Source organism: Corticimicrobacter populi, assembly GCF_003123725.1.
In the GTDB taxonomy this organism is placed as follows: domain Bacteria; phylum Pseudomonadota; class Gammaproteobacteria; order Burkholderiales; family Burkholderiaceae_B; genus Corticimicrobacter; species Corticimicrobacter populi.
Genome location: NZ_QETA01000001.1, coordinates 969,412 through 1,026,726, shown reverse-complemented (window position 1 = coordinate 1,026,726; position 57,315 = coordinate 969,412). Strand labels below are relative to the sequence as shown.

Below are 57,315 nucleotides of genomic sequence, written 5' to 3'. Positions count from 1 at the left end.
CAGTGCCGGTCAGCCGGCCGTGGTGCATTGGCTGGCCGGCATGCCGGGTGGTGCCGTGGCCTGGCATGCGCATGAGTTGTTGTATGGCTATGGCTTGGCTGCCGTGGCCGGGTTCCTGATGGCGGCCGCGCCCGAATTTACCCAGACTGCCGCGCCGTCGCGCGCACATATTGCTGCAACCTGCCTGTGCTGGCTGGCGGCGCGACTGGCCTGGCTGCTGGCACCCGCGCTGCCGCAAGGACTGGCCATTGCGCTGGCCGTACTCGGCAATGGTGCCGTCACGGTATTGCTGCTGTACCTGGTGGCACCGCGTGTCTGGGTCGCGACAGGACGGCCACACTTGGCTTTTCTGTATGCGTTGCTGGTGCTGGGCGTGCTGCAGGCTGGTTTTTTTGCAGCGCTGCTGCAGCAGGCCGACCCTTTGCGCTGGCTGTATGCGGCGGTGGGAGGACTGATGGTGCTGGTGATCGTGGCAGCCAGCCGGATATCCATGCGGATCGTCAACAGTCGGATCGTGGCGGGTGTGATGCATGATCCTCTGCCCGATACACCGGTCTATCTGGCGCGGCCGCCACGCCGCAATTTCGCCATTTTTGCCATTGTGCTGTGCAGTGTGCTGGAGTTTTCAGGCGCGCCCGCCGGCGTGATCGGCTGGAGCGCCCTGGCGGCCTGCGCCGCCGTGTTCGGCCTGCTCAATGACTGGCACATCGGCCGGCCACTTTTCAACCGCTGGGCCTTGATGCTGTATGCCTGTTACTGGATGCTGGCGCTGGGCTATGGCCTGATGGGCCTGTCCTGGCTGCAGGCTCCCTGGACGTTGTCGCCGGGGCGGCATCTGTTGATGATCGGTGCGATGGGGTTGTCGATCTTTGCCGTCATGTGCATTGCCGGTCGCCAGCACTGCGGTCACTGGCTGGATGTGCGTGCCTGGGTGCCGTTGTCGGCGCAGGCGCTTGGTGTGGCAGCCTGCCTGAGGGCGTTGGCCGGCCTGCCCCTGGGTGCTGCCTGGTATCCCTGGTTGCTGGCGCTGGCTGGCGTGCTGTGGATGTTGGCGTTTGGGGCGTATTTTGCAAGGATGTGGCCGATATTGGCACGGCCTCGCACGGATGGGCAGACGGGATGTGCCGAGCCTGTCGATGCGCATACGCACGGGCATGGTGGTGGTTGCGGTTGAAAACAAATATATGACAATGATTCTCGTTAGTGAGAGAATCGGGAGATGATGGTCCGGATGTCCGGGCCGGGGATGCCGCCGTTTCGGTCCGGCGGGAGCGCGTATTGACTGACTCACCATGCAAAATGATCTGATTGCGGCCCTGTCTTCGAGCCGCCTGTTCCGGGAGATGGCCCCCGAGATGCTGCGTACCCTGGCGTGCGGCGCGGTCACCGTGAGTGCGCAGGCGGGCGAGCATATTTTTCATACCGATGAGCCTGCCACGGCCTTCTACCTGGTCAAGGAAGGGCAGGTGCGTCTGTACCGCCCCAATCATGAAGGCAATGAAAAGGTGTTCCAGGTTGTGTCGCCGGGCGATCTGATTGCCGAAACGGCCATGTTTGCCGAGCCGTGCCGCTATCCGCTGTCGGCACAGGCCGAGACGGCGGTATGCCTGTACCGTGTGACGCGCACTACGCTGCTGGACTTGACGCGGCAGTCCGCTGATTTTGCCATGCAGTTACTGGCAACCATGTCGGCGCGGATTTATCAGGCAGTCAACCGTATCGATCATCTGACCATCGGCAATGCCAGTCAGCGCCTGGTTCTGCATCTGATCGATCTGAGTCGCGAGCAACGCAGCAGGCGTATTCACTTCCCGGTATCGGGCGGCGCGCTGGCACGACAGCTCAACATCGCGCCCGAAACCCTTTCGCGGCAGCTCAATCATTTCAAGCGCACGGGCCTGCTCGATGGTCGCAATCGGGATTGGGTCCTGCTGGATGTCGATGGCTTGCATCGCAGTGTCGGGTTGCCGCCGCCTTCGCGCAAGGCAAGTGAAGCCTGGCATGATACTGATCTGGGCAGCGACCTGTTTGGTTGTTGCAATTTTCGTTGAAGGTAGAACATGAAACTCTATTATTCGCCCGGTACCTGTGCGCTGGTGCCCCATATTGTCGCCAACGAGGCCGGCATTACGCTGGATTTGGTCAAGGTCAAGCTGGCCAGCAAGAAAACCGAAGACGGTACCAATTATCTGGAAATCAATCCCAATGGCTATGTGCCGGCCCTGGTGCTGGATGATGGCAGGACACTGACCGAGGCGTCCGTGCTGGGCCAATATCTGGCGGATCTCAAGCCTGACAGCGGTCTCATGCCGCAGGCCGGTGCATTCGAGCGCTACAAGGTCCAGCAATGGCTGTCGTTCATTTCGACCGAATTGCACAAGAATTACAGCCCGTTGTTTCGCCCCGGCATCCCCGAAGAGACGCGTGCCGCCAGTCGCGTTCTGCTGACGCAGCGGTTCGGCTATGTCGAAACAGAATTGGCTGACGGACCTTTCCTGACAGGGGCGACGTTTACCGTGGCCGATGCCTATCTATGGACCGTGCTGGGTTGGGCTCGGCTGGTTGAATTCGATATTTCCGGCTTTGCCCGATTGCAGCACTTCATGGCTGAAGTTGCTGCACGTCCGGCTGTACAGCGTAGCCTGCAGGAGCAGGGGCTGGTTTGACGATAGATGCCGGAAAGCTGGCGGTACTTTCAATCCGATAATGTGGAAGCCGGTGTGGTGTGGCTGAGGCGCAGCACGGTCTCCATCAGCAAACAATCCAGCATCGAATGATCCAGATCTCGCGACAGCGGCGGCAAGACCGATTCGAGCCGGCACAGTTCGTGATCGATGAATGCATTCAGGGCCGGCAGTGGCTGACCGTACTCTGATTCCATGGCAGCACGCTTGATCACCAGAAGCTGGTCAATGGCCTTGCGTACATCCGGTGCCGTCACCATGTCCTCGACCAACGCCTGGAAGCGCATCGGCGGTATCCCCCGCTGTTGTTCTATCCAGAGCGTTGCCAGGAGCGGACGCAGTACGTAGAGGTATTTTTTCAGGCGGACACGATCGCCTTGAAAATACTCTCGATAGTTCTTGCGCGCCATATGCACGTAGTGATGAAATGAGCGTTCGGCGTTGTGAACCTGCTGAATGGCTGTGCGCATATCGTGCAAAAACACCGGATCCGCCCGATAGACGACCGGTGAGTCCAGCCACTCGACCAGCGTGGCATTGCCTTTTTTGAGAAGCCCCAGCGTTTTGCGCAGTTCCCAGCCGTTGATGTCCAGCAGATCGGAAATCGGCAGTTCGATGACGTCGCGTTGCGGGCTGACCTGCAGATACCAGGGCAGGGACGGAGCGTAGATGAAACGGACATCGTAATCGCTGTCAGGCGAGGCGAAGCCCCAGCCGCGGCTACCGGATTCACAGGCGTAGAGCACACGGACATTGTGCTCGGTTTCGATGGCTGACAGTCTGGCCTGTATGTTCTCGCGAACGTCGGGATCGATGGGGTGGTCGCTATTCATGGGTGCCACAAATTTTGCTCATGATCCCTCTATGTTAGTGGGAGTCCCGTTTTCAACGGTAGGAAATTGATTGATGACATGCCCTATCGGGTCAGCAGATTGATGTAAGCCTGATAGCTGTAACTGCGGTTTTTTTTCTGTCCGGTCATTTCGGTCACAATGCCCAGGTTTTCCAGTACTTTGACAGCTGCTGTTGCGGTGGGGAAGCTGGTATCGAGTTGCTGACGCACACGTTCAATAGTGAAGCGCGGCATCATTGGCAGCATTTCGAACAGCCGGTAGCTGGCGGGGCCCGCTTTAGCAGATTGCAACAGGTGTTTGCGGTCTGCGGCGACCAGACTGGCCACCTCAATGATGTTTTTTTCCGCATCGCCAGCGGCGGTGATGATGCCTTCCAGAAAAAATCTCATCCAGGACTCCCAATCTCCTTCCGTGCGGATGGCCGACAGGCGACGGTAATACTCAGACTGATGTTGCTTGAGGTAGCCGCTGAGGTACATCAAGGGCTCAGACAGCAGTCCCCAATGCTCGAACAGGGCCGCGATCAGCAGGCGACCGATGCGCCCATTGCCATCGAGGAAAGGGTGGATGGTTTCAAACTGCGCGTGAATGAGCGCCACCTTGACCAGGGGTGGTAAATCTGTCGCCGTGTCGTGAATGAACCGCTCCATATCCGCCAGCAGCGTGGCAACGCGCTCCGGCGGTGGCGGTACGAAAACGGCATTGCCGGGCCGCGTGCCACCGATCCAGTTTTGTGACCGACGCAATTCGCCCGGCTGCTTGCCTGCGCCGCGCGCCCCGTCCAGCAGACGTCGGTGTGCCTCGCACAATAGCCGTACACTGATGGGCAGCCCTTTGGGATCGCGCAATTGCTCTTGAGTCCAGCGGAAGGCGTGCAAGTAGTTGGTCACTTCCTCCACATCATCGGTGTTGCTGACCTTGAAGCCTGCTTCCTCGTCGAAGAGGTCGGTGAGTGTGGCCTGCGTACCCTCGATTTGCGACGTGAGCAAGGCTTCCTTGCGGATGGCGCTGTACAACAGCCAGTCCACCGACGGCACCAGGCCGGATACGCCCGACAGACGTGCAAGCGACAGCTCGGCCTGCCGGTTGAGGTCAGTGAACACCTCGGGGGATAGGCCAGGATTGGATGGCGGCAAAGGATGTGGCACGAATGCACGCACCGACTCGCCCAAAGTCGTGGAAATCGAGAAGATCCCGGTTGTACGTGTCATTGAAAGCTGCCTTGAATAGCCTGCTGAGCAATTAAAGCATTCTTTAATTTGACTGGCAACAATTAAAGATGGCTTTCATTGGTTTGTGACGTATCACTTGAACCGATGCAGGCGCTTGACTACTGTGGTGGTCAGCGGCTTGATCTTGCCTTCCAAAACAAAACGCCTGACAGTTCACTGTCAGGCGTCAATTTTGGTGGACCGAAGGAGGATCGAACTCCCGACCTCCGCATTGCGAACGCGGCGCTCTCCCAGCTGAGCTATCGGCCCGGTAATCGGGTCGGCATTTTGCCGAAGGCATTATTCTAATCCTATTTTTCGGACTTTGTCCGAGGTGTGGCAAGGCTGCACCAAAACAGCGTAATATGAACCGTTTCCGTTGACTCACCGACCTTGATTAGGATCACGATATGACGACAGATGTACTGGATACGCTGGCAAGCCGCCGCTCGTTCAAACTGGTCACTGGGCCCGGGCCCAGCCAGGATGAGCTTGACCGTATCCTGCAGACGGCGATGTCGGCACCGGATCATGGCGCGCTGCGTCCTTGGCGTTTTCGCCTGATCCGTGGCGGGGCCATTGCACGCCTGGCAGACATGGCGATCCAGGCCATGAAAGACAGTGTCCAATACCAGGTTTCTTCCGAAAAGGAGGCTGCCATCCGGCAGTGGCTGGGAGACGTACCGGTCGTTCTGGCCGTGGCCTGCCATCTGGATCATCGCAATGATCGCATCCCGCAGTGGGAGCGCGAGGTGGCGACCGGGGCAGCGGTGACGAATATTCTCAATGCAGCCCATGCCCTGGGTTACGGCGCGTTCTGGAGCACCGGCCTGGGGGCCGGACTTGATACGGTGCAGGAAGCGCTGGGCTTTGATCCGCTGGATCATCGCTTCATGGGATATGTCGTGATCGGTACGCCGGCTGTCCAGCCGTCGCTACAGCCACGAGAGTCGATCGCCGGTCATGTCCGGGAATGGCATGCGCCTGAAACCGTATGAGCCGGGAGCAGGAAAGGGCGGCTGAGGCATCTGCTGTCCTGCCATCCCTGGCCGAACGGGCCGGGCGGCTGGCACTGGGTTTCACGATTGCGCTGGCGGGGGCCTTGCTGGCCGTCTGGATAGGCATCCCCTTGCCCTGGCTGCTCGGAGCGCTGCTGCTGACCGGTCTGACCCGCATGGCGGGTGTCGGTAGCCGGTGTGCGAAGCCGGTCCGCAATGCCGGCCAGTGGGTGATTGGTACCTCGCTGGGACTGTATTTCACGCCGCTGGTGGCGCACCACATCATCGACCATACGCCGCTGATTCTGTTCGGGATGGTCTATGCGCTGATCCTGGGGCTGATCGGTACCTGGGTGCTGCAGCGATTTGCCGGACTGGATTTCCGTACCGCCTGGTTTTCGGCGGCGATTGGCGGTGCCAGCGAAATGGTAAATCTGGCTGAGCATCATGGTGCCCGTGCCGACCGGGTTGTCTCGGTCCACAGCATGCGCGTGCTGATCGTGGTGGTTTTGGTGCCCTTCATTTTCCAGTGGTGGGGTGTAGCGGGACTCGATCCGGACATCCCGGGACCGCGCGCGGTGGATGTGTCGGGACTGGCGGCGCTGTTTGCGGGTACCTGCGCCACGGCATTGCTGTTCCGACGCCTGCGCCTGCCCAATGCCTGGGTTCTTGGACCGATGCTGTTCGCACTGCTGCTGACTGTTAACGAGATCGAGTGGTCGGCCTTGCCGCAGTGGGTGTCATGGGCAGGGCAACTCATGATCGGCTGGTCGCTGGGGGATCGCTACCGCCCTGATTTTTTCCGGGCTGCGCCGCGTCTGCTGTCGATCGTGGCGGTCCTGACCTGTCTGATGATCACCGGCTCGTTTGCGCTGGGCAGCCTGCTGGCCCCCTGGGTCGGACTGCCCGCACCCACGCTGATTCTCGGGCTGTCGCCGGGCGGCATTGCCGAGATGACGATCACGGCCAAGGTGCTGCAGCTTGGCGTGCCGCTGGTGACGGCCTTGCAGGTGACCCGCATGGTATTCGTGGTGTTGACGGTAGGCCCTCTGTATCGCTGGCAGGCTCGACGGCGCAGCCAGCGTGGTCTGTCCTCCTGACGTTCGTGGTATCTGTGCCAGGACGGCAGGTACAGGGCATCCGTCATCAGGGCAAGATGGGCTTGTCCTGATGGCATGAGGTCAGCGACAGCAGTGCGATGCCTGCATCTCGCTGCCCGACAGCGATTCGATGATCGGGCAGTCGGGGCGGCCATCGCCGTGGCAATGCTCGACCAGGTGCTTCAGCGTATCGGCCATCTGTTGTAGCGCTTGCGCCTTGCGTTCCAGTTCATCGATATGCATCTGCGCCAGTTTCTTGACATCGGCGCTGGCGCGCTGGCGATCATCCCACAGGGCCAGCAGCGCCTTGATCTGCTCGACCGGAAAACCCAGGTCACGGGCACGACGGATGAAATGCAGCCGGTGCAGGTCTGCCTGTCCGTAATGACGATAGCCCGCATCGCTGCGCGCCGGCTCGGGCAGCAGGCCGACGCTTTCGTAGTAGCGGATCATTTTGGCCGATATGCCGCTGGCCTGGGCGGCTGCGCCGATGTTCATGGGCGATATCCTTTCAGGCGCAAGGCGTTGCTCACCACGAAAACACTGGACAGCGCCATGGCGCCCGCTGCGAACACCGGCGACAGCAGGATGCCCCAGGCTGGATACAGCGCGCCGGCGGCGACCGGTATCAACGCCGTGTTGTAGGCAAAGGCCCAGAACAGGTTCTGGTGGATGTTGCGCAACGTGGCCCGGCTCAGAGCAATCGCATCGGGTACCCCGTGCAGGTCATCGGACATCAATACGACGGCGGCCGACTCTATGGCCACGTCCGTGCCGGTGCCGATGGCAATACCGATATCGGCTGTGGCCAGTGCCGGCGCATCGTTGATGCCGTCTCCCACGAATGCCGTTTTCAGTCCACGTTCATGCAGGGCCTGCAGCACGGCGACCTTGCCATCGGGCAAGGTTTCAGGGTGGACATCATCGATGCCGAGCTGGCGTGCCACGGCCTGGGCCGTATGGCGATTGTCGCCGGTGATCATGACGCTGCGCACACCCTGGCGATGCAGGGCCTCGATAGCACGGGCCGCACTTTCCTTGATCGGGTCGGCCACGGCAATCGCGGCCACGGCAGTCTGGTCCAGTGCCATGAACACGGGAGTCCTGCCGGTCTGGCCCCAGTCCTGCAGGCGTGCCAGCATGGTAGGCGGCAAGGCAATGCCGTGCTGTTCCATGAAAGCGGCGCTGCCGATGCGCAGGCATTGTCCCTGGGTCTGCGCCTGTACCCCCGCACCTGTCACCGCCTCGAAGCCGGAGACCTCGGGCAGGCTTAGTCCGTCTTGCTGTGCTGCTGCCACGATGGCCTGGGCAATCGGATGCTCGGAATGCTGCTGGACGGCAGCAGCCAGCGCCAGCACCTGTTCACGGCTGTAGCCTGCGGCCGGCTCAAGATCCGTCAGGACTGGCTTGCCCAGCGTCAGCGTGCCGGTTTTGTCAAAGGCCACCACATCGACCCTGCTCAGTCCCTGCAAGGCATCTCCTTGCCGGAACAGGATGCCCATGTCGGCGGCCCGCCCGGTGCCGACCATGATGGAGGTGGGGGTGGCCAGCCCCATAGCGCAGGGGCAGGCAATGATGAGAACCGCTACGGCATTGACCAGTGCCAGTGTCAGAGCGGGTTCGGGCCCCAGCCACCACCAGAGCGCGAAGGTGAGCAGCGCCAGGCCAATGACGACGGGTACGAACCAGCCGGTGACGGTATCGACCAGTGCCTGGATAGGCAGGCGTGCGCCCTGGGCGGTCTCCACCATGCCGATGATGCGCGCCAGCACTGTGTCGCGACCGGTATGCGTGACCGACAGGGTAAAGCTGCCGGTGGTGTTGAGCGTGCCCCCCACGACCGGCTGACCGACGGTACGCTGTACAGGCACGGGTTCGCCCGTGATCATGGACTCATCGACATAGGATCCGCCTTCCGTGATGGTGCCGTCGGTCGGTACCTTTTCACCAGGGCGTACCCGGACCAGGTCACCCGGGAGTACCAGGGCGATGTCGATGTCCTGTTCCTGGCCATCACGCAGGACACGCGCGGTACGCGGCTGCAGGCCGATCAGTCGCTTGATGGCGGCACCCGTGCGACCCTTGGCGCGTGCCTCAAGCAGGCGTCCCAGCAGGATCAGCGTGACGATCACTGCCGCCGCCTCGAAATACACATGGCGGGCGCTGTCGGGCAGCCAGTCAGGCATGAAAGTGGCGACGACCGAGTACAGCCAGGCACTAGCCGAGCCCAGTGCCACCAGGGAATTCATGTCAGGCGATCCGCGCAACAGGGCAGGAAAGCCCAGTCGATAGAAGTCCCGGCCCGGCCAGACCATGACGAGCGTGGTCAGGACAAACTGCAGCAGCCAGTTGCGTGTCTGCCCCAGCGTGTCTTCGATCCAGTGATGCCAGCCGGGGATGAGGTGCGCACCCATTTCGAGAATGAATACCGGCAGGGTCAGCAGCAGGGCGATCAGGAAGGTATGTTGCAGGCGCAGGAAGGCTTCCCGTTTGTGCTGCGCCTGACGTTGCGCCTGCTCACGCGCATCGACAACCGGCTCGGCGGGATAACCGATACCGGTGACCAGTTCGGCCAGGGCCTGGGGTGAGGTCTGGCCGGGATCGAACGCGATCCAGGCGCGCTCGGTCGCCAGGTTGACGTTGGCCTGCTGGACACCGGGCGCGGCGCGGATGGCTTTCTGGACACGATTGACGCAGGCCGCGCAACTCATGTCGCTGACGGCCAGTTCCAGCGTCTGAGGTGCGCCGGCAGCGCTGTCTTCGGGAGAGGATGTCATGGCAAACCAACCTGGGTGAAAAGGGGAATCGGTCATATCGTGCATCCAGTATTGACCTTCCCATTATGGTAAGGTCAATACTTGGACTTGCATATTGCTCCGGGTAAAAAAACCGTGGCAACATGTCTTCCAATCCATTCTTTTTCACGAGGTATCCATCATGTCTCTCAAACTCAGCGTGCCCGATATGAGCTGCGGCCACTGTGTGGCTTCGATCACCCGTGCCGTGCAGGCGCTGGATGCCGATGCACGGATAGAAGCCGATCTGCCGGTGCGCCAGGTCACCATCGATACGGCGGCCGCACCCGATGCCGTCGCTGCGGCGCTGCGCGAAGCCGGTTACGAGAATACCCCTGCCTGATATCAAGGAGACACCATGATTACACGCCAGACAGACGTTGCGGTCATCGGCACCGGTACGGCCGGCCTGTCGGCCTATCGTGCTGCCCGGCAGGCCGGCAAGCAGGCCTTGCTGATCGAGGACGGGCCTTATGGCACGACCTGCGCACGGGTCGGCTGCATGCCGTCCAAGCTGTTGATCGCTGCGGCAGAGGCAGCCCATGCCGCACAGCATGGAGCCCCGTTTGGCGTGCATGTCGATGGTACGGTGCGCATCAATGGGCGTGAAGTCATGGCGCGGGTACGCAGTGAGCGCGATCGCTTCGTCGGCTTCGTGCTGGAATCGGTCGAAGGCATCCCTGCCGCAGACAAGCTGCGCGGTCGTGCCCGCTTCCTGAGCGATACGGTGCTGGATGTTGATGGACATACGCGTGTCGAGGCCCGCTCGGTGGTGATTGCGACGGGTTCCCGGCCGGTCGTGCCCGAGGCATATGCAGGCCTGGGCGAGCGGCTGCTGGTCAATGATGACGTGTTCGAGTGGCAGGATCTGCCGCGCAGCGTGGCGGTATATGGGCCGGGGGTGATCGGCCTTGAACTGGGCCAGGCGCTGGCAAGACTGGGGGTAACCGTGCGTCTGTTCGGCCGCAGCGGCAGTCTGGGCGGCATCACCGATCCCGAGGTGGCAGCCAGTGCGCTGGCTGCGTTCCAGCAAGAGTTCTACCTGGATGCCAAGGCTACGGTGCACAGCGTGGTGCGGCAGGGCGATCAAGTCGAAATCCGTTATGTGGCGCTCGATGGCAGTGAGTGCACGGAACGTTTCGATTATGTCCTGATGGCGACTGGGCGCAGGCCCAACGTGGATGATATCGGTCTTGAACACACGTCTGCGGTGCTCGATGAGCATGGTGTGCCGTTGCATGACAAGGAAACGCTGCAGGTGCAGTCGACGGCAACCGATGGGACTCAGGGCCTGCCGATATTCATTGCCGGCGATGCCACTGCGGAATTGTCTTTGCTGCACGAGGCGGCCGATGAAGGCCGGATCGCGGGGCGCAATGCCGCCAACTGGCCGAATGTCGAGGCTGGCCAGCGTCGTGCCGGGCTGAGCATCGTGTTCAGCGAACCGCAGATTGCCAAGGTCGGTCCAGGTTACAGGGCACTGTCGAAGCAGCAGGACATCGTGACCGGTGAAGTGGATTTTTCCAACCAGGGCCGCTCGCGGGTCATGTTGCGCAACAAGGGCAAGCTGCGGGTCTATGCAGCGCCGGACAGTGGCCGCTTCCTGGGGGCTGAAATGGCGGGGCCATCAGCCGAGCATATTGGCCACTTGCTGGCTTGGGCGTTGCAACAGCAGATGACGATACCGCAGATGCTGGAGATGCCGTTCTACCACCCCGTGGTGGAAGAGGGGTTGCGTACGGCACTGCGGGATGTGGCGGGTAAGTTGAAGATGGCGTAGGTGGCAGGGCAACCAAGGACTGATACGGCATCAGACTTTGGTTGCCCTGCTGTTCACCAACTGAACCAGCCAGCTTTCAAAATCCAGGAGTTCACTTTCCTCGATCCAGAGTTCAGGCGGGATATCCGGATAGAACAGGCTGTAGTTCTGTTCCGTGCTGTCCATCAGGAAACCGCCGAAGTAACCGAACTTGGGCAACGAGACTGCCAGCAACACCTGCGGAAACAGATCCTCTCCATAGTTGCTGAACACGGAGGCTGAAAAATCGGCGATGTCTGCAGGCGGCAGGATGTCTATGCCTGCAGTTTTTTCACCGGAAAAAATTTCCACGGCACCGACGTCGATCAAAAACCGTCGATAGGATTTTGGCAGGGCGAGCTTGTGGGTCTGTTCGAACGCATAGAGTTCAGTTTCGTGAACAGGTCTTGTCCTGCGAAAGGCCTGTCGTTCTGTGTGGCCTGTATCGATCAGCGCTCCCTGGCTGAGCGCGATCCACGCACTCAGCCGAAGGCAGGCTTCTTCAAAGGTCAGGCAGCGACTCAATCTGCCTGCATGCCCTGGTGGCGCAGCAAGGCCTGGATTTCCGGATCGCGTCCCCGGAATGCCCGGAACGATTCCGCTGCCGGGCGCGCCCCGCCTACAGCAAGGATTTCACGCCGGAAACGCAGCCCGACCTCGGCAGCTTCCAGCGTGCTGCTCGCCTGGCCTGCCTGCACAGCCTCTTCGAAGGCCGCATAGGCATCTGCCGACAGCACTTCGGCCCACTTGTAGCTGTAATAGCCCGCGCCATAGCCGCCGGCGAACAGGTGAGAGAAGGTGTGCGGCTGGCGATGCCACTCGGGCGGGAAAAGCACGGCGACTTCCTGGCGTACTTCCTGCAACAGGTCCAGCACAGCGGCAATATCGGTCTGTCTCGTGCGCTGGTGCAGCAGCATGTCAAATAGCGAGAACTCGATCTGACGCACCATTTGCAGCCCGCTCTGGTAGTTGCGCGCCGCCAGCATGCGTTCATAGAGTGCATGCGGCAGCGGTTCACCGCTGGCATGGTGGCCCGAGAGTCGTTCCAGTACCGGCCATTCCCAGCAGAAGTTTTCCATGAATTGCGAGGGCAGCTCGATGGCGTCCCACTCGACGGCGGCGAATGCCGAGGCTCCCGGCTCGTCGATTTCACCCAGCAATGCGTGCAGGGCGTGGCCGCTTTCATGGAACAGCGTGATCACGTCGTCGTGCGTCAGCAAGGCCGGCTGCCCGACTCCGGGGGCCGAGAAGTTGCAGCACAGGTAGGCAATCGGTGTCTGCAGTGTACCGTCGGCATGACGGCGGCGGTTGCGTTCGCTATCGACCCAGGCACCGCTCTGCTTGCCGGTACGGGCATAGAGGTCGATGTAGAGATGACCGAGCAGGGTGCCGGATTCGTCTTCAACCTGGACGCAACGCACATCGGGATGCCAGGCCGATGCCTCGATCTCGCGCAGGCGGATACGGAACAATTGTGCAGCGATGTCAAACAATCCTTGCAGCACGCGTGGCGCGCTGAAATACTGCTTCACTTCGTCTTCGGAATAGGCATAGCGGGCTTCGCGCAGGCGCTCGGATACAAAGGCGGTGTCCCAGGGCTGCAGAGTATCCAGCCCCAGTTCATCACGTGCGAAGGTGCGCAGTGTGGCCAGATCCTGTTCGGCGTGGGGTCGGGCACGTCGTGCCAGGTCGCGCAGGAAGTCGGTGACCTGGGTGGCGTTGTCGGCCATGCGGGTCAGTAGCCGCAATTCGGCAAAATGGCTGTAGCCCAGCAAGCCGGCTTCGCGGCTGCGCAGTTCGAGCAGTTCCTCGATCAGTGCGGAGTTGTCGAAACGCGCATCGCCCTGGTCGGAAGCTGCCGTGCCATAAGCGCGATAGAGCGTGGCGCGCAAGTCCCGGTCAGTTGCGTATTGCATGACAGGGAGGTAGCAGGGCATCTTGAGCGTCAGCTTCCAGCCTGACTGCCCATCCTGTTCAGCGGCGGCGCGGGCGGCCTCGAGCACATCTTCGGGGATACCTTTCAGGCGTGCCGTGTCCGTGATGTACAGCGACCAGGCATCGATCGCGTCGAGGACATTTTCGGAAAATTTCTGTGTGACCTGGGCTTCGCGTTCGGAAATCGTGGCAAAGTCTTCACGGTCCTGACCTTGCAACTCGACACCGCTCAGGCGGAAATCACGCAGGCCGAGTTCGATGATGCGCTGGCGCAGTGGCGACAGCGTGGCAAAGGCAGGGGCTGCAGCCAGTGCCTTGTACTGGCGGTACAGGCCCGTATGCAGACCGACCCAGGTCGAGAATTCCGTGACCAGCGGCAAGGCCTCGTTGTAGGCCTCGCGCAGGGCCGGGGTATTGACGACGGCATTGAGGTGACCCGCCACCGACCAGGCGCGCCAGAGTGGTTCCGTGGCATTGTCGAGCGGTGCGACGATGCTGTCCCAGTCTGGCGTCAGGACCGGATCGGCGGCCTGCTCGACAGCCGCGCGGGCCTGTTCCAGCAACTGGCTGATGGCGGGGACGATATGTTCGGGGCGGATGTCGCCATAGGCAACTGGCTGGTCGGGTGCGACCAGCAGCGGATTGTGCGTCATGGCAGGGCCTCAGTCAGAATGCTGCGCCAGGCAGCGCTCGGCAGCTTCGATGGTGTTGACCAGCAGCATGGCGATGGTCATGGGGCCGACGCCACCCGGTACGGGGGTGATGGCACCGGCGACTTCGCGTGCGGAGTCGAAATCGACATCGCCGCACAGCTTGCCATCGTCGAGGCGGTTGATGCCGACATCGATTACGATGGCGCTCGGCTTGATCTGTGCGCCGGTGATCATGCGCGGTCGGCCTGTGGCGACTACCAGGATGTCGGCACGGCGGGTGTGCGTGGCCAGGTCACGGGTCTTGCTGTTGCAGATGGTGACGGTGGCACCTGCTGCTTGTAGCAGCAGCGCCATGGGTTTGCCCACGATATTGCTGGCACCCACCACCACCGCTTCGGCACCGCGCAGTTCGGCACCTTCGTGTTCCAGCATCTTCATCACGCCATAGGGCGTGCAGGGGCGGAACAGCGGCTGGCCGGTCATCAGCAGGCCGGCATTGCTGATATGGAAACCGTCCACATCCTTGGCAGCGGCAATGGCTTCGATCACGCGATGCGGATCGATGTGGGCCGGCAAAGGCAACTGTACCAGGATGCCGTGGATGTCAGGATCATGGTTGAGCGCATCGATACGCGCCAGCAGTTCGGCTTCGCTCATCCCGGCCTCGTATTTTTCGAGTACCGAGTGCATGCCGGCCTGTTCGCAGGCATTGACCTTGTTGCGCACATAAACCTGGGAGGCCGGGCTGTCGCCGACCAGTATCACGGCCAGGCCGGGCTTGACGCCCTGAGCCGTCAGCGCCTCGGCGCGACGGGCAACGTCGGTACGAATGGTGCGGGCCAGGGCGGCGCCGTCGATGATGCGAGCTGTCATGCTGGATATGTTCCTCATTCCTTGATGTGTATGGTCCCGGTTCAGGACTCCTGGTGCAGGGCGACCTTCATGAGATCGGCAACCGTGGTGACCTGCAGCTTTTCCATGATGTTGGCCCGATGGGCCTCGACCGTTTTGATGCTGATGTTGAGATCATCGGCGATCTGCTTGTTGAGGCGACCGGCTACGATGCGCTCCAGCACCTGCTGTTCGCGGGTGGTGAGGCGGGCCAGCATGGCTTCGTGGTTGCGCTTGGACTGGGCCTGGTTGAGCCGCTGGGCCGCTTCTTCGAGCATGCGGCCGACGATTTCACGCAGGTCGGCTTCGTTGAAGGGTTTTTCGAGAAAGTCCACAGCCCCTTTCTTCATGGTCGATACCGCCATCGGCACGTCGCCGTGACCGGTGATGAAGACGATGGGCAGCGGCGAGTTGCGTGCCAGCAGTTGCTCCTGCAGTTCCAGGCCGCTCATGCCGGGCATGCGGACATCGGCAATCAGTACGCCAGCCTGGTTTTCGTCGTATTCCCGCAGGAACTGTTCGGCGTCGCCATAGGCGCGTACCCGATAGCCATTGGCCTCGAGCAGCCAGCGCAACGAGTCGCGGACGGCTTCGTCGTCATCGACAATGAAAACGGTACTACTGCTGGGAGGGATGGAACTCATGCATGCAACTCCTTGGACTTGTCGATGGGTGCAGTCGATTGTGGCGCCGCACAGGGCAGGGTAAAGCGGAAGATCGTGCCTCCCGCCGGGTTGGCCTGTGCCCAGAGCCGCCCATGATGCAATTCGATGATGGTGCGGCAGATATTCAGCCCCATGCCCAGCCCTTCGGACTTGGTGCTGAAAAACGGTTCGAACAGCCGCTCGGGCTCCGCCAGGCCGTGGCCGCGGTCAATGACCGCCACTTCGACCTGCTGTGCACCGGGCGTGATGTCCACATACAGTGTATCGCTCTCGCTGTTTTCCATGGCTTCCAGGCCATTTTTGACGATGTTGAGCAGAACCTGTTCAATCAGGATCGGATCGGCCATGACTTCGGGCAGTACCTCGGGCTCGCGGCGTATGATCTGGATGCGGCGGCGGCGGGCGTCGATCTCGGCAAAGCCGATGGCGTTATCCACGATGGTGCCCAGCGCAGTGCGCTGGCGGCGCGGCTCGCTGCGTTTCACGAATTCGCGGATGCGACTGATGATCTTGCCGGCCCGCTCGGCCTGGCTGGCGGCCTTCTCGAGTGCCGGCAACAGCATCTCGGGATCGGTGCGGCCTGCCCGCACCATGGCGACGGCCCCCATGCTGTAGTTGGCGATGGCGGTCAGCGGCTGGTTGAGTTCATGGGCCAGCGACGAGGCCATTTCGCCCATGGTGGTCAGTCGGCTGGTGAGCTGGACCTTGGCCTGTTGCTGGCGCGAGGCTTCTTCGTGGCGGCGGCGTTCGGTGATGTCGCGCGCTACCTGCAGGCGCACGCGTCGGCCATCGGTCCAGGCCAGCATGCGGTGGTGCACCTCGAACCAGCGCTGGGCCGATTGCGAAAAGACCTCGATGGCCTCTTCGGTAAAGCGGCCGCGCCGGCCTGCCAGCAGTTCATCATGGCCGCTGGTCTGCGCGCCGAATACACGGCGGTAGGTGCGGTTGGCGAACAGCAGCTCGAGACCTTCGGCGCTGTCGGCCGTGACCGAAATGGCATCGTCCAGCCCTTCGAGCACGGTCATGAAGCGCTCGTGGGCAGCGGTCAGTGCCTCGCGGATGCGCTTGGGCTCGGTGATGTCGGTCATGGAGGTCATCCAGCCGATCTGGTCGCCGGCCGGATCCAGCAGCGGTGAGACATACATGCGCGCCGTGAAGCGTGAACCGTCGCGGCGCTGCGCCTCGACCTCGAGTCCGGTGCCGGGAGCCTTGCCCGAGAGCAGGATGTCGATGATATGGCGGTGTTCCTCGTGCTTGCCCGGTACCCAATAGGGAAAGGGGGGGCTGCGACCGATCAGATCGGCTTCGTTCCAGCCGATCATGCGACAGAAGGCCGGATTGACGTAGGCGATGCGACCTTCCATGTCGAGCACCCGCATGCCGGTGGACATGGAGTTTTCCATGGCGCGGCGAAAGCCTGTTTCGGCAATCAGCGCTGCCTCGGCGCGTGAGCGAAAGCGCGTGTAGCGCCACAGAGCCAGCAGGCTGATGACGATTAGGCAAGAGAGGGCGATGACCAGCCAGAGCAGGCGCTGCTGGCGCAATTCCTGGTCGATGCTGACGAACATGATGCTGTCGTCGCGCAGCCTCTGCAGCCAGAAGAAAGCAGCCATGACACAGAGGTAGAGCACCAGCACCAGCGCGGGCGTCAGCCAGTAGAACCCGCGCCGCCGGGCGTACGCGTGGTCGTGGAAAGGGGTCGGGACAAACGATTTGGTCTGGCGTGCCATGATGTCATGCGAGCGGGTAGCACGCTATTTTAGACTGTTGTCGCCGGCACGGTGCCGGACTGCTGTCTGGAATATAGTGGAAAATCCAGATTCCGTTATGTTGCAGTGCAAAAAAATCGGATATAAATTAAAGGTTTAGCTATCAAATTTCTCATTATGAAATGCTATCCCGCAAAGTGAAATTTTGCTTGCCCTGTCCGGGTGTCTTTCCTAGAATGCGTTGACTCCACGGGAGCAGTAAGCCATGCTTGATCCGATCCGATAGCCGAAACAGGGCGTCGCTGCGACAAGACTGGGCATCCCCTGGATCGGATAGGACCCCCTTACAGGAGACAATAGATGTCCGCTCTGAATCATGCCGGTCTGCACGACCCCGCCAACGACGCCGACGCGCTCGAAACACAAGAATGGCTCGATGCCCTTACTTCGGTGCTGGAGCAGGAGGGCCCGGAGCGGGCACACTACCTGTTGGAACGACTGATCGACAAGGCGCGCCGCTCGGGTGCCCATATTCCGTTTTCGCCGAACACGGCCTACCTGAATACCATTCCCGCCGCGCTTGAGCCCAAGCACCCTGGCAATCTTGAACTGGAAGCCCGCATTCGCCACTTCGTGCGCTGGAATGCCATGGCCATGGTCGTCAAGGCCAACCGCAAGTCGCCGCCCGATGGTGGTGATCTGGGCGGTCATATTGCTTCGTTCGCCTCGCTGGCGACGATGATCGGCTGCGGCCAGAACCATTTCTGGCATGCTGAAAGCGAAGGCCACGGTGGCGATCTGGTGTATTTCCAGGGCCATTCCTCGCCGGGTGTCTATGGTCGTGCCTATCTGGAAGGTCGTCTGAGCGAAGACCAACTCGACCATTTCCGCCAGGAAGTCGGCGGCAAGGGCCTGTCGTCCTACCCTCACCCCAAGCTGATGCCGGAATTCTGGCAATTCCCGACGGTCTCGATGGGCCTTGGCCCCTTGATGGCGATCTACCAGGCCCGTTTCCTCAAGTATCTGCATGCCCGCGGTATTGCCGATACCAGCAATCGCAAGGTCTGGGTCTTCTGCGGCGACGGCGAAATGGACGAACCCGAGTCGAAGGGTGCAATCAGCCTGGCCGCACGCGAAAAGCTCGACAACCTGATTTTCGTCATCAACTGCAATCTGCAGCGCCTGGACGGCCCGGTGCGTGGCAATGCCAAGATCATCCAGGAACTGGAAGGCGACTTCCGTGGTGCCGGCTGGAACGTGCTCAAGCTGATCTGGGGTGGCTATTGGGATCCGCTCCTGGCCAGCGACAAGGAAGGTATCCTGCGTCAGGTGATGGAAGAAACCGTCGACGGCGAATACCAGGCCTGCAAGGCCAATGATGGCAAGTTCGTGCGCGAGCATTTCTTCGGCAAGCATCCCAAGCTGCTGGAAATGGTCGCCCGCATGACCGATGACGACATCTGGCGCCTGAACCGCGGTGGCCACGATCCGCATAAGGTGTTTGCCGCCTTCGATGCCGCGACCAAGCATGAAGGTCAGCCGACCGTGATCCTGGCCAAGACCATCAAGGGCTATGGCATGGGTCATGCCGGCGAAGCCAAGAATCCCGCACACCAGCAGAAGAAGCTGGATATCGATTCGATCCGCCATTTCCGCGACCGTTTCAATATTCCCGTTTCCGATGAGCAGATCGAATCGTTGCCGTATATCAAGCCGGCCGACGATACGCCCGAGATGCAATACCTGCACGAGCGTCGCAAGGAACTGGGTGGCTACCTGCCCAAGCGCCGTACCCACGCTGACGAGCAGCTCAAGGTGCCGGGACTGGAAACATTCAAGTCCATGCTGGAGCCGACAGTCGAAGGCCGCGAAGTCTCGACCACCCAGGTGTTCGTGCGCTTCTTCAACCAATTGCTGCGTGACAAGGAACTGGGGCCGCGCCTGGTGCCTATCCTGGCCGATGAGTCGCGTACCTTCGGGATGGAAGGTCTGTTCCGCCAGATCGGTATCTATGCGCCGGAAGGGCAGAAATATGTGCCGGTCGACAAAGATCAGGTGATGTACTACAAGGAGTCGGCCAACGGCCAGCTTCTGCAGGAAGGTATCAACGAAGCGGGCGCATTCAGCTCGTGGATCGCGGCGGCGACTTCGTACTCGTCGAACAACCGCATCATGATCCCGTTCTTCATCTACTACTCGATGTTCGGGTTCCAGCGCATCGGCGACCTGGCCTGGGCAGCGGGCGATATGCAGGCGCGCGGCTTCCTGCTGGGCGGCACCGCCGGGCGCACCACGCTCAACGGCGAAGGCCTGCAGCACGAAGACGGTCACAGCCACATCATGTCGGCGCTGATCCCCAACTGCGTGTCGTATGACCCGACCTTCGGCCACGAACTGACCGTGATCATGCAGCACGGCCTCAAGCGCATGGTCGAGAATCAGGAAAACGTGTACTACTACCTGACGGTCATGAACGAGAACTATGCCCAACCCGGCCTCAAGGAAGGCGACGAGGACGGCATCATCCGCGGCATGTACATCTGCAATTCGCGTGGCCAGGGTGACCTGCGCGTGCAACTGATGGGCTCCGGCACCATCCTGCGCGAAGTGCTGGCGGCTCAGGATCTGCTTGAGCAGGACTGGGGCGTGGCCTCCGATGCATGGAGCATCACCAGTTTTACCGAACTGCGCCGCGATGGTCTGGACTGCGAGCGTCACAATCTGTTGCACCCGGATGCCGAGCAACAGGTGCCGTACGTCACGGCGCAGTTGTCGGGCCACGAAGGTCCGATCATCGCTTCGACCGACTACGTCAAGCTGTTTGCCGATCAGGTTCGTCCGTTTGTGCCGGCCAACCGTACCTTCAAGGTGCTGGGGACCGACGGTTATGGCCGCTCGGATTTCCGCTCCAAGCTGCGTGAGCATTTCGAGGTCGATCGCCATTTCGTGGTGCTGGCGGCGCTCAAGGCGCTGGCCGACGAAGGCAAGTTGCCGCGTGCCAAGGTGGCCGAGGCCATCGTCAAATACGGCATCGACGTCAACAAAGCCAATCCGCAGTACGCTTGATAGGGAGTCATCGAGATGAGCCAAATCGTAGAAATCAAGGTTCCCGATATCGGTGACTTCAGCGAAGTGGAAGTGATCGAGGTGCTGGTGTCGGTGGGCGATACCATCGAGGCGGAACAAAGCCTGATCACGGTGGAGTCGGACAAGGCTTCGATGGAGATCCCGGCCTCGCAGGGCGGGGTGGTGAAATCCATCAAGGTCAAGGTCGGTGACAAGGTCGCCGAAGGCAGCGTGGTGCTGGAAGTCGAGTCGGCCGGTGCAGCTGCACCGGCAGTCAAGGCCGAGGCAGCGCCTGCTGCTCCCGAGACTGCCAAAGCCGAACCGGCCGCAGCCGCCAAGCCGGCAGAGGTTCCGGCACCTGCCAAGGCAACTGCACCGGTTGCAACGACGGGTACGCCGCCGGCATCGCTGCCGGCCATGCCGGCGGCAGGCGGCAAGCTGCCGCATGCTTCGCCTTCCATCCGCAAGTTCGCTCGCGAGCTGGGTGTGGACCTGGGCCGTGTGACCGGTTCCGGTGCCAAGGGCCGTATCGTGGTCGAGGATGTACGTCAGTTCGTCAAGCAGGCGCTGGCGGGTGGCGTGGCATCCTCATCGGCTGCAGCGCAGTCCGGTGGTGGTGCCGGACTGGATCTGCTGCCCTGGCCCAAGGTCGACTTCACCAAGTTCGGCCCGGTCGAGAATAAGCCCCTGTCGCGCATCAAGAAAATCTCCGGTGCCAATCTGCATCGCAACTGGGTCATGATCCCGCATGTCACCAACAATGACGAGGCGGATATCACCGAACTGGAAGCGCTGCGCGTGCGCCTGAACAAGGAAAACGAGCGTGCAGGCATCAAGGTCACGATGCTGGCTTTCCTGATCAAGGCCGTGGTGGCCGCGCTCAAGAAGTTCCCCGAGTTCAACGCCTCGCTCGACGGCGACAACCTGGTGCTCAAGCAGTACTACCACATCGGTTTCGCCGCCGATACGCCCAATGGCCTGGTGGTGCCTGTCATTCGCGACGCCGACAAGAAGGGCGTGCTGGAGCTGGCACAGGAAACCGGCGATCTGGCCAAGAAGGCACGTGACGGCAAGCTTGCGCCGGCGGAAATGCAAGGCGGCTGCTTTTCGATCTCGTCGCTGGGCGGTATCGGTGGAACCTCGTTCACCCCCATTATCAATGCGCCTGAAGTGGCGATTCTGGGTGTGTCCCGTTCTTCGCACAAGCCGGTCTGGGATGGCAAGCAGTTCGTGCCGCGCCTGACGTTGCCGCTGTCGCTGTCGTATGACCATCGCGTGATCGATGGCGCTGCAGCCGCTCGCTTCAACGCCTATCTGGGCAGCCTGCTGGCGGACTTCCGCCGCGCCATCCTGTAAGGAGCGTTCCCATGAGCACAATTATCAAAGTGCCCGATATCGGTGACTTCAGCGAAGTGGAAGTGATCGAGGTGCTGGTGTCGGTGGGCGATACCATTGAAGCGGAACAAAGCCTGATCACGGTGGAGTCGGACAAGGCCTCGATGGAGATTCCAGCCTCGCAGGGCGGGGTCGTGAAGTCCATCAAGGTCAAGGTCGGCGACAAGATTGCCGAGGGGGCCGATATCCTCGAGATCGAGGCTGCCGATGCATCGGCTGGCGCAGCGCCCGCCGCTGCGTCCGAACCGGCCAAGGCCGCTGCGGCTCCTGCCGCAGCCAAGCAGGAAGCGCCCGCACCCGCAGCGCCCAAGGCAGCAGCCCCGGCCCCGGCCGGCAGCTATGCCGGCAAGGTTGATGCCGAGTGCGACGTGCTGGTGCTGGGTGCCGGCCCCGGCGGTTATTCGGCCGCATTCCGTGCTGCGGACCTGGGACTGTCGGTGGTGCTGGTCGAGCGTTATGCAACCCTGGGCGGCGTATGCCTGAACGTAGGCTGCATTCCTTCCAAGGCGCTGCTGCACACCGCTGCCGTGATTGAGGAAGCCAAGGCGCAGGAAGCGCACGGCATCACCTTCGGCGAGCCGAAGATCGATCTCGACAAGCTGCGCGGTTTCAAGGACAGCGTCATCGCCAAGCTGACCGGTGGGCTGGCCGGCATGGCCAAGGCCCGCAAGGTTCAGGTGGTGCAGGGCGTGGGCGAATTCGTCGACCCCTATCACCTGCGCGTGGCCACGGAACAGGGCGAACAGGTGGTGCGCTTCCGGCACGCCATCATTGCGGCCGGCAGCCAGTCGGTCAAGCTGCCTTTCCTGCCGGAAGACGAGCGCATCGTTGACTCGACCGGCGCACTCAAGCTCAAGTCGATTCCGCAGAAAATGCTGATCGTCGGCGGCGGGATCATCGGCCTGGAAATGGGCACGGTGTATTCCACGCTGGGCTCCCGGCTTGATGTGGTCGAAATGCAGGATGGTCTGATGCAAGGGGCTGACCGCGACTTGGTCAAGGTCTGGCAGAAGATCAATGCCCACCGCTTCGACCACATTCTGCTCAATACCCGTACGGTGGCAGCAGAGGCGCGCGAGGATGGCATCTGGGTGAGCTTCGAAGGCGAGAATGCGCCCAAGGAGCCACAGCGCTACGATCTGGTGCTGCAGGCAGTGGGTCGCAAGCCCAATGGCCTGCTGATCGGTGCCGACAAGGCGGGCGTGACTGTGACCGAGCGTGGCTTCATCGAGGTAGATAGCCAGATGCGCACCAATGTGCCGCATATTTTTGCCATCGGTGATGTGGTCGGGCAACCCATGCTGGCCCACAAGGCCGTGCATGAGGCACATGTGGCTGCCGAAGTGGCTGCGGGCGAGAAGAGCCATTTCGATGCTCGCGTGATCCCGGCCGTGGCCTACACGGACCCCGAGGTGGCCTGGGTTGGTCTGACCGAAGAGGATGCCAAGCGCCAAGGCGTCAAGGTGACCAAGGGGCTGTTCCCCTGGGCTGCCTCGGGTCGTGCCATTGCCAATGGTCGTGATGAAGGCTTCACCAAGCTGCTGTTCGATGCCGAGGATGGCCGTATCGTGGGTGGTGGCATTGTTGGTACTCATGCGGGCGACCTGATCGGCGAGATTGCGCTGGCTATCGAAATGGGCGCAGATGCAGTGGATATCGGCAAGACCATCCATCCGCATCCGACGCTGGGTGAGTCCATGGGTATGGCTGCCGAGGCTGCGCTGGGACACTGCACCGACCTGCCACCGGTCAAGCGCAAGTAAGCTTGCCATCGGAAAGCTGCGCGGCACCTGTCATGCAGCAGAAAAACGGCGCAGCCTTTTGGTTGCGCCGTTTTGTTTCCGGACGGCACCTGGGGCATCGATGGCTACCAGTGCTGCGCCTCTTTCCCTATCCGGTCTATGCACCAGTCGATAAAGGCACGAATCGCCGGCGAAAGATGCCGGCTTTGCGGATACACGATGGAGATCGGTTCCCGGGGCGTGTCAATATCGCCCAGCACTCTGACCAGGCGGCCTTCGGCAAGCAGCCCGTGCACCATATAGCTGGCGACGCGGATCAGCCCCAGGCCTGCCGTACAGGCGCAGACATAGGCGTCGGTATCGTTCACGCGGACATGCTCGATCATGTCGATGCGCTTTGTGTCTCCGCCTTCCAGAAAAGACCAGGCCATCGAGCGGCCTGTCTGGCTGTTGACGTAACCAACAGCCCTGTGCAACCTGAGCGCGTCGAGATCGCATGGTGTGCCGTGCCGTTCGAAATAGCCAGGCGAACCGCAGACATACCATTGGAATGAGCCAATCTGGCGGGCAATGAGGCGCGAGGGCGGCAAGACTCCGGTCCTGATGGCACAGTCGATGCCACGCTGGATGACATCGAGCGTGGCATCGCTCAGGTCGAAATCGAGATCGATGCCCGGATGGCGCTCCGCAAAGCGCCAGAGCGCCGGAATGATGAAGCCTTTGGCAAGCGAGGGGGTCGCACTGATCCGGATGTTGCCTCGAAGTATGCCTGTCTGCAGGGCGGTTGCGCCTTCTGCCGCCTGCACATCACGCAGGATGGCCTTGCAACTGTCGTAGTAGCGCAGTCCTGCGTCCGTGACGCTCAAGGCCCGTGTCGTCCGGTTCAGCAAACGGATGCCCAGGTGAGCTTCGAGTTCCTTGATCGTTCGCGTCACCGTGGAGGGCAAGGCGTGCATTGTTTCTGCAGCCATCCTGAAACTGCCTGCCTCGATCACGCGGACATAGGTTTCCATGGCCTGAAATCGGTCCATGCGGGCGCTCCGGTTAGGGGTTCTGGTGCGCAGTGAAGATCGCGCATAGTTATATGATTATTGCATTTATTCAAATAATAAAGTGTTTTTCCAGGATGTAATTCACAGAGGATCTTGGTGCAAGATAGCGGCACTCAAATGAAAAAGGGCCGGAAAATGAATAATCAACAAATCAATGACGAACAACAGGCGCTGCATAATATGCTCATCCTGGGCGCAGGGCAGCTTGGTATGGCTGTCTTGCGTGCGCTGGCTCCACGGGCCCGCGCAGTGCAGGCAACATTGACTGTGCTTGTGTCTCCAGGCACGATCAGTCATCCCTCGGCGCAAGGTGCGGCTAATCTGGCGGAACTGCGCGAGCTGGGCGTGGCGGTCTTGGGTTTTGATCTATCGAGCGATGCGCAAGCCTTGGAGGTATTGTTCGCGCAGTACCGTACCGTGTTCAACTGCACGGGCTTCGTTGCTGGTCCGGGAACTCAGCTTCGGATCAGCAGGGCGGTATTGGCGGCGGGTGTGCAGCGGTACTTTCCATGGCAATTCGGCGTCGATTACGATGTCGTTGGACGTGGCAGCGGCCAGCCCGTCTTTGATGAGCAGTTCGAGGTCCGGCAACTGCTGCGAGGGCAGGATGCAACCGAGTGGGTCATCGTTTCGACCGGCATGTTCACGAGCTTCCTGTTTGAGCCGGATTTTGGTGTCGTGGATCTCGACGGCAAAGCCATCCATGGCTTGGGCAGTTGGAAGACAAAGGTCACCGTGACCACGCCCGAAGATATCGGCAGGCTGACTACAGAGATCCTGCTTGCCCGACCGCGCATTGCCAATGAGGTGGTCTATCTGGCAGGAGACACACTTTCGTACGGGCAACTGGCCGAGGTTGTCGAGCGCGTCACGGGGGTCGTGTTCGAGAGGCGACTGTTGACCCTGGACAGGTTGCGCGCCGACCTGGAATCCTCCCCCGAGGATGTGATGACGCGTTATCGGGCAGCCTTTGCACTGGGCGACGGGATGTGGTGGGACAAGGCAGGGACGTTCAACGCACGCAATGGTCTTGAGACCATCGATGTGGAAAGCTACCTGCGAGCACGGCTGGCGGCGTGACTGCCGGCGCTGTCGATTGTCACTTGGGTCTCAGGGAGGCAAGTAACAGCAGGCGGCCGGTAGTGGCACTGCCAAGCATGGCTTCAGTGTGTCACGACGCGCTCCGCCAACCAGCATTCCAGGTCCGATGGTGCCAGGGGCCTGGAAAACAGGTAGCCCTGGGCGACGGGATAGCCTTGTTCGCGCAGCATCAGGTTCTGCGCCTGAGTCTCGATACCTTCGGCGACGACAGTCAGGCGCAGGCTCTGGCCGATGCCCAGGATGGCACGACTTAGTGCCTGAGCGGCTTCGTCGTTTTCCAGGTCGGCCACAAAGCTGCGGTCGAGCTTCAGCTCCGAGATGGGCAGGCGACGCAGGTAGCTCAGGCTCGAGTAGCCCGTGCCGAAGTCATCCATCGACAGGCGCACACCCTGAGCCTGCACTTCGGAAATCGTCTTCATTGTGCCGGGATTGGTATCCAGCAGGATGTTTTCGGTGATTTCCAGCGTCAGGTCTTCGGGCTTGAGCGCGTGCTGCTGCAGCGTGTTGGAAATGATGCTGGGCAATTCGAGGTTGTGAAAGCTGGTTGGAGACAGATTGACCGAGACTGCAGGAATGGCCAGTCCCTTGGTGCGCCATTGCGCCAACTGGCGGCATGCCTCTCCGACTGCCCAACGGCCGAGATCAGCGATCAGGCCGCATTCTTCTGCCAGAGGGATGAAGCGCGCAGGGGAGATATCGCCCAGCTCGGGATGCGACCAGCGGGCCAGTGCTTCCACACCATACAGCTTGCCGGTCGACATTTCGATCTGTGGCTGGTAGTTCAGGTGCAACTGTCCGTTTTCCAATGCTTGTCGTAGTGCGCTTTCGAGCGCCATGCGTTCCTGGGCGAGCTGGTTCATCTCGCTGCTGTAGAAGCTGCAGTGGCCGCGACCGCTGCGCTTGGCCTGGTACATGGCGATATCTGCACGATGGAGCAGTGTTTCCATGTCATGACCGTCGGTTGGAAACATGGCCACTCCGACGCTGGCTGAAATGGAAAGTGTTGTGCCGGCTACCGATATGGGTTCCGCCAATGCTGCCTGAATGCGTTCGATGATCAGCGTAGTCTGTTCCACACTCTGCCGAGGCAACACGACGATGAATTCGTCTCCGGCCAGACGGCCTTCGATATCGAAATCGGGGTTGCGTTGCAGTCGTCCTGCAATCTGGCGAAGTACCTCGTCGCCAGCCGGGTGTCCCAGCGAATCATTGATCTGCTTGAAGCGGTCGAGGTCGATGAACAGCACAGCCAGGGATGTGCGGTCGCGTGTTGCAGCGGCAATGCTCTGGTCTGCCTTGGCATGCAGCAGATTGCGGTTGGGCATGCCGGTCAGTTCATCGTAGAAAGCCAGTTGCCGGATGCGGGTACGGCTATGCTCTCGCTCCAATGCCAGTGCGCACAGATGTGTGCAGGCATCGACCAGGCGCTGGTGCAGAAGGATCGAAGCCTCATTGCGAGGCCGTCGGAAATAGAATGCGAAAGAGCCGATCACGCGCCCCATGCTGTTGCGAATCGGTGTCGACCAGCAACCTGTCAGTCCCAATGGCAGTACCAGGCCACGATAGGGCTCCCAGCGCGCGTCCGTGGCGATATCGTCGACCCTGACTGCCTCGTTGAGCCAGGCGGCGGTGCCGCAAGAGCCAACGCAGGGACCGATGGAGAGACCATCCAGCGCCTGACAATAGTCTGCCGGCAGGCTGGGCGCGGCCAGAGGATGGAGTTTGCCCTGTTCGTCGACCTCCAGGATAGAGGCGCACAGTTCGGGTGCGATACGTTCGACTTCGTGACAGATGGTTTCCAGCACTTCTGTCAGGGGACGGTCGCGTGCCATGTGTTCCAGGGTCTGCCGCTGCAGCATTTCATGGACCTTGGCGATCGTGATGTCAGTCAGTACCGTGATGGTGTATTGCCAGTTGCCATCGCTGTTGAAAATGGGGTTGCTGAAAATCTTGGCCCAGCAGCGCTGGCGATCCTTGCTGGTCAGCAATTCTTCTCGCTCGATAGAATTGCCGTTGCGCAAGGTGGATCGGTAGTTTTGCGCATATTCATCGTCGAGATTCGGTGCCAGCAAAGGAATCGCGCTGCGTTGGCGGATCTCTTCGAGATTCCAGCCGAACATGCGCGTAAAACCGCTATTGATGTAGACGACTTCGGAAGCGCTGTCCGTAATCATGACAGCGGCATCGCTGGCATCGGCGACCAGTGACAGCAAGTGCAGACTCTTCTGTTGTTCCCGTTCGTGCTCGATGCGTTGGGTGATATCGGTCGCGACCTTGAGTATGCGCAGGATTTGCCCATTTTCGTCGGGCAGGGGAATGTAGGTGGTTTCAAGCCAGCAATGGCGGCCATCGTTGCGGCGTCGTTCCGCCAGGCCGGAGTGGGATTGGCCGGACAACAGCTTGTTCCAGAGTCGATCATAGTCGCCGCACGCCACGAATGCGGGCAGGCAGAAACTGACGTAGCTACGGCCTGCCGCGGCCTCTGCCGTCAGGCCCAGCAGATCGAGATAATTGTCGTTGGCATGCTGGAGTACCCCGTGGGCATCGAATTCGGCAATCGCCATGACGCGGTCCAGCGCCGCCAGATGTGCCAGCGAATATACTGCGCGCGTGGCAATGGATGGGGCGGCTTGCAACATGGTATGAATCTCTCGGGAGAGGCACCCGACTGGCAAGCATGCTCAGGCGGTCCGGTTGAGCCCGGCTATGGCCCACATAATTTAATTGTGATCATACATTACAATTTATTTTTGGCGTGCAGGTGCGCGGATTTTCTTTATACAGTGTGTCTCTTGAGCACATTCTTCAACCAATATCCGGTTGTATGTGTAGCGCCTGTTGTTACATTTGTGCGGCAAAAGTTTGTCATCATGAGTCCCCTAGTGCAATCATTTATCCGTGTTTGCCTTCATTCAGGAGCATCATCATGAATACAGACAAGCTTATCCGTATGTGCAAAGTGGCGCTGATTGGCGCAACCGTGGTAGCCGCCGCAGGTTGCAGTTCCTGGGACAGCATGAATACGCGGCAGAAAAGCACGGCTGGCGGTGCGGCCATCGGCGGCGTGGCGGGAGCCGTGATCTCCGGGGGCAGTGTGCTGGGTACGGTTGGTGGTGCTGCGATTGGTGGCATTATTGGCGATCAGGTCGGCAAATAATCCGTCCTGCCGCAGGTGCTGTACTCGGCCCGGCTACACCGGGTCCGATGCACCTGAAAAGCATGCCTCGCCAATGCACATATCCATATCAGCATGGGCGAGGCGTATTCCAACCGTCTGTCAGACCTGCCGGGCCTTGATTTCCGCCAGTATTTCGTATGAGCGCAGGCGATCCCTGATGTCATGAAAATCCCCGACGATCATGATCTCATCGGCCTGCGTTCGCCGGAGCAGATCCTGCAATCCGGCCTCGACCGTCGCAGCATCACCGACGATGGCGGCAGCCAGCCGATGTCGTACCGCCCATTCTTCCTGCTCCGTCCACAAGGCCGCCATGTCATCGACGGGCGGCTGCAACTGCAGGCGGTTGCCTCGCACCAGGGACAGGAATTTCTGCTGCTGCGTGGTGGCCAGGCGTTGCGCCTGGGCATGGGTATCTGCGGCCACGACCGGGACACAGATCATGGCATGTGGACGCGCCAGCGTGGCCGATGGCTTGAACAACTGGCGATAGAGGTGCATCGCTGCCATGCCTTCCGGGGAAAAGTGTCCGGCAAAGGAAAATGGCAGCCCCAGCCCGGCAGCAAGCCGGGCGCTGAAATCGCTTGAGCCCAGCAGCCAGATAGGAATGTCCAGGCCTTCTCCAGGGACGGCGCGGACTGGTTGCCCAGAGCGGGCAGGGCGAAAATAGCCCCGCAATTCTTCCAGCAGGTCCGGAAAATCGAGGCCGCTGCGTGGCGAACGGCCCAGGGCCTGTTGTGTCACGCCATCGGTGCCAGGCGCACGTCCCAGTCCCAGATCGATTCGCCCGGGAAACAGGCTTTCGAGGGTGCCGAACTGTTCGGCCACGATGAGCGGGGCATGGTTGGGCAGCATGACGCCGCCCGAGCCGACACGGATCGTGCGGGTCTGTGCCGCAATGTGACCGATCAACACGGCAGTGGCGCTGCTGGCGATGCCATTGATATTGTGATGTTCTGCTACCCAGAAGCGTTCGAAACCCAGATGCTCGGCATGCTGGGCCAGCCTGACACTGTTGTCGAAGGCCTGGGCGGCGGTCTGTCCCTGGACGATGGGGGCCAGGTCGAGAACGGAAAAGGGGATGCGGGCGAGAGACACGAGGTGCGACTCCATGGTCGGAAGGCAAGTCCCGACTGTAGCGCGCTGTCTGCGCCGCATCAAGGTGGAGTGCGGCGGGATTCGGATACACTGCGCTTTCATCAATCAGCGAGCGTTTCATGAGCAGTCCCGTCGTTCCTCCAGAAGATCGTGTGCAGGCCGAGAACCGCTCTCCAGATGAAGGTGCAGGGCGTGATCGTGCCATGATGCAGCGTGCGCTCGGACTGGCCCGCCAGGCGTGGCAGGAGGGCGAGGTGCCGGTCGGTGCGGTGCTGGTGTCCGCCGAGGGCGAGATACTGGGCGAGGGGCGCAACCGGACGATCGGCGATCATGATCCCACTGCGCATGCCGAGGTCGTGGCCCTGCGCGATGCGGGCCTGAAACAGGCCAACTACCGCCTGCCCGGTGCGACCCTGTATGTCACTCTGGAACCCTGCACCATGTGCATTGGTGCCATGCTGCATGCGCGCCTGGCGCGCATCGTCTATGGCGCGACCGATCCCAAGACCGGGGCGTGTGGCAGTGTGCTCGACATTCCGGCACATGAACAACTGAATCACCAGACGCAGGTCGAGGCTGGCGTGTTGGCCGATGAATGCAGTGCGATGCTGAAGGCTTTTTTCCGTGAACGCAGGGCTCAGGCAGCCCAGGAGAAATCGAAAATGAACAAGCAGATTCCAGTGCGTGTGGAAGGACTGGGGCAGGATCACGATCACGGACATGCCCATGATCATGGTAGCCACGGCCATAGCCATGATCACGACCATGGACACCATGCCGGTCATGGCGGCTGCAGTGGCGGGCAGGGCGGTTGTTGCGGCAATTGCGGTGGCCAGGGGACCGCTGGCACGGAGAGCATTTACCTGTTTGCACCTTCGGGCGTGCCGGCCCCCGAATTGCTCGACACCGCGCAGGCCAGCCTGAAACAACTGGGATTTGCGCCAGTACTTGATGCCGATGTACGCAGCCAGCACCAGCGTTTTGCCGGTACTGACGCGCAGCGGCTGGCGGGGATTGCCCGGGCACTGGCGCAACCGGCCGATATCGTCATGGCCGTGCGGGGCGGCTACGGCATGTCGCGGCTGCTGTCGCGGATCGACTGGCGAGCGGTGGCCGACAGTGGCAAGCGCTTCGTCGGGCACAGCGATTTTACGGCTTTCAACCTGGCCCTGCTGGCGCAGACCGGGGCCGTCAGCTATGCCGGTCCCTGTGCCTGCTCGGACTTTGCCGGTCCTCTTGCGGATGACCTGACGCATGACCTGTTTGCAGAAATGATGCATGGCGATCTCGAAGCGCTGAGCTTCGAAAGCCCCGATGCCGATCCGATCGACTGTCGGGGAACGCTGTGGGGCGGCAACCTGGCCATGCTGGTCAGCCTGCTGGGGACACCCTATTTTCCACAGATCGATGATGGGATCCTGTTCCTGGAAGATGTGAGCGAGCATCCCTATCGTATCGAGCGCATGCTGATCCAGTTGCAGCAGGCGGGCGTATTGGCACGCCAGCAGGCCATCGTGCTTGGGACATTCACCGACTACCGGCTCGCAGAGCAGGACCGGGGCTATGACCTGCAGGCTGCCATCGACTGGATCAAGGCAGAGACGGGTATTGCCGTGATTCCGGGCCTGCCGTTCGGGCACAGCAGTCCCAAGGCGACGCTGCCGGTTGGGCAACGGGTCGGGCTGGCGACCGAGGATGGCATGGCCTATCTGGTGTTCAAGGAGCACCACCACGCGCATGATTGATGATCGGGGGGCATGACATGAAGCGGCTCGGGAGTCTGTTGCGGTGGACGGGACGTGTCGTCATGGCGCTCATGGCCTGCCTGCTGGCAGGCTGGGCCGGTCTGGCACTCTGGTTTCAGGCCGAGTCGCCGTGGCGTGTGCCGGCGCTGCTGGTCTGTGCGGCATTGGGTCTGGCTGCCGTGATGGCTCCCTGGATGTTGCGCTGGCGCGGCAGGATCTGGCTGGTGGCAGGTGCAGGCTTGCTGGCAACGCTGGGCTGGTGGCAGACGCTGGCACCTTCACATGACCGGATCTGGGCCGATGATGTGGATCGGCTGACCTGGGCCGAGGTCAACGGCAATCGATTGATCATGCACAACGTGCGCAATTTCGAGTGGCGCAGCGAAACGGACTATACCCCGCGCTGGGAAACCCGCGAGTATGATCTGGATGAGCTGGTATCGGGCGACCTGTTTCTCTCGTACTGGATGGGGCCTGCGATTGCGCATACGCTGGTCTCGTTTGGTTTTGCCGATGGACGCCAACTGGTGTTTTCGCTCGAGATCCGCAAGGAACAGGGCGAATCTTTTTCGGCCATTGCCGGCTTTTTCCGCCAGTACGAGGTGGTGCTGATCGCAGCAGACGAAAATGACATCATCCGCGTGCGGACCAATGCGCGCGGTGAAACCGTTCGCATGTACCGATTGGACATGCCACCGAGTGCCCTGCGCGAGGCCTTGTTGGGCTACCTGCAAGAGGCCGAAGACATCCGCCGCGAACCCCGTTTCTACAATAGCCTGACCAGCAATTGCACGACCATCGTCTTTGACCTGGCCAGGCGGATCGTTCCCGGATTGCCGCTGGACTATCGCCTGCTGTTGTCCGGCTATTTCGCCGAGTATGCCCATGACCACAATGGACTGGTGCCGGGACATGAGTTTTTCGAGTTGGAGGCGGCAGGTGATATCACGGCGCGGGCGCTGGCGTTTTCGGGCGACCCGGCTGACTTTCCGGCTGCGATACGGGTGGGCGTCCCTTTCTTGGTACACTGACAGGTTTAGCCATTCGTCCTACTGGATTCCTGCATAGTGATCTCCACCGCCAATCTATCGATACAGTTCGGCCCCAAGCCGCTTTTTGAGAACGTCAACGCCAAGTTCGGCGATGGCAACCGCTATGGCCTGATCGGTGCCAACGGCTCGGGCAAATCGACCCTGATGAAGATCATCGGCGGAGACCTCGAGCCCAGCGCCGGCAACGTCTCGCTTGATCCGGGCGTGCGCCTGGGCAAGCTGCGCCAGGACCAGTTCGCCTTTGAAGACGTGCGCGTGCTCGACGTGGTACTGATGGGCCACACCGAAATGTGGCAGGCCATGTCTGAACGCGATGCCATCTATGCCGATCCCGAGGCGTCGGAAGATGATTACATGCGTGCCGCCGAACTGGAGGCGAAATTCGCCGAGTACGACGGTTATACCGCCGAAGCCAGGGCGGGCGAATTGCTGCTCGGCCTGGAGTTTCCGGTGGATCAGCATCAGTTGCCCATGCGCGAGATCGCGCCGGGCTGGAAGCTGCGGGTGCTGCTGGCGCAGGCGCTGTTCTCCAATCCCGATGTGCTGCTGCTCGACGAGCCGACCAACAACCTGGATATCAATACGATTCGCTGGCTGGAGGATGTGCTCAACGGCTACCAGTCCACCATGATCATCATCAGCCATGATCGCCACTTCCTGAATCAGGTCTGCACCCATATGGCCGACCTGGACTATGGTGAGCTGCGCATCTATCCGGGCACCTACGACGATTACATGCTGGCGTCGACGCAGGCGCGTGAACGGATCAGTGCCAACAATGCCAAGGCCAAGGAACGTGTCGCAGAGCTGCAGGATTTCGTGCGTCGCTTTGCGGCCAACAAGTCCAAGTCGCGCCAGGCGACTTCTCGTCTGAAGCAAATCGATAGGATCAAGGCTGAAACCATCGAGGTCAAACCGTCCTCGCGCCAGAATCCGTTCATTCGTTTCGAGCAGAACAAGCCCATGCACCGGCTGGCCGTGACAGTCGAGAATATCTCCAAATCGTATGACCAGCCCGTTATCCGGCCGTTCTCGGCCATGATCGAGGCGGGCGAGAAGATTGCCATCATCGGTGCCAATGGCGTCGGCAAGACCACGCTGCTGCGCTTGCTGGCAGAAGAGCTTGCACCCGATACGGGCACGGTCAAGTGGTCGGAAAATGCCGATCGCGGCTATATGGCGCAAGATGTCTCGGATCAGTTCCAGCGCCAGGTCAGCCTGTTCGACTGGATGGAAGACTATCGCCAACCCGGAGACGACGACCAGGCCGTGCGTGCCAGCCTGGGACGCTTGCTGTTCTCGGCCGATGATATCGTCAAGCAGGTCAATGTGCTCTCCGGTGGCGAGAAGAACCGCATGACTTTCGGTCGCCTAATGCTGGGTCGCCACAACGTGCTGGTGCTTGATGAGCCGACCAATCACCTGGACATGGAATCCATCGAGTCGCTGCAGTTCGCCCTGGAAAAATTCCAGGGCACACTGCTCTTCGTCTCACACGATCGTGAGTTCGTGTCGGGGCTGGCCAGCCGGGTCATCGAGATCATGCCCGGTGGCGAAGTGGTCGATTACCGCGGCACCTACGACGAATACCTGACGTCGCGCGGGATCGACTGAAATCGGTCAGGGCAGGATGCAGCTCTCGCGAGAGCCTGCGTCCTGCGTGATGCAGCCGGCGAACTGGATGATGCGTTCGACGACACGGTCGGTGTCGTCCTCGATTTCAAGCAGCCCGAGATCGTTGGGGCCGATCAGCGCCCGTGTCTGCAGTTGTTCGCGCAACCAGTCGATCAGGCCGTTCCAGTAGCTGCTGCCGACCAGCATGATGGGTGCTGCCGGTAGTTTGCCGGTCTGGATCAGGGTCATGGCTTCGAACAGTTCGTCAAGCGTGCCGAAGCCGCCGGGCATGGCAATGTAGCCGATGCTGTGCATGAAGAAGGCGGCCTTGCGCGAGACGAAATATTCGAATGGCAGGCTGAGTGTCTGGTAGGGATTATTGGTCGGCTCGTGCGGCAGGCTGATGTTCAGACCAATGCTGGTGCCGCCCTGTTCATGGGCTCCCTTGTTGGCTGCTTCCATCAGGCCGGGGCCGCCGCCGGCGATCACTGCGATCCCTGCTGTCGCAAGCCTACCGGCGATATCCTGGGTCTGTGCGTACCAGGGCGAGTCCTGGCGGATGCGCGCACTGCCGAAAATGCTGACCGCCTGCCCGATATGGGCGAGTGCGTCTGACGCCTGCTGGATCTCTGACATAATTCTGTCTATCTGCCAGTCGGCGTGTAACTTATTCTGGGTCATCTATGAGTCAAACCTTGTTGTTGGTGGACGGTTCTAGTTATCTGTACCGCGCCTATCATGCCATGCCGGATCTGCGTAATGCTCAGGGCGAACCGACCGGTGCACTGTATGGTGTAGTCAATATGCTACGCAAGCTGACGCAGGATCACAAGGCAAAGTATGCCGCCTGCGTGTTCGATGCACGGGGCAAGACCTTTCGTGATGACCTGTATCCCGAATACAAGGCGCAGCGTCCTTCCATGCCGGAAGATCTGGCACGACAGATCGAGCCGATTCACCAGGCGGTCAGAGCGTTGGGCTGGCCCGTGCTGGCGGTCGAGGGTGTAGAGGCCGATGACGTGATCGGAACCTTGTCGGTACGGGCTGCGGCCGCCGGCATGCAGACCATCATATCCACCGGCGACAAGGATCTGGCCCAACTTGCCGATGCGCACACTACGCTGGTCAACACCATGAGCGGCGAGAGCCTGGACCCTGCCGGTGTGCTGGCCAAGTTCGGTGTGCCACCCGAGCGTATCGTCGATTACCTGATGCTGATCGGGGATACGGTCGACAATGTACCAGGCGTGACCAAGGTCGGCCCCAAGACAGCGGTCAAGTGGCTGTCGGAGCATGGCTCCATCGAAAAACTGATTGAGGTGGCGGAGCAGATCAAGGGTGTGGCAGGGCAGAATCTGCGCGACGCCATTCCCAATTTCAATCTGACCCGGCAACTGCTGACGGTCAAGACCGATTGCGACCTGGATGCGCATGCCGCTGACTGGGATGCACTTATCATGCGGGAAGCAGATCAGGATACGCTGCTCGACCTTTATGAGCGCTATGGTTTTCGGAGCTGGTTGCGTGAATTGAGTGGCGATGCCGGTCGCATTCCCGAAGGCGATGCGCGGATTGCTGCAGAGGTCCAGCAGGCCGGCCCGGTCGAAGTCAATTACGACACCATCCTGACATGGGCGGATTTCGAGCGCTGGCAAGATTTGCTGGCTCAGGCCGAACTGGTGGCGCTGGATACCGAGACGACGTCTCTCAATGAAATGCAGGCTCGTCTGGTCGGTATTTCACTGGCGGTCGCACCGGGCCGTGCCTGCTATATCCCGCTGGCACACAGGGGGCCGGATGCCGTCGAGCAATTGCCCAGGGATGAAGTCCTGGCCCGCCTGGGGCCCTGGCTGGCGTCCGCTGCGCCCAAAGTGCTGCACCATGCCAAGTACGATACCCATGTGTTTGCCAATGAAGGTATTGCGCTGGGAGGTGTGGAGCACGATACGATGCTGCAGGCCTATGTGCTGGAGTCGCACCGTGGTGTCGGCATGACCGACCTGGCCCGGCGCTGGCTGGGGCGCGAGGGTGTGACGTACGAACAACTGTGCGGCAAGGGGGCCAAGCAGATCGGCTTCGACGAAGTCGATATCGACCAGGCTGCCCATTACGCCAGCGAAGATGCCGATTTCACACTGCAATTGCATCAGGTGCTGTATCCCAGGGTCGAGGCGGAAGCCGGCCTGCTGGCGACCTATCGCCTGGAGATAGAGGTGTCGCCGGTGCTGGTGGCGATCGAACGCAATGGCGTACGCATTGATGCCGACGAACTGGCACACCAGAGTCATGCGCTGGGCCAGGAAATGTTGCAGATCGAGCAGCGCGCCTACGAACTGGCCGGCCAGCCGTTCAATCTGAATTCTCCCAAGCAACTCGGAGAGATCCTGTTCGGTCGCATGGGCTTGCCGGTCGTGCGCAAGACAGCCGGCGGTGCGCCTTCGACCGACGAGGAAGTGTTGACGCGACTGGCCCAGGACTATCCGCTGCCCAAGGCATTGCTCGACTATCGTGGCCTCTCCAAGCTCAAGTCCACCTATACCGACAAGCTGCCGCGCATGATCGAGCCTGCCACGGGCCGGGTGCATACCCGCTACGCCCAGGCTGCCGTGATCACGGGGCGGCTGGCTTCGTCGGACCCTAACCTGCAGAACATTCCCGTTCGTACAGAGGCGGGCCGCCGCGTGCGGGCGGCTTTTGTTGCAACGGATGGTGGTCGCATCGTGTCCGCCGATTACTCACAGATCGAACTGCGGGTCATGGCGCATGTCTCGGATGACGAAAACCTCCAGAAAGCCTTTGCCGCCGGCGCAGACATCCACCGGGCCACGGCTTCCGAAGTGTTCGGGGTGGAGATGAATGCAGTCACCTCCGAGCAGCGCCGCGCCGCCAAGGCCATCAATTTTGGCCTGATCTACGGCATGGGAGCCTTCGGGCTGGCATCGAATCTGGGGATCACCCGCGATGCTGCGCAATCCTATATCGACCGCTATTTCATGCGCTATCCGGGCGTGGCACGCTACATGGATGAAACTCGTCTCGCGGCACGCGAGCTGGGCTACGTCGAGACGGTGTTTGGCCGGCGTCTGTGGCTGCCGGAAATCCGGGGCGGCAGCGGGCCACGCCGGCAGGCTGCCGAGCGGGCCGCTATCAACGCCCCCATGCAGGGCACTGCTGCCGACCTGATCAAGAAGGCGATGGTGCGGGTCGAACGCTGGCTGGAGCAAGAAAAGCTGGCCACGCGCATGATCATGCAGGTGCATGATGAACTGGTGTTCGATGTCCCGCTATCTGAGGTCAAGACCTTGCGCGATGCCTTGCCCGCGCTGATGTGCGAGGTTGCCGAGCTCAAGGTGCCCCTGGTCGCCGAGGTGGGCGAGGGTGACAACTGGGAGCAGGCACACTGATTTGCAGAAGGTGGCCTGCGATTGTCATGCACCCGTAGCAACAGGTCGAACCGGGTCGCTGCACCATTCGCTCCACGAGCCAGGATACAGCCGGCTGCCAGTCAGGCCGGCGATTTCCATGGCCAGGAGATTGTGGCATGCCGTGATGCCGGAGCCGCACTGGTGCACGATGTCACCGGGATTGCGTTCGCCCAGTACCGATTCGAACTCGGCTCGCAGGGTGGTTGCCGGCTTGAAGCGCCCGTCGGCGGCCTGGTTTTCGCTGTTAGGACGGTTGAGCGCGCCAGGGATGTGACCGGCGACCGGATCCATGGGTTCGACTTCACCGCGGTAGCGGTTGCCTGCTCGGGCATCCAGGATGGTAAAGCGTTGCAGTGGAATATTGGCCTGTACGGCTGCGGCATCGACCGTGCCGACCAGCGAGGCAGGCAGATCCTTGGGATGAGCGCCAGCGGCGGCCAGGGGCTGTGACTGGGTTTCGACCGCATAGCCGGCGGAACGCCAGGCCTGCCAGCCACCATCCAGCACGGCGACGTTGGCATGGCCGATCCAGCGCAGCATCCACCACAGATGGGCGGCAAACGGGCCGCTGCTGGCATCGTAGATGATGACCTGGGTCTGCGGGCCGACGCCCTGGGCCTGGATCAGTGCTGCGAATGCAGCGCGGTCAGGCAGTGGATGGCGACCATTGCGTCCGGTGCGGGGGCTGCACAGATCGGTTTCATGGTCGAGAAACAGGGCACCGGGGATATGCCCGGTGTTGTAGGCTCGTCGTCCCGCCTCGTGGTCGCCAAGGTCGTGACGGGCATCGAAAATGCGGATGCCCGCAGGATCGCTGGCCAGCAGTGCCTTGAGCGCTTCGGGCGTCACGAGCGTGGTGTAGTTGGGCATGGTGTCTCCAAAATTGTCAGTGATGGGTCACGGTGCGCCATACCGAGAGCAGGCCGGCCAGGACAATGCCGGCCATGCCGATCCAGGCCAGCGTGTCCGGATAGGTATCGAAAAAGAAAATGCCGAGTATGACTGCAAATATGATGGTACTGTACTGCAGCGCAGCTGACAGCAGGGCAGATCCCAGGCCGAACGCCCGCGTCATGGAAAGCTGGCCGAGCATGCCGGTGATGCCCAGACCGATCAGGGTCAGCCAGCCCTGCAGATCAAGCGGATGCCAGCCCAGCGTATAGAGGCCCAGCAGACTGCTGAAACTGACGGTGAGCGAGAACAGCAGCACGGTGCGCCATTCCGGTTCTCCCATTCGGCCCAACTGGCGGACCTGCATGTAGGCGACGGCTGAAAAGGCACCGCCCAGCAGGCCCAATGCCGCTGGCAACGTGTCATCTGCACCGATGCTGGGACGCAGGATCAGCAGGACTCCCAGGAATCCGACCGCCACGCTGGCGATGCAGACCGGGTCGCGTTGCTGCCCGCTTTGTGCCAGCATCCAGCCGGCGATGAACAGTGGCGCGGTATAGCTCAGGCTGGTGGCAGTGGCCAGCGGCAGGTGCGACAAGGCATAGAAGCCCAGCCACATGGCGGTGACGCCGGTGAGGTTGCGATAGAGGTGGGGACGCCATTGGGTGGGCCAGACACGCTGGCGTGCGGAGCGTGCCCAGAACAGGATCAGCAGCACCGAGGGCACGCCCCGGAACAGGACGATCTGTGCCAGCGTGATGTCTTGCTGCGAGGCGAGCTTGACGAAAAGGCCCATCAGGGAAAACATGACTGCCGCCAGCAGCATCCAGAGCGCCTGCATGGGATAATTCGCCTTGTCCGATGATAATTGACTTAGAGCAAGAGACTATACTCCGCTGCCGTGTGCCCGGCCAGGAACTGATCGGGTATTTTGGCGTCAAAGCCTTTCAACCTTGAACCTTTGCAGGATTTCCAGCCCATGAAACGTATTGCCCTGTTTCTCATGACCAACCTGGCAGTGATCGTCGTCCTGAGCATTACGTTGCGTTTGCTTGGCGTGGATCGCTACATCACGTCCCAGGGACTGAACATCCAGGCACTGCTGGTGTTTTCGGTCGTGGTCGGTTTTACGGGTTCGTTCATCTCGCTGCTGATGAGCAAGCCCATGGCCAAGTGGAGCACCGGCGCGCGCGTGATCGATCCCAATGCCCCGGCTGACCATCGTGAAGCCTGGCTGGTCGATACCGTACATCAACTGGCGGATCGCGCCGGCATCGGCCGTCCCGAGGTGGCTATTTACGAAGGCGAGCCGAATGCCTTTGCCACCGGTGCCTTCAAGAACGATTCGCTGGTGGCTGTTTCAACCGGCCTGCTGCACAGCATGACCGAAGAGGAAGTGATGGCCGTGCTGGGCCACGAAGTCGCCCACATTGCCAATGGCGATATGGTCACGCTCACGCTGATCCAGGGCGTGGTCAATACCTTCGTGGTGTTCTTTGCCCGCGTGGTGGGCTACTTCATCGACCGCGTGGTGCTCAAGAACGACAAGGGCGGCGGGCTGGGTTATTTTGCCACCGTGATCGTCTGTGAAATCGTCTTCGGCATTCTGGCGTCGATTATCGTGGCCTGGTTCTCGCGCCAGCGTGAATTCCGTGCCGATGCTGGTGCAGCTCATCTGCTGGGTTCGCGTGAACCGATGATCCGTGCGCTGGCTCGCCTGGGGGGAGTACCGGCCGGCGAGTTGCCCAAGACCTTCGAGGCGTCAGGTATTACAGGGGGTGGTGCGATTGCTGCGCTGTTCGCGACCCATCCGCCGATTCCGGTGCGTATCCAGGCGCTGCAGCAGGCTGGCGGGCGCGGTTAATCCGATCCCCATTGTGCCAGCAGCCCGGCGGCAGCCAGATTCACTTCGTCTGCCGCTTCGCCGGGCGTTGGCTGCTTCGCGATGGCAACGATGCGCGGGTGCAATGCCTGCCGTACTTCGGTTCTGACCTGTGGCAGCAGGTTGCTGATGATCCAGTATTTCCACATTTCGTCGTCGCCCGCCAGGATGTCCATGACAGGCTGAGCCAGGGCCGCGTCAAGCGGGCGCAGCGCTTTCAGGATATAGGGCGCAATGGGCCAGTTGATGTCTTGCAGCCACACCAGCAATTCCGGCAATACGCGTCGGATCTGTTCCGGGCTGGCCTCAAGCAGGCGATGACAGGCATCGAAATCCCCTTTGTGGCCGGGAACGAGCCTGCTGATGTCGGTTGATGCGTCGTATGTCACGTCATGCTTCATGGAAATCCGTATTTCTGCGTGTGCTGCGTTGCTCTTTGCGTGGGTCGTGTCGCCGGCAGCGTCCTTGCTGGCTGAATGTCCAGAGATGGCCCAGGTCATCACGGATGTATGCGGTACAGGAGAATGGGTCTCCATGTGAGCGTCTATCCGTGACGGCCGCTCCCATGGGCTGCTGTGTATTGAACAGAATCTCAATGCGGGCCTCGCTGACCTGCGACAGGCTGAGGCCATGGCGCTCAATCATGCGCAGCAGGCGCTGCCCATAGGTTTTTGCCATCATCGAGGTATATGACAACGATGGAAGGGTATGTCCTGTCAATAGATCCAGGCGAAAAGTGTGTACGCACCGGATCGACAGATCGCGGTAGATCATACCCATGCCCCAGTAGCCGTCCACATCGTTGTAACGGGAGATGAAGGCTGAAGCCATGCCCGCCGCAACCCCTTTCAGGTTTCTGCGTCGTCGCATGGTTGATTTGCACGCAAGGTGGCTATAGACAGCTGCATGCTCAGGTCGTCGCGCTGTAGTATTTGAATTCAATGCCGAACTTTCCATCCGTGGCATGTTCGGCAAGTTTCTCGATCAGGCAGGCAGAATGCTCGGGTGTTGCACTGTTACCCGTGAATGACGCCAGCAATCTTCCTGCGCTCCAGGCTTCCCAGTAATGGTGTTGTCCTGCAATCCCAGGCAGATAATGCTTCTCTGCCAGCATCAGGAACACATCCTTCAGCGTTACGGTTACGGGCAGGGCAAGCCGCAGGAAGTGGGGGGCATCGACATCATCCCCCATGCAGACGCTGTCCCGAGTCACCTCGACCAGGCAGTCTGCCATCAGGCGGGCTCGCCCATCACGCGGCGGTACCATTCGTGGAAGTGGCGCATGCCGTCTTCCATCGGTGATTGGTAGGGGCCGGCTTCGGAGATGCCTCGCTTGAACAGTGCCAGCCGGCCCGCATCCATGCGTTCGGCGATCTCATCATCCTCGATGGCGGTTTCCATGTAGGCAGCACGCTGTGCTTCGACGAACTCGCGCTCGAATGCGGCGATTTCTTCCGGGTAGTAGAACTCGACCACGTTGAGCGTTTCCTGCGGGCCTTGGGGATACAGCGTCGACAGCACCAGCACATGAGGATACAGTTCGATCATGTGGGTCGGAAAATATGTGACCCAGCGTGCGCCGAAGTCCGGTGCCTGGCCTTCCCGGTATTCAAGCAGTCGATCATGCCACTGGCTGTAGATGTCCGAGCCCGGCTGAGAGAGTGCCTGGTGGACACCGACCCGCTGCAGGCTGTGCCAGTCGCCGAACTCCCATTGCAGGTCATCACAGGTGACGAAGCGACCCAGTCCGGGGTGGAAGGGGCCGACGTGATAGTCTTCCAGGTAGACTTCGATGAACGTCTTCCAGTTGTAGTTGCACTGGTGGAGTTCGACGTGATCAAGTACGTAATCAGAGAAATCGAATTCGGGCCGCGAGAAAAGATGACCGAGGTCGCCTGCCGCATTGCGCGGGCCTTCGAACAGCAACCCATGACAGGATTGCAGTGGAAATCGCTGCAGGTTCAGGCAGGGTTTGCTGTCGAACTGAGGCGCACCCAGCAGTTCGCCTTCACCGTTGTAGGTCCAGCGATGCAGTGGACAGACGATATTGCCGCCGGTGTCGCGCAGATTGCCCCGATCATGGATCGGGCCGTCGACGCGGCCAGCCTCACCGCCCAGCATGAGGGCCTGGCGATGGCGGCAGACGTTGGAGAGCAGGGCGTGTTGCCCGGCAGGTTGATGGATGAGGATGCGACCGTTGCGCTCGTGCGCCAGCGTGCGCCAGTCGCCGGGATCGGGCACCATGCTGGTGTGCCCGGCGTAGAGCGCGGATTGCTTGAAAATCAGTTCCTGTTCCCGCTGCAGGCGGGCTTCGTCGAAATAGGCTTCGACAGGCAACTGGGTACGGGGTAGCGCGATGCGGTCGCGTGCGGTCATCAGGGATTTCCCTCCGCCATGACAGTGAAGCCTGCGGGACGGCACGCCGTTCATGCGTCCGCGCAGGCGCGAAGAAAGGGGGCAATTGTACCCCATGGCCCCTGCGCTTCCCGCCATTGCAGGGTGGGTTCTTGCTGCAAGCGGCGTGCTTCTTTGTACAATCGCTTTTTTATCGTTGCTCCACGGAGGCGTACTTGAGTACAGATCAACCGCAAGGATTCGAAGCTGCCCTGTCAGAACTGGAGCAGCTTGCGGCGGCCATGGAGCGTGGCGATATGCCTCTTGAGCGCTCGCTCGAAGCCTACCAGCGTGGCGTGGCTCTGGCCCGGACCTGCCAGCAGCAGCTCGAGCAGGCCGAACAGCAGGTCAAGGTGCTGGAGCAGGATCTGCTGCGGCCGCTGGAGCAGGCGACTGGAGAACGTGCGTGAGTCCGATTCATTATCAGACGGACCGTTTCGACGGCTGGGTGCGTGAGCGCATCAGCCGCGTCGAACAGGTCATGGACAACTGGCTGGTCCCGGCCGACCGCGAGCCGACCGCGTTGCACGAGGCAATGCGCTATGCCGTGCTGGGTGGTGGCAAGCGGGTCAGGGCGCTGCTGGTATATGCGGCCGGGCAGACCTGTCTGAACAATCCGGCGGGCGCGACGGCCGTCGAGGCCGGGCTTGATCGTGCAGCGGCCGCAGTTGAGCTGATTCATGCCTACTCGCTGGTACATGATGACCTGCCGTGCATGGATGATGACGCCTTGCGTCGCGGTCAGCCGACTGCGCATATCCGGTTCGGTGAAGCGACTGCCATGCTGGCGGGGGATGCGCTGCAGCCACTGGCCTTCGAGTGGTTGGCAGAAATGCCGATTGCCCCGGCCCTGATCGTGCAGGCCGTGCATACGCTGGCTGTTGCTGCGGGCAGTCGCGGCATGGCGGGCGGACAGGCCATCGATCTGGCCCATGTGGGGCTGGGCATGACACAGCCGGAGCTGGAAAACATGCACGCCCTCAAGACCGGTGCCATGCTGGAGGCCAGCGTCATGCTGGGCGGCATTGTGGCGGCCGCCAGTTCGCCGCAGCGTCAGGCGTTGCGCAGCTATGCACGCGCCATCGGGCTGGCCTTCCAGATTGTGGATGACATCCTTGATGTGACGGCTGACACAGCAGTGCTGGGCAAGACGGCAGGCAAGGATCAGGCAGACAACAAACCGACCTATGTTTCATTGCTGGGGCTGGAGCCGGCTCGCGAACTGGCTGCCGGATTGCGACGCCAGGCACACGAGGCAATTGCTCCCCTGGGCGGTGCAGCGGCCAATCTTGCCGCTTTGGCCGATTTCATCGTGGCGCGGGAGCGTTGATGAGCGAAAACGACACCATGACGACACAGACTTCCTATTCACTGCTGGAGCGCATTGACTCGCCTGCCGATGTCCGGCTGCTGGATCGCCGCAGTCTGCGACAACTGGCCGATGAAGTGCGGCACTATGTAATCGATTCCGTATCGCGTACAGGTGGACATCTGTCATCGAATCTCGGTACCGTCGAGCTGACGGTGGCTCTGCATCATGTCTATGACACACCTGACGACCGGATTGTCTGGGATGTCGGGCATCAGACATACCCGCACAAAATCCTGACGGGGCGGCGTGAGGCCATGGCCACGCTGCGCCAACAGGATGGTATTTCCGGTTTCCCCAAGCGCAGCGAGTCGGAGTACGACGCTTTCGGTACGGCACACTCTTCCACGTCCATCTCGGCGGCGCTGGGCATGGCGGTGGCGTCGCGCAACAGCGGCGTGGCGCGCCAGCATGTGGCCGTCATTGGCGATGGCGCGATGACGGCCGGCATGGCGTTCGAGGCTATGAACAATGCCGGTGTCACGCCGGATATCGACATGCTGGTCATCCTCAATGATAACGACATGTCGATTTCGCCGCCGGTGGGGGCCCTCAATCGTTACCTGGCCCGACTGATGTCAGGGCGTTTCTATGCGACCGCTCGCAATGTCGGCAAGGCCGTGCTGCAGCATGTGCCGCCTGTGTTCGAACTGGCGCGCCGGCTGGAAGGGCATGCCAAGGGACTGGTGGTGCCGGCGACCCTGTTCGAGGAACTCGGTTTCAACTATGTCGGTCCCATCGATGGTCATGACCTTGATGCGCTGGTGCCGACGTTACAGAATCTAAAGGCGTTGCCGGGTCTGCAATTCCTGCATGTCGTGACCCGCAAGGGGCATGGTTACAAGCGGGCCGAAGCCGATCCCGTGCTGTACCACGGACCGGGCAAATTCGATCCTGCGCTGGGCATCCAGCCGCCTGTGGCTCCGCCCAGAACCACATTCACTCAGGTGTTTGGCGACTGGCTGTGCGACATGGCAGCGCAAGACTCGCGCTTGATCGGCATTACGCCGGCGATGCGCGAGGGCAGTGGCCTGGTCGAGTTCGAGAAGCGCTTTCCCCGCCGCTATTTCGACGTGGGCATTGCCGAGCAGCATGCGGTGACCTTTGCAGCAGGGCTGGCCTGTGAGGGCCAGAAACCCGTGGTGGCGATCTATTCCACGTTTTTGCAGCGTGCCTACGATCAACTGATCCATGATGTGGCGTTGCAGGATCTTGACGTGACGTTCGCACTGGACCGGGCAGGGCTGGTGGGGGCAGATGGTGCGACGCATGCCGGCAACTATGACATTGCCTTCATGCGCTGCATTCCCAATATGGTGATCGCCACGCCGTCTGACGAGAACGAGGCGCGCCTGTTGCTGAGCACCTGCTACCACTACGCCGGGCCGGCGGCGGTTCGCTATCCCCGTGGTGCCGGTTGTGGTGCGGTGATCGAGCCTGGGCTGGGCGAGGTACCGCTGGGCAAAGGCGTGTTGCGTCGACAGGGGCAGGACATTGCCATCCTGGCTTTTGGTACGCTTGCGCAGGCTGCACTGACAGCCGCCGAAAGGCTGGATGCCACACTGGTCGATATGCGGTTTGCCAAACCCCTCGATGTCGAGCTGCTGCAACAGATCGCGGCCACGCACCAGAGCCTGGTGACGCTGGAGGATGGCTGCATCATGGGCGGAGCCGGCAGCGCAGTATGCGAAGCCCTCAATTCACTTGGACTGTCGGTGCCGGTGCTGCAACTGGGGCTGCCGGACCGTTTCATCGATCATGGTGACCAGAATGCGCTGTGGGCGCAACTGGGGCTCGACGCCGTGGGCATTGAGGCTTCGATCCGCGCACGTTTTGTCTCGTGAGCGACACCTATGCCGGGCAGGTGCCGGCATAGGTGTTTGACTATTTTTGATTTGGCTATCAAAATAAGTAAAACAATTGCCAAAGTCTATGTGAGAATGTTTATGCATAAAACGCGCATAAACATTCTGCTTGGCAGGGTCTTTGCCGGAACGTATCCGGCGTTTGTTGGATAATGTCCCTTTCCTTTCTTATCCGGAGCGGTGTGAGCCGTTTCGCAGCAGGTGAGTCATGAATACTTCCGCAGCAGCACCGGCAGCCATGCCGGATGTACAAAGTTCGCAGGATACCCGGCAGGTGCCGATCCAGCGCGTAGGGATCCGCAGCGTGCGGCATCCTCTTCAGGTTGCGTCGGCTTCGGGTGCGCAGGCCACGGTGGGTGACTGGACCCTGACCGTGGCGCTGCCCGCGACGGAGAAGGGCACGCACATGTCACGCTTCATTGCGCTGCTGGAGCAATACCGCAGTACACCGCTGGATCGCAGCCGCTTCGGCAACATGGCAAGCGAGATGCTGGAACTCCTGCATGCCGAAAAAGGCGATATCGAAGTCTCTTTTCCGTATTTTGTGGAAAAGGCCGCGCCGATTTCAGGTGTGCGCAGTCTGCTGGATTACCAGGTCAATTTTCTGGCGCGCGCGTCCCGCGAGCATGGGGTTGATTTCGTGCTGACCGTACTGGTGCCAGTCACCAGCCTGTGTCCGTGTTCCAAGACTATCTCCGAGTATGGGGCGCACAACCAGCGCTCCCATGTCACGGTCAAGGTGCTGCTGGATAGCGACATCGATCTTGATCAACTGATTGGCGTGATCGAGCGCGAAGGTTCGTGCGAACTGTGGGGGCTGCTCAAGCGTCCTGACGAAAAATACGTCACCGAGCGCGCCTATGACAATCCGAAATTCGTCGAGGATCTGGTGCGCGATGTGGCTGTGCGTGTTGCGGCCCAGCCCGGTGTGCGTGGCTATCAGGTGCAGGCCGAGAATTTCGAATCCATCCACAATCACTCCGCCTATGCGGTAGTCGAGGGCGGGACAGCGATCTGAGCCAGTCTGTCGATGGGCAGGTCTTGTAATTTTTCTGGAAACAGGCAATAATGCCGGGTTTCTTGCTCGACTTGGTTGGCTTTTTGTGCGCGGATGTGCATGCAAAAGGCGGGCTGGGCGGGCTGTTACTTGCCTGTGCGCATGGGGCGCGCAGGTGGAACATCCTCAAGGAGTCTACATGCGTCACTACGAAGTAGTGTTTATCGTGCATCCCGATCAAAGCGAGCAAGTGCCCGCCATGATCGAACGCTATCAAGGCGTGGTCACTGCCGCTGGCGGCAAGGTGCACCGTCTCGAAGATTGGGGTCGCCGCCAACTGGCCTACCCGATCCAGAAGCTGGTCAAGGCCCACTACGTCTGCGTCAACATCGAGTGCGACCAGCCCACGCTCGACGAGCTGGAGCACGCCTTCCGCTACAACGACGCCGTGCTGCGCCACCTGGTCATCAAGACCAAGAAGGCACACACCGAGCCCTCGACCATGATGAAGTCGGTCGAGCGCGAAGAAGCGCGCAAGGTGTCCACGGAAGCCGCCGCCGCAGCTGATGCGGACGACAGCAGCAACCAGTCGGAATAAATTCGCAACCAGCTAAAAAGTGAACAGGTTCGATCTGGCAGCGGTAATCATCGAATGCCAGCCCATGCGCTACACGCCGGTGGGTATCCCGGTGCTGGAGCTGGTGCTGCAGCATGATTCCGAACAGATCGAGGCTGGAATGGCACGCAAGGTAAGTTGTACGCTGGATGCGGTGGCACTGGGCGATCTCGCCGTGTCGCTGCAACATGCGGGGGCCGGTTCGGTGCTGCAAGCCAGGGGATTCCTGGCAGCAACGCGTAAAGGCTCGATGAAAGTCAAATTTCATCTGCAACAGGCCAGGGTGCAGCCGGCAAGTGTCGGCATCCAGAGCGCCTGAACTTCTGGCTGGCGATATACGAACATTCGGGCACGCCCGAAAATTGAAATAAGAGGCATATCATGGCTTTCTTCGGAAAACGCAAGGAAAAACGCAAGTTCACCCAGCAGAACCCGCTGTTCAAGCGTCGTAAGTTCTGCCGCTTCACGGCAGCCGGTGTCGAAGAGATCGATTACAAGGATCTGGACACCCTGCGTGATTTCATCCAGGAAAACGGCAAGATCATCCCGGCCCGCCTGACGGGCACCAAGGCGCACTACCAGCGCCAGCTCGACACGGCCGTCAAGCGCGCGCGCTTCCTGGCCCTGTTGCCTTACACCGACAACCACAAATAAGCTGGAGGCCTGGAAATGCAAGTCATTCTGCTCGAAAAACTCGCCAACCTGGGCAACCTGGGCGATGTGGTCCGCGTGCGTAACGGTTACGCTCGCAACTATCTGATCCCCCAGAAAAAGGCCCGTCGTGCCACCGAAGCGGCACTGAAGGAATTCGAAGCGCGCCGCGCCGAACTCGAAAAGCTGCAGGCTGAAAGGCTGGCTGCTGCCGAGGCAGTGGCTGCCCGCCTGAACGAGTATGTGCTCAAGCTGGTCCAGAAGGCCGGTGTCGATGGCCGTCTGTTCGGTTCCGTCACCAACGCCGATATCGCCAGCGCACTGCGCGAAGCCGGTTTCGACACCGTCGAGAAGGTGCAGGTTCGCCTGCCGGAAGGTCCGCTCAAGACCACCGGTGAATTCGACGTGATCGTTGCCCTGCACACCGACGTGCAGGCCAGCATCAAGGTGCAGGTCGAAGGCGACGTGGCCTGATCTGTCTGCTGTGTTGCATGGCCCCGTCAGCGGGGTCGTGACCACGCATCCAAAAAGCCGGCCCTGGCCGGCTTTTTCATTTCTATAATGGCCTATGGACGCGCTGCCCGAACATCTTCGCCGCTGGCTGGACAATGCCGACAACTGGAAGGGTGAACGGATCGACGAGATCGATCTGCCCGATGGTCGTTATGTGATCAAACGGCGCGAGGCCTATGCGCTGGGTCGCGTGGCCTTGTGGGCGAAACGGGCTCGGGCCTGGCTGATGTCGCGCGTATGTGGCTGGCTGTTTGGTGTCAGGCCGGCTCCTGCTGCCTTGTTGCACAATGATATACAGGCCGAAGGTCGGCGCCTCCAGTATTTGTTTGCGCATGGTCAGCGTGTGCCTGAGGTTCTGTTGTCCACGCCCGATATTCTGGTGATGCGCAATGTGGGCGACGTCCTGACCGATGTCTTGCGTGATGCGGATATGCCGGCACGTCTGCATTGGCTCGATCGCGCTGTGCAGGACACGGCACGTTTTCATCGCGAGGGATTCTGGCATGGCGGGGCGCAGTTGCGCAATCTCACGCTTGGACAGGATGGGCAGATATGGCGCATTGATTTTGAGGAATCGGCGGGGGATGTGCTGCCGTTGGCAGCGATTCAAGCCTATGATTTTTTCCAGATGCTCCAGTCGGTCATGATGTCTCCTCGTTATCCTGCCGACGACATGTTGCGCCTGGGGCAGCATGTGCTGTATACCTACCTGCAGGCCCATCCCGAACCGGCAGTCAGGGCTGCACTGGTACGTATTGGGCGGATTTTTCGCCGGATTTCCTGGCTGTTGCGGTTGTTGGCCAGGATTCCGGGGCGTGACGTGCAGGCCTTCGTGCGCAGTGGCGCCGTGATGAAATTGCTTCTGAATGATGGAACAGACGACTCCCACCCCCGACTCCCAGCTTGAGTATCTTCGTGTCCCGCCGCATTCGGTAGAAGCAGAGCAGTCCGTCCTGGGCGGTCTGCTGCTCGACAACGGTGCCTGGGACCGCATCGCTGATGTGCTTGGCGAAGATGATTTCTACCGCCATGATCATCGCCAAATCTGGCAACATATCGCCCGTCTGATCAATCTGGCTCGTCCGGCCGATGTGATTACGGTACACGAATCGCTCAATAGCGCTGGCAAATCCGAAGATGCCGGCGGATTGGCTTATCTCAACGCGTTGGCGCACAACACGCCGTCCGCGGCCAATATCCGTCGCTATGCAGAAATCGTGCGAGAGCGATCCATGCTGCGCAAGCTGGTGTCGGTGGCCGACGAGATTGCCTCCGGTGCGCTCAATCCGCAGGGCAAGGAAGCCCGCCAACTGCTGGACGAGGCGGAATCACGGGTATTCCAGATTGCTCAGGAAGGTGCGCGTGGCAGCAACGGTTTTCAGGAAATCCAGCCATTGCTGACTCAGGTAGTCGAACGTATCGATGAGCTTTACCACCGTGAGGGTGATTCCGACATTACAGGCGTGCCGACCGGCTTCGACGACCTGGATCGCATGACATCCGGGCTGCAGCCGGGCGATCTGGTGATCGTGGCTGGGCGTCCCTCGATGGGCAAGACGTCGTTTTCGATGAATATCGGCGAACACGTGGCGATCGAGCAGGGGCTGCCGGTGGCCGTGTTCTCGATGGAAATGGGTGCCGTACAGCTTGCCATGCGGATGCTGGGTTCCGTCGGCCTGCTCGACCAGCATCGCCTGCGGACCGGCAAGCTGACCAACGACGACTGGCCGCGGGTGACGCATGCGGTGCAGAAGATGCAGGAGGCCCAGCTGTATATCGACGAGACGCCTGCGCTCAACTCGATGGAACTGCGTGCCCGAGCCCGTCGCCTGGCCCGCCAGTGCGGTCAGCTCGGCCTGATCATCATCGACTACATGCAGTTGATGGGGGGCAATTCGGGAGGTGAAAACCGCGCTACCGAAATTTCCGAAATCAGTCGTTCGCTGAAAGGCCTGGCCAAGGAACTGGGTTGCCCGTTGATTGCGCTGTCGCAGCTCAACCGCAGCCTGGAGCAGCGTCCCAACAAGCGGCCCGTGATGAGCGATCTGCGTGAGTCAGGTGCTATCGAGCAGGATGCCGACTTGATCCTGTTCATCTATCGTGATGAGGTCTACAACCCGGACACGCCGGACAAGGGCACAGCCGAGATCATCATCGGCAAGCAGCGTAACGGCCCTATCGGCACGGTGCGACTGACCTTCCAGGGACCGAGCACGCGCTTCCTGAATTTCACGCCGAATGGCTACTGATTTTATATTGCTGCGCTCTCAGGAGAAAACGCGCCCTTGAGGGCTTTGCTGTTGCCCCGCGATCCATGTAGCGCATTCTTTTGTTGTCAAGAAAAAGGCCAGTCGATTATTTGACTGGCCTTTTTACATGAACATCGCAGCGATCAGTTCATCTTAGAGCGTATCTGCCGCGTAGTCCGCCAGTCGCGAGCGTTCGCCTCGTTGCAGGGTGATGTGCCCGGAATGCGGCCAGCCCTTGAAGCGATCCACCACGTAGGTCAGGCCCGAACTGCCTTCGGTCAGGTAGGGGGTGTCGATCTGGGCGATATTGCCCAGGCAGACGACCTTGGTACCGGGGCCGGCACGGGTGATCAGGGTCTTCATCTGCTTGGGCGTCAGGTTTTGCGCTTCGTCGATGATCAGGAACTTGTTGAGGAAGGTGCGGCCGCGCATGAAATTGAGCGACTTGACCTTGATGCGCGAGCGGATCAGATCCATGGTGGCCGCGCGGTTCCATTCGGTGCCCTGGCTGTTGCCCAGCTGGTCGCCCGTGTTGAGCACGTCGAGGTTGTCTTCGAGTGCCCCCATCCAGGGCAGCATCTTTTCCTCTTCGGTGCCGGGCAGGAAACCGATGTCATCGCCGACGGGCACGGTGGCGCGGGTGATGATGATCTCCGAGTAGCGTTTGGTCTCCAGTACCTGTGCCAGACCGCAGGCCAGCGCCAGCAATGTCTTGCCAGTACCAGCCTGGCCCAGCAGCGACACGAAGTCGCATTCCGGGTTCATCAGCAGGTTGAGCGCGAAGTTCTGTTCACGGTTGCGCGCGGTGACGCCCCAGACGTTGTTCTTGGCGTGCGTGTAGTCGCGCAGAGTGGCCAGCACGGCTGTCTTGCCGCTGACCTCCTGGACCTGCGCGTACAGTGGCATGTCGCCTTCGAAGTAGACGAACTGGTTGGGCAGGAACTGGGCGCAGAGCGGCCCCTGCAGCCGGTAGAAGGTGCGGCCGCCCTGTTGCCAGGATTCGATGTCCTTGCCATGTTTGTTCCAGAAGCTGGCGGGCAGCTCCAGCATGCCGCTGTAGAGCAGGTCGGAGTCTTCCAGGACCTGGTCGTTGAAATAATCCTCGGCCGCCAGCCCCAGCGCACGCGCCTTGAGGCGCATGTTGATGTCCTTGGAGACCAGCACGACAGGTCGGTCGCCATGCTTTTGCTGCAGCGCGTGTACCACGCCCAGGATCTGGTTGTCGGCCTTGCCCATGGGCAGATCGGCCGGCAGGCTGTTGTGGACTGCCGAGGTCTGGAAGTAGAGCCGGCCGCGGGCTTCCTTGCTGCCGAGCGCATTGAGCGGGAGACCGGCAGCGATGTCGGCAGTCTGTCCTACCAGCTCGTCCAGCGAACGGCTGACCTGGCGGGCGTTGCGCGCCACTTCGGACATGCCTTTCTTGTTGTGGTCGAGCTCTTCCAGCATCATCATGGGCAGGAAGATGTCGTGTTCCTGAAAGCGGAACAGCGAGGAAGGATCGTGCAGCAGCACGTTGGTGTCGAGCACGAACAGGGTCCGCGCCTCGGGCTTGCGGGCTGTCTTGACGCGGGCGGCATGCTTGCCTGCAGCCGCTTTGACCGGTGCGGGAGGTGCGGACGGCACCCGTTTGTCGGTCTGGGCCGGAGCCTGGCTGGCGACAGTCGCAGTAACAGGTGCTGTATTGCTACGCGGGGCTGTTGTATCAGCACGCTGGGCCGCCGCAGGCGCTGCCGAGGTCACAGGCGTATTGGCCTTGCGGTGGGCGACGGGCTTGTCGCTGGGCGAGAGCAGCAGGCCAGCCGAGGATGCCTTGCCGCGCGGCGCTATTGCGACCGGAGCGGTATCCGGCTGGGATACGGGCGTGACCTGCGCGGTCGTTTCTTTCTTGGCAGGCCGGTTTTTGCGGCCGGGCTTTACGGCCGGCAGGCTGTCGGTATCGAGCAGCGTGGCGGGCTTGGTCGGCAAGGGTGGCAACGGCATGGATCAGTTCCCCAGAGACTGGACTGCTTGCAGGACGGTGGCAGCATGTTCGGGTACCTTGACGCCGCGCCATTCCTGTCGGAGCACGCCGTTGGCGTCGATCAGGAAAGTGCTGCGCTCGATGCCCCGAACCTGTTTGCCATACATATTTTTCATCTTGATCACGCCATACAGCGTGCAGACGGTTTCATCGGTATCCGCAAGCAAGGCAAACGGCAGACTTTGCTTTTCGGTGAAGTTCTGGTGCGAGCGCAGGCTGTCGCGGGAAATGCCCAGCACGATACAGTCCTGCGCCAGGAATTCGGCGTGGAGATCCCGGAAATCCTGGCTTTCGGTGGTGCAGCCCGGCGTGCTGTCCTTGGGGTAGAAATACAGTACGACCGCCTTGCCGCGCAGCGCGGAAAGCGTGATGGCACCCTGGGTGCTGTCCACGGTGAAGTCCGGGGCGGGTTGGCCGATGGTGGGGAGGGTCATGGAAGGCTCCTTGTCTGGCTCAGGCGGGCAGCAGCGCGACGACCACGCGGCGACCTTCGGCCATGAGGATGTTGTAGGTACGGGCGGCGGCCTGGGTGTCCATGGTTTCGACACCGATCCCGATCCGCAAGAGCGGCTGCAGGATACTGGGGTGGAGAAAGCGCTGACGCGGGCCGGTGCCGACCAGCAGCACTTCGGGCGCATTCGGCGGACGTATGGCCGACGATTCGTCGGCGTCGAGAAAAGCCATCGGATCGGTGGCGGCCTGGCGCAGTCCGGCCGCCTGCCGGAGCAGTTCAGTGGTGATCTCGTCGGCGGAGGCCACGGGCCAGTGCCCGATCTCGCCCTCGGGTCCAAAGGCCACCGCGTGTTCGAAGCGCGCCCGGTTGACCTCGATATAGCCGTCACCGTAGGCTGTCACGGTGTTCAGCAGGGGGTTGGTGTCATTGCTCAGTTTCAATCGCATGCTCCGGAAACAACGGGAACATCATAGCGTAATACGTCATGACAGAGCGATGACAGGAATTTGGCGCTGCAAGCGACGAATTGATTTGCGATAGCGCCGACCTTGCGCTAGATTATCAGGTTATCCGTTTTATCTTAATTGCCCGGTGTGTGCGGTGCGCAGCGCCTGGGGAAATCGTTCCGCAAGGGTGGTCTGTTGAAATGAAGCCGTGGTCTGTTGAAATGAAACCGCTCAAGGTCGGGTTGCTGGGTCTGGGCGTCGTCGGTGGCGGTGTCTGGAATGTACTGAGTCGCAATGGCGGGGAAATCGCCCGTCGGGCCGGTCGCAGCATCGAAGTCAGTCGCATTGCCGTACGCGACATGGCGCGGGCGCGCAGCAAGGTAGGCGATGCAGCGGCCATCACGACCGATCCTTTCGAGGTCGTGCGCGATCCAGAAATCGACATCGTGGTCGAATTGATCGGCGGCTATACGCTGGCACTTGAACTGGTGCGCGAAGCCATTGCCCAGGGCAAGCATGTTGTGACCGCCAACAAGGCGCTGCTGGCCTGCCACGGCAACGAGCTGTTTGCCGCAGCCCGCGAAAAAGGCGTGATGCTGGTGTACGAGGCTGCCGTGGCCGGCGGCATCCCCATCATCAAGGCGCTGCGCGAAGGCCTGAGCGCCAACCGCATCAACTGGCTAGCCGGCATTATCAACGGCACCACCAATTTCATCCTGTCCGAAATGCGCAGCCGCGGGCTGTCGTTCGAGGCTGCGCTGGCAGATGCCCAGCGCCTGGGTTACGCCGAAGCCGATCCGACTTTCGATATCGAGGGTGTCGATGCCGCGCACAAGCTGACGCTGCTGGCATCGATGGCCTTCGGCGTACCGGTGCAGTTCGACCGCGCGCATGTCGAGGGCATCAGCAAGCTGGCGCAGGAAGACATTGTCCATGCCGAAAATCTGGGTTATCGCATCAAGTTGCTGGGTATCACCAAGCTGCGTCCCGATGGTATCGAGCTGCGTGTTCATCCGACCCTGATTCCCGAGGGCCGGTTGCTGGCCAATGTCGAAGGTGCCATGAATGCCGTGCTGGTGCATGGCGATGCCGTAGGTCCCACGCTTTACTACGGCCAGGGCGCAGGCGAAGAGCCGACGGCATCGGCCGTGATCGCCGACCTGGTCGATGTGGCACGCCTGCAGGGTGCAGCGCCTGAGCAACGTGTGCCGTATCTGGCTTTCCAGCATGATGCCATGGCCGATACGCCCATTCTGCCGATCGAGGATGTCCGCACGGCGTACTACCTGCGCCTGCATGTCGATGACCAGCCGGGTGTGCTGGCCGATATCGCCCGGATCCTGGCCGAGGCCGAGATTTCCATCGGTTCGATGATCCAGCGTCCGCACGGAGACTCCGGTGCCGACATCATCTTCCTGACCCATCAGGCTGTCGAGCGCGACGTCAACCGGGCCATCGGCCTGATCGAGCAATTGCCGCAGGTCCGCTCCAGCGTGACCCGGATTCGTATGGAAAACCTGGCATGAAGTACATCTCCACGCGTGGCGGCATGGTGCCGCAGTCTTTTTCCGATGTCCTGCTCGAGGGGCTGGCTCCCGACGGCGGTCTGGCGATGCCGGAAACGCTGCCGGACATTCGCCCGCATCTCTCGGCCTGGGCCAGTCTGGGCTATGCCGAGCTGGCGGCCGAGGTGCTGGGACTGTTTGCCGACGATATTCCGTCAGCCGACCTGCGCCGCCTGACGGCGGAAGCCTATCGCGAAGGCGTGTTCTCCAGTGCGGCCATCGTGCCGCTCAAGCCGCTGCCCGGCTACGCAGGCGGCAGCCTGACACTGCTGGGACTGTCCGAAGGGCCGACGCTGGCTTTCAAGGACATGGCCATGCAGTTTCTGGGCCAGGTCTTCGAATATGTTCTGGGCCAGCGCGGCCAGCAGATCAATATTCTGGGGGCCACTTCCGGCGATACCGGATCGGCGGCCGAGTATGCGCTGCGCGGCAAGCGCAACGTGGCGGTCTACATGCTGTCGCCGCATGGCCTGATGAGCCCGTTCCAGAGGGCGCAGATGTATTCGCTGCAGGATGCCAACATCCACAACATTGCGGTGCATGGCATGTTCGACGACTGCCAGGACATCGTCAAGCAACTGGCCGGCGATCTCGATTTTCGCCGTCGCTACCAGATCGGTGCGGTCAATTCGATCAACTGGGCCCGGATCGCTGCCCAGGTGGTGTATTACATCCATGGTTGGCTGCGCGCCAATGTCGCGGGTGGCGAAGTATCGTTTGCCGTACCATCCGGCAATTTCGGCAACATCCTGGCCGGGCATATTGCCCGCAGCATGGGCCTGCCGATCCGGCATCTGGTGCTGGCAACCAACGAAAACAACGTGCTGGAAGAGTTTTTCCGCATTGGGATCTATCGTCCTCGCGCCAGTGCCCAGACCTACGTTACGTCCAGCCCGTCGATGGATATCTCCAAGGCGTCCAATTTCGAGCGTTTCGTCTACGATCTGGTGGGCCGCGATCCCGAGCGGGTGCGGGCGCTGTGGGCACAGCTGGCAGCGGAAGGGCAGTTCGATCTGTCAGCCGAGCAGTCTCGTTTCGAGCGCGAGTTCGGCTTTGTGTCCGGCTCCAGCACCCATCAGGACCGGCTGGAGACGATTCGTGCGGTACATGCCGCGTCCGGCGTGGTGATCGACCCGCATACGGCCGATGCCGTCAAGGTTGCGGCCAGCCATGTCGAGGCCGGCGTACCGATGCTGGTGCTCGAGACGGCCTTGCCGGCCAAGTTCTCTGCCACCATTGTCGAGGCTATCGGCATCGAACCGGCGCGTCCCGCCGCCCTGGCGGAACTTGAGCAACTGCCGCAGCGTGTCGAAGTCATGGACAACGATGCGCAGGCCGTGCGACGCTATATAGAGGCACACGCTGGCTGAGATTGTCTGGAAATGACGCAGCGCGGGTGTCCAGAGTCCATTCATCAATGGACTCTGGAACGCCTATCTGGACGGACGCTTTCCAGGCGGATCGGTCATCTGAACTTGCTGATGACCGGCTTTATGCCTTGACGCTGCTCAACCAGGCATGCAGCTCCTGCGCAGCCTGTTTGCCGCTGCGGACCGCGCCTTCGAGAACGCCGGGATAGCCGGTGTCCGTCCAGTCTCCCGCCAGTCGCAGCCCTGGCCAGTGCGTGGCCGTGGCAGGACGC

The 57,315-nt window shown here is 61.1% G+C and carries 52 protein-coding genes and 1 tRNA gene (2 of these 53 cut by a window edge); 29 read left to right on the top strand and 24 right to left on the bottom strand.

The window, feature by feature from the left end:
• The 3 genes from DD235_RS04925 to gstA form a co-directional block, all read left to right on the top strand.
• Positions 1–1,174 carry the 3' portion of an NnrS family protein gene (locus DD235_RS04925; RefSeq protein ID WP_109060875.1) on the top strand. Its footprint begins 128 nt before the window's first position, so 1,174 of the gene's 1,302 nt are visible here — the last part of the coding sequence; the start codon falls outside the window, past its left edge; its stop codon occupies positions 1,172–1,174.
• Positions 1,175–1,292: 118 nt separating this feature from the next.
• Positions 1,293–2,051, top strand: coding sequence for a Crp/Fnr family transcriptional regulator (locus tag DD235_RS04920; RefSeq protein ID WP_109060874.1), 759 nt, complete (start codon positions 1,293–1,295; stop codon positions 2,049–2,051).
• A 9-nt stretch (positions 2,052–2,060) separates the two neighbouring features.
• A complete protein-coding gene (gene gstA, locus DD235_RS04915) occupies positions 2,061–2,666 on the top strand; it encodes a glutathione transferase GstA (protein ID WP_109060873.1) in 606 nt (201 codons plus the stop codon).
• 29 nt (positions 2,667–2,695) lie between these two features.
• Here the strand turns inward: gstA and DD235_RS04910 are convergent, their stop codons facing one another.
• The 3 genes from DD235_RS04910 to DD235_RS04900 all read right to left on the bottom strand — a co-directional run bounded on the left by DD235_RS04910 (position 2,696) and on the right by DD235_RS04900 (position 5,019).
• Positions 2,696–3,517 carry a nucleotidyltransferase domain-containing protein gene (locus DD235_RS04910; protein WP_109060872.1) on the bottom strand — a complete coding sequence of 274 codons (822 nt, stop codon included), beginning with the start codon at positions 3,515–3,517 and terminating at the stop codon, positions 2,696–2,698.
• Positions 3,518–3,600: 83 nt separating this feature from the next.
• Positions 3,601–4,749: a Fic family protein gene (locus DD235_RS04905; protein ID WP_109060871.1), complete on the bottom strand. Its 1,149-nt coding sequence runs from the start codon at positions 4,747–4,749 to the stop codon at positions 3,601–3,603.
• 194 nt (positions 4,750–4,943) lie between these two features.
• A tRNA-Ala gene (locus DD235_RS04900) sits at positions 4,944–5,019 on the bottom strand.
• A gap of 140 nt (positions 5,020–5,159) precedes the next feature.
• Here DD235_RS04900 and DD235_RS04895 point away from each other — a divergent pair.
• On the top strand, positions 5,160–5,747 hold the full coding sequence (locus DD235_RS04895; RefSeq protein ID WP_109060870.1) for a nitroreductase family protein: 588 nt from the start codon (positions 5,160–5,162) through the stop codon (positions 5,745–5,747).
• Positions 5,744–6,847 (top strand): AbrB family transcriptional regulator, encoded by a 1,104-nt coding sequence (locus DD235_RS04890; RefSeq protein WP_109060869.1) that lies wholly within the window; start codon positions 5,744–5,746, stop codon positions 6,845–6,847. Before DD235_RS04895 ends, DD235_RS04890 begins: the two co-directional genes overlap by 4 nt.
• A gap of 81 nt (positions 6,848–6,928) precedes the next feature.
• On the opposite strand, the gene cueR is transcribed toward DD235_RS04890, so the two are convergent.
• On the bottom strand, positions 6,929–7,345 hold the full coding sequence (gene cueR, locus DD235_RS04885; RefSeq protein ID WP_109060868.1) for a Cu(I)-responsive transcriptional regulator: 417 nt from the start codon (positions 7,343–7,345) through the stop codon (positions 6,929–6,931).
• Positions 7,342–9,624, bottom strand: coding sequence for a heavy metal translocating P-type ATPase (locus DD235_RS04880; RefSeq protein WP_109061029.1), 2,283 nt, complete (start codon positions 9,622–9,624; stop codon positions 7,342–7,344). The genes cueR and DD235_RS04880 overlap by 4 nt, the downstream gene beginning before the upstream one ends.
• 160 nt (positions 9,625–9,784) lie before the next feature.
• Between DD235_RS04880 and DD235_RS04875 the strand changes: the two genes are divergently transcribed.
• Together DD235_RS04875 and DD235_RS04870 are read left to right on the top strand one after the other, a co-directional pair.
• Complete coding sequence (locus DD235_RS04875) at positions 9,785–9,985, top strand: heavy-metal-associated domain-containing protein (protein ID WP_109060867.1); 201 nt, start codon at positions 9,785–9,787, stop codon at positions 9,983–9,985.
• Positions 9,986–10,000: 15 nt separating this feature from the next.
• A complete protein-coding gene (locus tag DD235_RS04870) occupies positions 10,001–11,422 on the top strand; it encodes a dihydrolipoyl dehydrogenase (protein WP_109060866.1) in 1,422 nt (473 codons plus the stop codon).
• A gap of 30 nt (positions 11,423–11,452) precedes the next feature.
• Here DD235_RS04870 and DD235_RS04865 read toward each other — a convergent pair whose 3' ends face one another.
• The 5 genes from DD235_RS04865 to DD235_RS04845 are packed head-to-tail and all read right to left on the bottom strand — an operon-like array spanning position 11,453 to position 17,314.
• On the bottom strand, positions 11,453–11,965 hold the full coding sequence (locus tag DD235_RS04865; RefSeq protein ID WP_204524186.1) for an SMI1/KNR4 family protein: 513 nt from the start codon (positions 11,963–11,965) through the stop codon (positions 11,453–11,455).
• Positions 11,962–14,028 carry a M3 family metallopeptidase gene (locus DD235_RS04860; RefSeq protein WP_109060865.1) on the bottom strand — a complete coding sequence of 689 codons (2,067 nt, stop codon included), beginning with the start codon at positions 14,026–14,028 and terminating at the stop codon, positions 11,962–11,964. Before DD235_RS04860 ends, DD235_RS04865 begins: the two co-directional genes overlap by 4 nt.
• A 9-nt stretch (positions 14,029–14,037) precedes the next feature.
• Entirely contained in the window at positions 14,038–14,901 is an 864-nt protein-coding gene (gene folD, locus DD235_RS04855; protein WP_109060864.1) for a bifunctional methylenetetrahydrofolate dehydrogenase/methenyltetrahydrofolate cyclohydrolase FolD, read from the bottom strand.
• Positions 14,902–14,942: 41 nt separating this feature from the next.
• On the bottom strand, positions 14,943–15,563 hold the full coding sequence (locus DD235_RS04850) for a response regulator transcription factor (RefSeq protein WP_109060863.1): 621 nt from the start codon (positions 15,561–15,563) through the stop codon (positions 14,943–14,945).
• Positions 15,560–17,314 (bottom strand): PAS domain-containing sensor histidine kinase, encoded by a 1,755-nt coding sequence (locus tag DD235_RS04845; protein ID WP_109060862.1) that lies wholly within the window; start codon positions 17,312–17,314, stop codon positions 15,560–15,562. Before DD235_RS04845 ends, DD235_RS04850 begins: the two co-directional genes overlap by 4 nt.
• 339 nt (positions 17,315–17,653) lie before the next feature.
• Between DD235_RS04845 and aceE the strand changes: the two genes are divergently transcribed.
• From aceE to lpdA, 3 genes are read left to right on the top strand one after another with little or no spacing between them, the layout of a single operon-like run.
• On the top strand, positions 17,654–20,359 hold the full coding sequence (gene aceE / locus DD235_RS04840; protein ID WP_109060861.1) for a pyruvate dehydrogenase (acetyl-transferring), homodimeric type: 2,706 nt from the start codon (positions 17,654–17,656) through the stop codon (positions 20,357–20,359).
• A gap of 15 nt (positions 20,360–20,374) precedes the next feature.
• A complete protein-coding gene (gene aceF, locus DD235_RS04835; RefSeq protein WP_239990031.1) occupies positions 20,375–21,715 on the top strand; it encodes a dihydrolipoyllysine-residue acetyltransferase in 1,341 nt (446 codons plus the stop codon).
• Positions 21,716–21,726: 11 nt separating this feature from the next.
• A complete protein-coding gene (gene lpdA / locus DD235_RS04830; protein ID WP_109060860.1) occupies positions 21,727–23,517 on the top strand; it encodes a dihydrolipoyl dehydrogenase in 1,791 nt (596 codons plus the stop codon).
• Between the two features lie 104 nt (positions 23,518–23,621).
• Here lpdA and DD235_RS04825 read toward each other — a convergent pair whose 3' ends face one another.
• Positions 23,622–24,527 carry a LysR family transcriptional regulator gene (locus DD235_RS04825; protein ID WP_109060859.1) on the bottom strand — a complete coding sequence of 302 codons (906 nt, stop codon included), beginning with the start codon at positions 24,525–24,527 and terminating at the stop codon, positions 23,622–23,624.
• Between the two features lie 156 nt (positions 24,528–24,683).
• On the opposite strand from DD235_RS04825, the gene DD235_RS04820 reads away from it, so the two are divergent.
• Positions 24,684–25,628: an aromatic alcohol reductase gene (locus DD235_RS04820; protein ID WP_162300405.1), complete on the top strand. Its 945-nt coding sequence runs from the start codon at positions 24,684–24,686 to the stop codon at positions 25,626–25,628.
• Between the two features lie 83 nt (positions 25,629–25,711).
• Here DD235_RS04820 and DD235_RS04815 read toward each other — a convergent pair whose 3' ends face one another.
• Entirely contained in the window at positions 25,712–28,288 is a 2,577-nt protein-coding gene (locus DD235_RS04815; protein WP_109060858.1) for a sensor domain-containing protein, read from the bottom strand.
• Positions 28,289–28,599: 311 nt separating this feature from the next.
• On the opposite strand from DD235_RS04815, the gene DD235_RS04810 reads away from it, so the two are divergent.
• Positions 28,600–28,806, top strand: a complete 207-nt coding sequence (locus tag DD235_RS04810) for a glycine zipper 2TM domain-containing protein (protein ID WP_109061026.1) — start codon at positions 28,600–28,602, stop codon at positions 28,804–28,806.
• Between the two features lie 120 nt (positions 28,807–28,926).
• On the opposite strand, the gene DD235_RS04805 is transcribed toward DD235_RS04810, so the two are convergent.
• The gene (locus tag DD235_RS04805) at positions 28,927–29,940 is read right to left on the bottom strand and encodes an LLM class flavin-dependent oxidoreductase (RefSeq protein ID WP_109060857.1); all 1,014 of its coding nucleotides are present in this window, start codon (positions 29,938–29,940) and stop codon (positions 28,927–28,929) included.
• A 104-nt stretch (positions 29,941–30,044) separates the two neighbouring features.
• Here DD235_RS04805 and tadA point away from each other — a divergent pair, with 104 nt between their 5' ends.
• From tadA to DD235_RS04790, 3 genes are read left to right on the top strand one after another with little or no spacing between them, the layout of a single operon-like run.
• Positions 30,045–31,670, top strand: a complete 1,626-nt coding sequence (gene tadA, locus DD235_RS04800) for a tRNA adenosine(34) deaminase TadA (RefSeq protein ID WP_109060856.1) — start codon at positions 30,045–30,047, stop codon at positions 31,668–31,670.
• Between the two features lie 17 nt (positions 31,671–31,687).
• Positions 31,688–32,701, top strand: coding sequence for an Lnb N-terminal periplasmic domain-containing protein (locus DD235_RS04795; protein ID WP_193519546.1), 1,014 nt, complete (start codon positions 31,688–31,690; stop codon positions 32,699–32,701).
• Between the two features lie 36 nt (positions 32,702–32,737).
• Positions 32,738–34,336, top strand: a complete 1,599-nt coding sequence (locus DD235_RS04790) for an ABC-F family ATPase (protein WP_109060854.1) — start codon at positions 32,738–32,740, stop codon at positions 34,334–34,336.
• Positions 34,337–34,342: 6 nt separating this feature from the next.
• On the opposite strand, the gene DD235_RS04785 is transcribed toward DD235_RS04790, so the two are convergent.
• The gene (locus tag DD235_RS04785; RefSeq protein ID WP_109060853.1) at positions 34,343–35,017 is read right to left on the bottom strand and encodes an LOG family protein; all 675 of its coding nucleotides are present in this window, start codon (positions 35,015–35,017) and stop codon (positions 34,343–34,345) included.
• A gap of 2 nt (positions 35,018–35,019) precedes the next feature.
• On the opposite strand from DD235_RS04785, the gene polA reads away from it, so the two are divergent.
• A complete protein-coding gene (polA, locus tag DD235_RS04780) occupies positions 35,020–37,740 on the top strand; it encodes a DNA polymerase I (protein ID WP_109060852.1) in 2,721 nt (906 codons plus the stop codon).
• Positions 37,741–37,764: 24 nt separating this feature from the next.
• Here the strand turns inward: polA and DD235_RS04775 are convergent, their stop codons facing one another.
• Both DD235_RS04775 and DD235_RS04770 read right to left on the bottom strand, forming a co-directional pair.
• Positions 37,765–38,631: a sulfurtransferase gene (locus tag DD235_RS04775; protein ID WP_109060851.1), complete on the bottom strand. Its 867-nt coding sequence runs from the start codon at positions 38,629–38,631 to the stop codon at positions 37,765–37,767.
• Positions 38,632–38,647: 16 nt separating this feature from the next.
• Positions 38,648–39,493 carry a DMT family transporter gene (locus tag DD235_RS04770; protein WP_109060850.1) on the bottom strand — a complete coding sequence of 282 codons (846 nt, stop codon included), beginning with the start codon at positions 39,491–39,493 and terminating at the stop codon, positions 38,648–38,650.
• A 138-nt stretch (positions 39,494–39,631) separates the two neighbouring features.
• Here DD235_RS04770 and htpX point away from each other — a divergent pair, with 138 nt between their 5' ends.
• On the top strand, positions 39,632–40,516 hold the full coding sequence (htpX, locus tag DD235_RS04765) for a protease HtpX (RefSeq protein WP_109060849.1): 885 nt from the start codon (positions 39,632–39,634) through the stop codon (positions 40,514–40,516).
• Here htpX and DD235_RS16820 read toward each other — a convergent pair.
• The 4 genes from DD235_RS16820 to DD235_RS04750 are packed head-to-tail and all read right to left on the bottom strand — an operon-like array spanning position 40,513 to position 42,910.
• Positions 40,513–40,935 (bottom strand): DUF5071 domain-containing protein, encoded by a 423-nt coding sequence (locus DD235_RS16820; protein ID WP_162300403.1) that lies wholly within the window; start codon positions 40,933–40,935, stop codon positions 40,513–40,515. The two genes, htpX and DD235_RS16820, sit on opposite strands and share 4 nt — an antisense overlap.
• Positions 40,925–41,404, bottom strand: a complete 480-nt coding sequence (locus DD235_RS16815; RefSeq protein WP_162300402.1) for a hypothetical protein — start codon at positions 41,402–41,404, stop codon at positions 40,925–40,927. Before DD235_RS16815 ends, DD235_RS16820 begins: the two co-directional genes overlap by 11 nt.
• A gap of 40 nt (positions 41,405–41,444) precedes the next feature.
• The gene (locus tag DD235_RS04755; RefSeq protein WP_109060847.1) at positions 41,445–41,768 is read right to left on the bottom strand and encodes a hypothetical protein; all 324 of its coding nucleotides are present in this window, start codon (positions 41,766–41,768) and stop codon (positions 41,445–41,447) included.
• Entirely contained in the window at positions 41,768–42,910 is a 1,143-nt protein-coding gene (locus tag DD235_RS04750) for an aromatic ring-hydroxylating oxygenase subunit alpha (protein WP_109060846.1), read from the bottom strand. The genes DD235_RS04755 and DD235_RS04750 overlap by 1 nt, the downstream gene beginning before the upstream one ends.
• Before the next feature lie 194 nt (positions 42,911–43,104).
• Here DD235_RS04750 and DD235_RS04745 point away from each other — a divergent pair, with 194 nt between their 5' ends.
• The 10 genes from DD235_RS04745 to DD235_RS04700 all read left to right on the top strand — a co-directional run bounded on the left by DD235_RS04745 (position 43,105) and on the right by DD235_RS04700 (position 51,188).
• Positions 43,105–43,338 (top strand): exodeoxyribonuclease VII small subunit, encoded by a 234-nt coding sequence (locus DD235_RS04745; RefSeq protein WP_109060845.1) that lies wholly within the window; start codon positions 43,105–43,107, stop codon positions 43,336–43,338.
• A 5-nt stretch (positions 43,339–43,343) separates the two neighbouring features.
• Complete coding sequence (locus tag DD235_RS04740; protein WP_338028406.1) at positions 43,344–44,258, top strand: polyprenyl synthetase family protein; 915 nt, start codon at positions 43,344–43,346, stop codon at positions 44,256–44,258.
• Entirely contained in the window at positions 44,258–46,141 is a 1,884-nt protein-coding gene (dxs, locus tag DD235_RS04735; protein ID WP_420810440.1) for a 1-deoxy-D-xylulose-5-phosphate synthase, read from the top strand. The genes DD235_RS04740 and dxs overlap by 1 nt, the downstream gene beginning before the upstream one ends.
• Positions 46,142–46,370: 229 nt before the next feature.
• Positions 46,371–47,180 (top strand): GTP cyclohydrolase FolE2, encoded by an 810-nt coding sequence (gene folE2, locus DD235_RS04730; protein WP_109060844.1) that lies wholly within the window; start codon positions 46,371–46,373, stop codon positions 47,178–47,180.
• 178 nt (positions 47,181–47,358) lie between these two features.
• A complete protein-coding gene (gene rpsF, locus DD235_RS04725; RefSeq protein ID WP_109060843.1) occupies positions 47,359–47,757 on the top strand; it encodes a 30S ribosomal protein S6 in 399 nt (132 codons plus the stop codon).
• Between the two features lie 19 nt (positions 47,758–47,776).
• On the top strand, positions 47,777–48,094 hold the full coding sequence (gene priB / locus DD235_RS04720; RefSeq protein ID WP_109060842.1) for a primosomal replication protein N: 318 nt from the start codon (positions 47,777–47,779) through the stop codon (positions 48,092–48,094).
• Between the two features lie 62 nt (positions 48,095–48,156).
• Positions 48,157–48,429 (top strand): 30S ribosomal protein S18, encoded by a 273-nt coding sequence (rpsR, locus tag DD235_RS04715; protein ID WP_109060841.1) that lies wholly within the window; start codon positions 48,157–48,159, stop codon positions 48,427–48,429.
• Positions 48,430–48,444: 15 nt separating this feature from the next.
• On the top strand, positions 48,445–48,900 hold the full coding sequence (gene rplI, locus DD235_RS04710) for a 50S ribosomal protein L9 (protein WP_109060840.1): 456 nt from the start codon (positions 48,445–48,447) through the stop codon (positions 48,898–48,900).
• A 94-nt stretch (positions 48,901–48,994) separates the two neighbouring features.
• Complete coding sequence (locus tag DD235_RS04705) at positions 48,995–49,846, top strand: BUD32 family EKC/KEOPS complex subunit (RefSeq protein WP_109060839.1); 852 nt, start codon at positions 48,995–48,997, stop codon at positions 49,844–49,846.
• Positions 49,809–51,188, top strand: coding sequence for a replicative DNA helicase (locus DD235_RS04700; RefSeq protein ID WP_109060838.1), 1,380 nt, complete (start codon positions 49,809–49,811; stop codon positions 51,186–51,188). Before DD235_RS04705 ends, DD235_RS04700 begins: the two co-directional genes overlap by 38 nt.
• A 153-nt stretch (positions 51,189–51,341) precedes the next feature.
• On the opposite strand, the gene DD235_RS04695 is transcribed toward DD235_RS04700, so the two are convergent.
• From DD235_RS04695 to DD235_RS04685, 3 genes are read right to left on the bottom strand one after another with little or no spacing between them, the layout of a single operon-like run.
• A complete protein-coding gene (locus DD235_RS04695; protein ID WP_109060837.1) occupies positions 51,342–53,168 on the bottom strand; it encodes a PhoH family protein in 1,827 nt (608 codons plus the stop codon).
• A 3-nt stretch (positions 53,169–53,171) separates the two neighbouring features.
• Entirely contained in the window at positions 53,172–53,642 is a 471-nt protein-coding gene (locus DD235_RS04690) for a peroxiredoxin (protein ID WP_109060836.1), read from the bottom strand.
• Between the two features lie 19 nt (positions 53,643–53,661).
• The gene (locus DD235_RS04685; RefSeq protein WP_239990030.1) at positions 53,662–54,102 is read right to left on the bottom strand and encodes an Mth938-like domain-containing protein; all 441 of its coding nucleotides are present in this window, start codon (positions 54,100–54,102) and stop codon (positions 53,662–53,664) included.
• 227 nt (positions 54,103–54,329) lie between these two features.
• Here DD235_RS04685 and DD235_RS04680 point away from each other — a divergent pair, with 227 nt between their 5' ends.
• Positions 54,330–55,634, top strand: a complete 1,305-nt coding sequence (locus DD235_RS04680; protein WP_109060834.1) for a homoserine dehydrogenase — start codon at positions 54,330–54,332, stop codon at positions 55,632–55,634.
• Entirely contained in the window at positions 55,631–57,043 is a 1,413-nt protein-coding gene (gene thrC, locus DD235_RS04675; RefSeq protein WP_109060833.1) for a threonine synthase, read from the top strand. Before DD235_RS04680 ends, thrC begins: the two co-directional genes overlap by 4 nt.
• A gap of 121 nt (positions 57,044–57,164) precedes the next feature.
• Here the strand turns inward: thrC and hpnE are convergent, their stop codons facing one another.
• Positions 57,165–57,315, bottom strand: partial view of a hydroxysqualene dehydroxylase HpnE gene (hpnE, locus tag DD235_RS04670; protein ID WP_109060832.1) — the final stretch only. It continues 1,229 nt past the right edge of the window; the window shows 151 of its 1,380 coding nt (coding positions 1,230–1,380); its start codon lies off the right edge, out of view — the gene reads right to left on this strand; the stop codon is at positions 57,165–57,167.

Coding starts and splice junctions, on each gene's coding strand:
- DD235_RS04920 (WP_109060874.1), top strand. CDS start 1,293: ATGCAAAATGATCTGATTGCGGCCCTGTCTTCGAGCCGCCTGTTCCGG.
- gstA (WP_109060873.1), top strand. CDS start 2,061: ATGAAACTCTATTATTCGCCCGGTACCTGTGCGCTGGTGCCCCATATT.
- DD235_RS04910 (WP_109060872.1), bottom strand. CDS start 3,517: ATGAATAGCGACCACCCCATCGATCCCGACGTTCGCGAGAACATACAG.
- DD235_RS04905 (WP_109060871.1), bottom strand. CDS start 4,749: ATGACACGTACAACCGGGATCTTCTCGATTTCCACGACTTTGGGCGAG.
- DD235_RS04895 (WP_109060870.1), top strand. CDS start 5,160: ATGACGACAGATGTACTGGATACGCTGGCAAGCCGCCGCTCGTTCAAA.
- DD235_RS04890 (WP_109060869.1), top strand. CDS start 5,744: ATGAGCCGGGAGCAGGAAAGGGCGGCTGAGGCATCTGCTGTCCTGCCA.
- cueR (WP_109060868.1), bottom strand. CDS start 7,345: ATGAACATCGGCGCAGCCGCCCAGGCCAGCGGCATATCGGCCAAAATG.
- DD235_RS04880 (WP_109061029.1), bottom strand. CDS start 9,624: ATGACATCCTCTCCCGAAGACAGCGCTGCCGGCGCACCTCAGACGCTG.
- DD235_RS04875 (WP_109060867.1), top strand. CDS start 9,785: ATGTCTCTCAAACTCAGCGTGCCCGATATGAGCTGCGGCCACTGTGTG.
- DD235_RS04870 (WP_109060866.1), top strand. CDS start 10,001: ATGATTACACGCCAGACAGACGTTGCGGTCATCGGCACCGGTACGGCC.
- DD235_RS04860 (WP_109060865.1), bottom strand. CDS start 14,028: ATGACGCACAATCCGCTGCTGGTCGCACCCGACCAGCCAGTTGCCTAT.
- folD (WP_109060864.1), bottom strand. CDS start 14,901: ATGACAGCTCGCATCATCGACGGCGCCGCCCTGGCCCGCACCATTCGT.
- DD235_RS04850 (WP_109060863.1), bottom strand. CDS start 15,563: ATGAGTTCCATCCCTCCCAGCAGTAGTACCGTTTTCATTGTCGATGAC.
- DD235_RS04845 (WP_109060862.1), bottom strand. CDS start 17,314: ATGGCACGCCAGACCAAATCGTTTGTCCCGACCCCTTTCCACGACCAC.
- aceE (WP_109060861.1), top strand. CDS start 17,654: ATGTCCGCTCTGAATCATGCCGGTCTGCACGACCCCGCCAACGACGCC.
- aceF (WP_239990031.1), top strand. CDS start 20,375: ATGAGCCAAATCGTAGAAATCAAGGTTCCCGATATCGGTGACTTCAGC.
- lpdA (WP_109060860.1), top strand. CDS start 21,727: ATGAGCACAATTATCAAAGTGCCCGATATCGGTGACTTCAGCGAAGTG.
- DD235_RS04825 (WP_109060859.1), bottom strand. CDS start 24,527: ATGGACCGATTTCAGGCCATGGAAACCTATGTCCGCGTGATCGAGGCA.
- DD235_RS04820 (WP_162300405.1), top strand. CDS start 24,684: ATGAATAATCAACAAATCAATGACGAACAACAGGCGCTGCATAATATG.
- DD235_RS04815 (WP_109060858.1), bottom strand. CDS start 28,288: ATGTTGCAAGCCGCCCCATCCATTGCCACGCGCGCAGTATATTCGCTG.
- DD235_RS04810 (WP_109061026.1), top strand. CDS start 28,600: ATGTGCAAAGTGGCGCTGATTGGCGCAACCGTGGTAGCCGCCGCAGGT.
- DD235_RS04805 (WP_109060857.1), bottom strand. CDS start 29,940: ATGGAGTCGCACCTCGTGTCTCTCGCCCGCATCCCCTTTTCCGTTCTC.
- tadA (WP_109060856.1), top strand. CDS start 30,045: ATGAGCAGTCCCGTCGTTCCTCCAGAAGATCGTGTGCAGGCCGAGAAC.
- DD235_RS04795 (WP_193519546.1), top strand. CDS start 31,688: ATGAAGCGGCTCGGGAGTCTGTTGCGGTGGACGGGACGTGTCGTCATG.
- DD235_RS04785 (WP_109060853.1), bottom strand. CDS start 35,017: ATGACCCAGAATAAGTTACACGCCGACTGGCAGATAGACAGAATTATG.
- polA (WP_109060852.1), top strand. CDS start 35,020: ATGAGTCAAACCTTGTTGTTGGTGGACGGTTCTAGTTATCTGTACCGC.
- DD235_RS04775 (WP_109060851.1), bottom strand. CDS start 38,631: ATGCCCAACTACACCACGCTCGTGACGCCCGAAGCGCTCAAGGCACTG.
- DD235_RS04770 (WP_109060850.1), bottom strand. CDS start 39,493: ATGCAGGCGCTCTGGATGCTGCTGGCGGCAGTCATGTTTTCCCTGATG.
- htpX (WP_109060849.1), top strand. CDS start 39,632: ATGAAACGTATTGCCCTGTTTCTCATGACCAACCTGGCAGTGATCGTC.
- DD235_RS16820 (WP_162300403.1), bottom strand. CDS start 40,935: ATGAAGCATGACGTGACATACGACGCATCAACCGACATCAGCAGGCTC.
- DD235_RS16815 (WP_162300402.1), bottom strand. CDS start 41,404: ATGCGACGACGCAGAAACCTGAAAGGGGTTGCGGCGGGCATGGCTTCA.
- DD235_RS04755 (WP_109060847.1), bottom strand. CDS start 41,768: ATGGCAGACTGCCTGGTCGAGGTGACTCGGGACAGCGTCTGCATGGGG.
- DD235_RS04750 (WP_109060846.1), bottom strand. CDS start 42,910: ATGACCGCACGCGACCGCATCGCGCTACCCCGTACCCAGTTGCCTGTC.
- dxs (WP_420810440.1), top strand. CDS start 44,258: ATGAGCGAAAACGACACCATGACGACACAGACTTCCTATTCACTGCTG.
- folE2 (WP_109060844.1), top strand. CDS start 46,371: ATGAATACTTCCGCAGCAGCACCGGCAGCCATGCCGGATGTACAAAGT.
- rpsF (WP_109060843.1), top strand. CDS start 47,359: ATGCGTCACTACGAAGTAGTGTTTATCGTGCATCCCGATCAAAGCGAG.
- rpsR (WP_109060841.1), top strand. CDS start 48,157: ATGGCTTTCTTCGGAAAACGCAAGGAAAAACGCAAGTTCACCCAGCAG.
- rplI (WP_109060840.1), top strand. CDS start 48,445: ATGCAAGTCATTCTGCTCGAAAAACTCGCCAACCTGGGCAACCTGGGC.
- DD235_RS04705 (WP_109060839.1), top strand. CDS start 48,995: ATGGACGCGCTGCCCGAACATCTTCGCCGCTGGCTGGACAATGCCGAC.
- DD235_RS04700 (WP_109060838.1), top strand. CDS start 49,809: ATGGAACAGACGACTCCCACCCCCGACTCCCAGCTTGAGTATCTTCGT.
- DD235_RS04695 (WP_109060837.1), bottom strand. CDS start 53,168: ATGCCGTTGCCACCCTTGCCGACCAAGCCCGCCACGCTGCTCGATACC.
- DD235_RS04690 (WP_109060836.1), bottom strand. CDS start 53,642: ATGACCCTCCCCACCATCGGCCAACCCGCCCCGGACTTCACCGTGGAC.
- DD235_RS04680 (WP_109060834.1), top strand. CDS start 54,330: ATGAAACCGCTCAAGGTCGGGTTGCTGGGTCTGGGCGTCGTCGGTGGC.
- thrC (WP_109060833.1), top strand. CDS start 55,631: ATGAAGTACATCTCCACGCGTGGCGGCATGGTGCCGCAGTCTTTTTCC.